Genomic DNA, 44,709 nt, shown 5'->3' with positions numbered 1-44,709 from the left:
ATAGCCGACAGCCGTCGCACTCAGGGAGCGCCTCATGGCCACACTTGTCCCCTCGGCCGCGCGGCCCCACCGACGGGCGGTCAGTACGCCGGGACGATGGAGAAGGAGCCGTTGCTCAGACCTGTCTCGGTGTACTGGCCGCTGTCGATCGCCTGGGGGTTGTAGGCGTCGAAGGAGTACCCGTTGACGGTGACGCCGGAGAAGTCGAGGCTGCTGAAGGACGGGTAGCTCTGCGAGGGGGACTCGATCACGGCCTCGGCGCTGACGTTGCGTCCGTTGATCCGCTGGCGGACGCTGTGGGTCCAGCCCTTGGCGGTGTCGGTCAGCTTGAGGGTGTAGGTGCCGCTGCCGCTGTAGACCACGGAGGCGGTGAAGGTGTCGCCGGCGTCCACCCGGTCGGAGAAGTACTGCGGCGGAGCCGGGTACATCTCGTACCAGCCGGAGTAGGCGGGGGAGCCGTTCTGGCAGTTGACCTCGACGCCGGTCTGCTCGACGGTCTGCGAGCCGTAGCCGTCGATGCCGACCCAGGGGGCGAACAGGTCGTCGGTGGAGTTGCACTGCACCTCTGGCATGGTCCAGGAGCCCGAGATCGAGCGGAAGCCGCTGCCCTGGGCGACGTAGCCGCCCCAGACGCTGCCCGCGTAGCGGTAGTTGCCGAAACCGTGGCCGGTGTCGCCCACGGCCTGGGCCGGGCCGGCCAGAGCGGCGCCGGAGACGGCGAGCGCCGCGGCGAGGGCGAGGCGGACGGAGCGGGGCAGGCGCATCGGGGGCTCCTCGTGGGGGTGGGGTGGCCGTCGCCCCGGGTGGGGCCGGGGATGCGACGACCGGTCCCGATCAGGCTGCGCGAGCGGGTGCGGGCCGCGGTAGGGGAGCCGGGGAGCCGGAACGCGACATGGCGGAAACATGTCATGGCGTAGACCTCTTGCTTTCCCGCTGGGGGAGGCGCACAGTCGGCTCTGGTCAGGGGCCCGGGTGGTCGGGCCCGGCCGGAGGGGGCAGGTCGTTGTCGGCTACGGGGGCGGGCGCGGGGATGTTCGCCGGGCTGGGGCTGAGCGGGCCCGAGCAGGAGGTCTACCGCCAGTTGCTGACCACCCCGGGCGGCTCGGTGCCCTGGCTCGGCGCCCGCTGCGGACTGCCGCCGGGCCAGGTGCAGCTCGCGCTGGAGTCGCTGGCCGGGCAGGGCCTGGTGGAGCGGACGGCCGGAGCCCGGTGGAGCGCGGTCCCGCCCGACGTCGCGCTGGAGGAGCTGCTGCTGCGCCGTGAGGTCGAACTCCGGCGGGCCCGGGGCCGGATCACCGAGCTGATGCGGACCTACCGGCGCAGCCGGCCGGGCGCCCAGGCGGGCGAACTGGTCGAGGTGATCAGCGGGTTGGACTCGATCGCCGAGCTGTGGCGGACCTTGCAACTGGGCGTGCGGGAGCGGCTGCGGGTACTCGACAAGCCGCCGTACGTGCGGCGCTTCGACCCGGAGACCGAACTCGCGGTGCTGCGGCGCGGGGTGACGATGCACGTGGTCTACGAGAGCCGCGCGCTGCGGGAGCCGGAGCGCCTCGCCGAGATCCGGGCCTTCGCGCAGGCCGGGGAGCAGGCCCGGGTGCTGCCCGAGCTGCCGCTCAAGCTGGCGTTGGTGGACGACCGCTGTGCGCTGCTGCCGGTGAGCGCCGGCAGTGAGCTGCAGAGTGTGCTGCTGGTGCGGCCGTCCTCGCTCCTGGACGCGCTGGTGGGGCTGTTCGAGCTGTACTGGTCGCACGCCATGCGGCTGCCGGGGGCCACCCCGGAGGGCGACCGGCACCGGCAGCTGCTGACCCTGCTGGCGGCGGGCCTCACGGACGAGAGCATCGCCCGGCAGATGGGGGTCTCGGCGCGGACGGTGCAGCGGTGGGTACGGGAGATGATGGACCGCTTCGGCGCGCGGACGCGCTTTCAGGCGGGGATCCAGGCCGCGCGGGCCGATCTGCTCTAGGGGGTGCACCCTTCACGGGCGCGGGGTACGGCGCGAGGTCGGAAGAGGCGGTCCTGTTCGCTGTCGCATGGAGTCAGTTGCACTGTCCCAGGGGCGCGAGGAACTGCGCGAAGCGGGAGGCCGCAGGCCGTGCATGGTCGGCAGCGCACGCAGCTGATCAAGCAGAGCCTCGCGCCCCCTGGGGAGTTACCGTCAGCGTGATGGTGTCGCCCCGGTGGGCCCCGGGGAAGCGCAGCAGGATGCGGCCCTCGCGGGTGCGGCGTTCGGCCGGGGTGCCGGTGACGGTGGCGGTGGGTGGGGCGGCTATCTCGGTCCAGGTGGTGGCGGTGGTGCGGGTGGCGGTGAAGGTGAGGGTGTAGCTGCCGTCGGCGAAGGCTTCGTGGCGGGGGGTGCCGGCCAGGGCGGTGGCGTACGGGGCGAAGGCGGGTTCGTCGCCGCGGGCCGGGCGGCCGTCCGCGCCGAGGCCGCAGTAGCCGCCGTCGGCCCGGCACCAGTACCACATGGTCCACCCGGCGGCGAAGCCGGACATCGCGGCGGTCTGCTGCTTGACCAGCTCGGTGTTGCCGGGCCGGCGGGCGTCCGGCGGCCCCCACTCGCCGACCAGCACCGGCAGGTGGTGGGCCTGCGGGTAGGCGGTGACGGCGGCGGTGTAGGCGGTGACGAAGCCGTCGGACGGGTCCCAGTCCTGGCCGGCCTCGACGGCGGTGGAGTAGAAGTGCGGGGCGTAACCGAGCCGCGGCGCGCCCGGTCGCGGGTCGTGGAAGCCGGGCAGGGCGGTCGGCACGCCCTCGCCGACCAGCACGGTGGGTTCGACGAAGAGCCAGGAGCGGGTGTCGACGGTGCGGATAGCCTTGATCAGGCGTTGGTACATCGCGGCCAGGCGGCCCTGCTCGAGGGCGGCGGAGGAGGAGGCGAGCACGGCCGGGTCGCTCGGGTCGCCGTCCACCGGGCCGAAGGGCTCGTTGAAGAGGTCGTAGCCGATCAGCGAGCGGTGGCCGCGCAGCTCACGCGCGATCCGGGTGTAGAAGTCGCTCTGCCGGCGCCGCAGGTCGGCGTCGTCGTACAGGTGCCGGAAGGCGGCCTGCACGGCGGGTTGGAAGTACCCGGCGAACCAGTCCTTCGGGTCCGGGACGAACGGCAGGCCGTCGTCGCGGGTGGCCCAGAGCGGCACGCCGTCGTCCCCGCCGCCGTACTTCGGGCCGAACACGTCCTGGTGGAAGTCGACCACGGCGCGCAGCCCGTACCGGTCGGCCCAGCTCATCACCTGCTGGAGGCGGGCGAGTTGGTGCGGGTCGAGCCGGCCGGGGGCGGGCTCCAGGCGGGCCCAGGTGATCGCGACGCGGACCAGGGTGAAGCCGTGCGCGGCGATCGCGCGGACGTCGGCCTCGGTGGTCTCGTCGTACTTGTCGATGTTGAAGCCGCGCAGTTGCAGGACCCGGCCCTCGGCGTCGGCGAAGAGGGTGCGGCCGTCGGGCGTGGTGACGGTGGCGGTGGGTTCGGGGGCCTCGGTCCGGGCCTGGGCCGGGGCGACGGCGAGGCCGGTCAGAGCGGCGGTGGCGAGGGCCAGGGCGGCGGTACGACGGACACGCACGGTGCACCTCTGCTCGGGGCGGGGGGTGGGTGGTGAGCGCCGATCCTGCCGTACCGCCCTGACCCGCACAAGAGGTGAGGGGCACTCACGTTTGCTCGGTGCCGTGGTTCGTCGTCAGGGGGACGGGCAGGTTGGCGGCGGCGGCCAGCCGGCCCCAGAGCAGGTCGGCCAGCGCCTGCACCATCCGGGCGCGGGAGCAGGGGCGCTGCTCCAGCCACCAGTCGCCGGCGGCCAGCACCATGCCGCTGATCGCCCGCCCCCAGGTCTCGGCGAGCAGCTCGCGGTCCGCCCCCAGGTCGACCTGGCCCTGCACGGCCTTGGTGATCTCGTCCGCGATCTGCTGCAGCGCCGGGGCGAGTGCGCTGCCGATGCCGGAGGGGTCGCCGGGCTCGGGGTGGGTGAGCAGCCGGTAGATCTGCGGGCGGGACTCGATCCCGGCGAGGTAGGTGTCGAGCACCTTCTCGACCAAGTCCCGCCGTTCGAGCGGTTCGGCGAGTGCGGCGCGGATCGCGGCGAGCAGCCCGGAGGTGTGACGCTCGGTCAGGGCGCGGATCAGACCGTGCCGGTCGCCGAAGTGCCGGTAGAGGATCGGTTTGGTGATGCCTGCCTCGGCGGCGATCGCGTTCATGCTTGCGCCGGGCCCGAATTGCTGGACGGCGCGGTCCGCGGCGTTCAGAAGCTGCTCACGGCGGGGCTCGCCGGTGGCCGGGGCGGCGGAGTCGGGCAAGGGGGCGCTCCTCGGTGCGGGCCGCTGACGTGGGCGGGCCGTTGACATGCCTCGCCAATCAGTAGCAGACTCCTGCTGATGTTACCCGAGGTAACACCCTTGGTGGCGTGGGCATTCGCTCCTGAGTGCCGCATCCTCCGCCCCACTCCCACCGACCGGAGGTCCCAGCATGAGCACGTTCTCCCTCGACCCGGGCCCCGACCAGATCGCGGTGCGCGACTGGATCCACGGCTTCGCCGCCGATGTGATGAGACCGGCCGCGGCTGAGTGGGACGAGCGCGAGGAGACGCCCTGGCCGATCATCCAGGAAGCCGCCAAAATCGGGCTGTACTCCCTGGACTTCTACGCCCAGCAGTACTTCGATCCCTCCGGCGTCGGCATCCCGATCACCATGGAGGAGCTGTTCTGGGGCGACGCCGGCCTCGGGCTGGCCATCGTCGGCACCACGCTGGCCTGCGTCTCGGTGCTCGCCAACGGCACCGACGAGCAGATCGGCACCTGGGCCCCGCAGATGTTCGGCACTCCGGACGACGTGAAGGTGGCCGCCTTCTGCTCGTCCGAGCCCGACGCCGGCTCGGACGTCTCGGCGCTGCGCACCAAGGCCGTCTACGACGAGGCCAAGGACGAGTGGGTGATCAACGGCACCAAGACCTGGGCCACCAACGGCGGCATCGCCCACGTGCACGTGGTGGTCGCCACCGTCGACCCCGTCCTCGGCGCGCGCGGCCAGGCCTCCTTCGTCATCCCGCCGGGCACCCCGGGGCTCTCCCAGGGCCAGAAGTTCAAGAAGCACGGCATCCGCGCCTCGCACACCGCCGAGGTCGTGCTGGACGGCGTCCGGGTGCCCGGCAGCTGCCTGCTCGGCGGCAAGGAGAAGCTGGACGAGCGTCTCGCCCGGGCCCGCGAGGCCGCTGCGAGCGGCGTGAAGGGCAAGGGCGCCCGCAACGCGGCGATGGCCACCTTCGAGGCCTCCCGCCCGGCCGTGGGCGCCCAGGCGGTGGGCATCGCCCGGGCCGCGTACGAGGTCGCCCTCGAGTACGCCAAGACCCGGGTGCAGTTCGGCCGCCCGATCGTCGAGAACCAGGGCATCGCCTTCCAGCTGGCCGACATGAAGACCCGGATCGACGCGGCCCGGCTGCTGGTCTGGCGGGCCTCCTGGATGGCCACCAACAACATTCCGTTCGAGGCGGCCGAGGGCTCGATGTCGAAGCTGTACGCGGGCGAGACGGCGAAGTGGGTCACCGCGCAGGCGATGCAGATCCTCGGCGGCAACGGCTTCACCCGGGAGTACCCGGTGGAGCGGATGCACCGGGACAGCGCGATCTACTCGATCTTCGAGGGCACCAGCGAGATCCAGCGGCTGGTGATCGCCCGGAGCATCTCGGGGATGCCGATCCGGTAGCTCCTGCCTACCTGCTCAGCCAGAAGGCCAGGCCGGCCGAGCCGGCGCCGACCAGGGCGCCGACCACGGTCTGGGCCCGGGTGTGGTCCCGCAGCACCACGCGGGACCACGCGATCACCGCGACCAGCGGGTAGCCGAGCAGCCACCAGGGCCCGAGGGCGATCGCCAGGCAGGCGATCGCCCCGGAGGCCACCGCGGTGTGGACGGAGACCTTCCACCACACGGTGATCACCATGATCGGCACCAGCGAGGCGAGCATCGCCACCACCATCGCCGTCATGTCCGCCGGGGCACCGGCCAGCAGCATCACGCCGAGGCTGGTGAGCACCGAGAGCATGATGAACGGGATGACCACCAGGCGGCGCCGGCGCTGGCCGACGTGCCGGTCCTCCCAACGGCCCTGGCGCATCCCGCGCCGGATGAACCAGGTGGGCAGGACGGCCGCGAACACCACCGCGAACAGGCCCCAGCCCACCCCGGCGAACCCGTACCGCAGGGCGCCGAGCACCGGCAGCACCGCGATGATCACGTTCTTCGGCTCGACGCCGTCGGTCACCCGGCGGGCCCAGGCGGTCGCGGGGGCGGTGATCATGCGGGGATGCTCCTGGGGGCGGGCGGGCGGGCGGTCAGTCCGGCTGATCCTATGGTGATCCGACCGACCGTACGTAAGGGCCCCGGTGGTCCTCGGGTGCTGGGCGCCGATGGCGGGGCCGCTGCTGTGCACGCTCGTCACGGCCGGTGAGCGCGGGCTGCTGAGGATCCTGGCGGGCCGTCGGGGCAGGGGCTGTCCTCCAGGCGGGCCGCCGGTCAGAAACGCGGCTCGCGCCGTTCGAGGAAGGCGGCCAGGCCCTCCCGGACGTCCGGGGCCTGGCGGGACTCTCGCTCCCAGGGGGCCAGTGCCGCCGGGGCCTCCTCCGGCGGGCCGGCCAGCGCGGCCTTGACGGCGCCGATGGTCTGCTGCGAGCGGCGGGCCAGCAGCCGGGCGAACTCGAGGGCGCGCTCGTCCAGCCGCTCGGCGGGCACCACCTCGTCGACCAGGCCGAACAGCTCGGCCCGGCGGGCGTCCACCAGCTCGCCGGAGAACAGCAGGTACTTGGCCCGGGCCGGGCCGACCAGCCGGGCCAGCCGGACGGTCGGCACCGCCGGGTAGACCACGCCGAGCTTGGCGGGAGTGATCCCGAGCCGGGCGTCCTCGGCGGCGAACCGCAGGTCGCAGGCGGCGGCCAGCTGGCAGCCCCCGCCCACGCAGAAACCGTGCACCACGGCGATGGTCGGGTGCGGGAAGGCGGCCAGCGCCTCCTCGGCCCGGACGCCGAGCGCGTGGTACTCGTCCGCCGCGGCCGGCGAGCCGTAGACCTCGGCCAGTTCGGCGATGTCCGCGCCCGCGCTGAAGGTGCCGCCCGCGCCGGTGAGCAGCAGCGCCCGGACCTCCGGCTGCGCGGCGAGCTCGTCGAGGACGGTCGGCAGGGCCCGCCACATCTCCTTGGTCACCGCGTTGCGGCGCTGCGGGCGGTCCAGCACCAGGGTGGCCACGCCGCCCGGGGCGAGCCGGGCCCGCAGGCCGTCCACCCCGGTGTCCACGGGCCTCCAGGCGGCCACGGGCTGCTCGGACTGGGTGGTGTGCGACGGCAAGGGGAGCCTCCCGGGCCTTTCGGTGAGTGGCCTTCAGCCTTCCACAGCGGCCGAGGGCGGCACCACGGCCGTCGCTGTGATCTCCACCAACTGGCCGGTGTAGCCGAGGGTGGTGACCCCCAGCAGGGTGGAGGTGTGCGGGCCGTCGGTCAGGCCGGAGGCCTTGACCACCTCCCAGACCACGGAGAGCGGCTCGGGCGCGTCGGCGACCACGTACACCGTGGTCGCCACCACCTGCGAGAAGTCGCTGCCGACATGGGCCAGCGCCGCCAGCAGGTTGGCCAGCACCTGCCGGGTCTGGGCCTCGAAGTCGCCGGGGCCGACCAGCTCGCCCGCCGGGTCGAGCGGGACACCGCCGGCCAGGAAGGCCAGGTGCTCGCCCGCGGCCACGACGGCCGCGTGGGCGTAGCCGGGCGGCGGGAAGAGGGTGGGGACGACGCTGTGCTGGGCCATCGGCGGGGCGCTCCTCGGGTCTGGGCAAGCCGGTTGTACGGGCGGCCAGCCGGCTGTACGGGCGGGCCAGCCGGTGGTACGGGCGGCCAGCCGGATTCTGCGCGGGAGGGCTCGCGCTGTCATCCGGTTTTCGGCCGACGGTCCGTCAGGTGCCCGGGAGTGCCTGGGAGTGCCTGGGAATGCCCGGGGTCAGGCCTTGGTCTCGGCGGGCCACTCGTGGCTGAGCAGCGACCACAGCTCCTCGTCGTGGCGGACCCCGTTGTGCAGGTAGTACTCGCGCAGGACGCCGTCGAGGTGCATGCCCATCCGCTGGGCGACGGCGCGGCTGCGCAGGTTGTGGGTGGTGTTCCACCACTCGATGCGGTGGATGCCGCGCTCCCGGAAGGCGTAGTCGATCAGGCGCCGGACGGCCGCGCTGACCAGGCCGCGCCCCTCACCCGCGGGCTCGGTCCAGACGCCGATCTCGCACTGGCCGGCCTGGGCGTCGAAGCGCACGAACATCACGCCGCCGACCAGCGTGCCCTCCAGCCAGATGCCGTAGATCCGCCCGGTGTCGGTGGCCTGGCGGTCGGCGTAGCCCTGCAGCGTGGCGCGGGCGGAGTCCAGGTCGGTGGAGCGGGAGGCCCAGGGAATCCAGGGGTCGACGGTGGCCCGGGCGCGGTCCATGTGCGCCAGGAACTCGGGCGCCTGCCACGGCTCCAGCGGGCGCAGCTCGGCGTCGGGGGCGAGCGGGATCGCGTACATGGGGCCTCCGGGAGAGGGTGCGCCCTGCTCGGGCACAGTACATAACAAACGTTTGGTAGGTACCATACCCTCATGCCGCCTGCCCGTGGAGATCATGAAGCCCGCCGAGCCGAAGTCTCCGAGGCGGTGTGGCAGGTGCTGGCCGAACGCGGCTTCGGCGGCCTGACCCTGCGGGCGGTGGCGGCCCGGATGGGTGCCTCCACCGGCCTGCTCACCCACTACTTCTCCGGCAAGCGCGCCCTGGTGGCCTACGCGCTGGACGTGCTGGAGAAGCGCAACGAGGAGCGGGCCAGGCCCGCGACCGAGGCGCTGACCGGGCGGGCGGGGGTGGACGGGGGCTCGACGGACGGGGCTCCGACGGACGGGGCTTCGACGGACGGAGCTTCGGTGGTGGGCGCCTCGACGGCCGAGCCGTCGGGATCCGAGGCGCCGGGCTTCGAGGTGTCGGGGTTCGAGCTGCTGCGGGCGGCGCTGGTCGACGTGCTGCCGGTGACGCCGGCCGGGATGGCGAGCAACCGGATCTGGGTGGGCTCCTGGGACGCGGCGCTGGTGGACCCGGAGCTGTCGGTCGAGCACGCCGAGCGGTACCGGCGCTCGCGGCGGCGGATGGCCGAGTACGTGGTGCGGGCCCAGCAGGCGGGCGAGCTGCCGGCCGAGCCCGCGGCGGCGGACCTCGCGGCAGGGGCGCAGAGCTTCGTGCTGGGGCTGGTGGTGCAGGCGCTGTTCGCCCCCGGGGAGTTCCCGCCGGAGCGGCAGGTGGCTCTGCTGGACGCGTACCTGGACGGGCTGCGCGGCGGCCAGCCGGGTGCTCCGACCGGGGGTTGACAGCGGCCCGGACCGGGTGATCGGCCGAGGGCGGAGCCCCTGACTTCCGGCGGGGGCAATCCGCCGGACGGCGGGGGAGCGGGCCCGCGAGGCGGCGGGGGCGGCGCCGGGGCGCGCCCGTGAGCTGGGAAAACCGCCGGGCGCGGGGCCGGCGGCGCGGCTGAGCGGTGCCCCCAGCAGGATTCGAACCTGCGACCTACCGCTTAGAAGGCGGGTGCTCTATCCGCTGAGCTATGGGGGCGTGGCGGGCGTCGGCCCGGTGGGGGCGTCGGCCTGATGGGGGCGGTGGGCCCTCGCCCGGCCCGCGACTGGACGTTCCGGGACAGGATAAGGGGGCCGCGATACTCCCCTTGGTCTTCCGGCACCGCGCCGGGTGTGTCGACCTCGGTGAGCGGTCCGATAATCGCAGGTAAGCGGCTGGGTATGCAGCGGTCTGACGGGTTCCGGTGTGGGACGTTGTGCAGTCGTTACGGGGCTGCAACCTCACCCGTTATGGATTCGGTGCGGACAATGCCCGGGAAGGCCGGGCGGGTGGGGGCGGATTTCGCCGCCGCTACTCGTTCCGCCGGTCGGATGACATGCTCCGACCTGCTCCCCGGCCACCCGTTCGGCGCTCGGATGCGGGCCCGTGGTCGGACGGTAGGCGGGCGTGTACAGCGCGTACGGACGGCTGGGTGGTGCTGGGGCCGCGCCGTGCCTGGCCTCGGGGGATCTTAAGGGTGACCTTAGTTGTCATGATCAGGGAAGGCCAGTCGGCGGACCGGCCGGGGAGCGGGGCCCGGGCGGTGGACCGGCCGGGGCGCGCTAAACCCGGAAGCGCCCTTTTCCGAATCGGACTCACTCCGGAGAGTGATGCGAGTTATCCACATGCCCGGGTTATCCACAGATTTACCGAAGGGCTGGTGCGGTTTTCCGGGCCGGGTCACTCTCCTCGCATTGGCGATTCCGCTCGGTGATTTTCGGGCCGGGAGTCATGGAACTCGCGCGGAAGTCGGGCAGAAGGAGAGTGCGTCATGAACGAGACCTGGGTGACGATGGCCGGCATTGTCGCAACGGGGGTCACTTACAAGCAGACCCCGGGTGGTGTGCCGGTTGCGAACTTCCGAATGGTCGTGACGGAGCGGCGTTTTGACCGTACGGCAGGGGAGTGGGTCGACGGGGACGCGATCTGGGTCACGGTGGTGGCCTGGCGTGGTCTTGCGGCCAATGTGGTCAGCTCGCTCAGCAAGGGTGATCCCGCGGTGGTCTGCGGCCGGCTCAGACTCAGGGAGTGGGGCGAGGGCGAGAAGCACCGCTGCGTGGTCGAGCTCGAGGCCCGCGTGATCGGCCACGACCTCGGGCGCGGTACGTCGGCCTTCCGGTGGGCGGTGCAGTCCAGAGCCGAGCAGGTGGCGGGCCGCGCCGGGTCGGTGGGCCCGGGCGGCGCGGCTGAGCCGGGTGAGGCCGAGCCGGCCGAGCCGCCGGTGCCGGCCTGGATCGCGGCGGCGGTCGGAGTGTGCGGAGCGGAGCGGGCGGGCGGCTCCGGGGCGGAGCCCGACGGATCGGTCACACCCGTCGGCGCGGCCGTGCTCGCGGCGGTCGAGGAGGTGGTCGACGCGGTGGGGGCGGAGTCGGGTAACGAAATTGTGTGCAATGACCGAGTGCCGGTCGGTTGAGCGCTCCCGGCGGCAGCCCGGGCGTGACTTCCTGCGCGGAACTGCGCGGCCCCGGCGGCGTTCCTGATTGCCGGTGGGATTCTGTTGAGCCGTCAACTCATCTCGCGATGTGGCTCCTTGATAACAATACAGATACGGAACTGTCCTGGAACGGTACGGCCGTTTGCGTGCGGCGGCGGCTCAATAGGATGCGTGTGCATCACACAGGGTGCGGCGGCGGCTCAGGGCGCGCCGCTTTGCAAGGCGGGTGGACGGGCATGGCCCGGCCCGGAGGGATCATTCATGCGCCACAGGCAGAAGCGGGCTGTCTCCCGCACCATCGCTGTCATGCTCACGGCCGGATTGGTCGTCGGCAGCGGCGTCCTGGCGACGGGTGCGGCCGTCGCCACCACCCCCGGCGGGTCCGGGGTCACGGCCCGGCTCCTCCCCGGCATGCGGCACGGCGAGCCGGTCACCTACAGCGTGGCCGGCCGGCGCAAGGCGGGCGAGGCGGGTCTGTTCCAGATCGAGGCGGACGGTGGCGCCCAGCTCCCGGTCTACTGCGTCGACCTGCTCAACGGCACCCGGGAGGATGCCACCTACCAGGAGACCGACTGGGGCGCGAGCTCGCTCGGCGGCACCGCCGGGCCGAAGATCAGGTGGCTCCTGCTGCACTCCTACCCCAACGTCGCCCCGGCGCAGCTGGTCGAGGACGCCGCCGCCCACGGCACGGCGATCGACGGTCTCAGCGAGGACGAGGCCGCGGCGGCCACCCAGGTCGCCGTCTGGTCCTTCTCCGACCCCGGAGTGCCGGTGCAGCAGGCGGACGCGAAGGCGGCGGCTCTCACCGGGTACCTGGTCGGCCGGGCCGAGGCCGCCACGGACGCGCCGCCCGGGCCGAGCCTCGCGCTCACCCCGGACGCCGTCGCCGGGGCGAGCGGACAGCGCCTCGGGCCGATCACGGTCGGGACCGCCGGCTCGCAGGTCGAGCTGAGTCTCGACCGGGCCGCCACCGAGGCGAAGGTGACGCTCACCGACGAGGCGGGCCACCCCGTCAAGGCCGTCAAGGGCGGCACCCGGATCTATGCCCAGGTGCCCGCCGGTACGCCGGCCGGGGTCGGGCAGATCACCGCCGAGGCCACCGTCGAGGTGCCCGCCGGGCGGGTCTTCACCGGCGCCGACGCGGCCGGCCGCCACAGCCAGACGCTGGTCCTGGCCGGGGCGAGGCCCGCCACCACCAGTGCCGCGGCCTCGGTCGGCTGGGCGGCGACCGGCCCCGCCCCGGCCGTCAGCGCCGAGATCGACTGCGCGCAGAGCGCACTCGTGGTCACCGTCACCAACAGCGGCGACCAGGACTTCACCTTCACCCTCGCCGACCGCACCGTGACGGTGCGCCCGAAGGCCACGCAGCGGGTGCCGGTCAAGCTGGCCGAGGACCAGCACTACGACCTCACCCTCACCGGCACCGGGGGCTTCCGGAAGCAGTTCACCGGCGTCCTGAACTGCCTGACCGACAGCAGCGCCACCCCCGCGCCGACCCCGCCGGACACCCCGGCCACGGGTGCGCGGACCCCGACGCACAGTGCGACGCCTGCGGGCGGCCTGGCCTCCACCGGTGGTGGCAGTGACACCCCGGTGCTGCTCGGGATCGCCGGGGTGCTGATGATCGCGGGCGGCAGCGCCGTCTTCGCCCTGCGCCGCCGCGGCCGTCACATCCGCATCTGACCCACCGTCGCCCGCCGTGGCCGGGGCCGCTCGGCGCCCCGCCCCGGTGGGCGGGCCCGGTCGGCGGGCGGCCCGGGCCCGGCAGGCGGTTCGGGAGCCCCGGCGCGGTGCGGCACAATGGAAAGGTTGCAACTCGAATACACCCGACGACGCCGGAGCGATCTCACGTGGCGGAATACATCTACACCATGCGCAAGGTGCGCAAGGCCCACGGCGACAAGGTCATCCTTGACGACGTGTTCCTCAGCTTCCTCCCCGGGGCGAAGATCGGCGTCGTCGGCCCCAACGGCGCTGGTAAGTCCACCGTCCTGAAGATGATGGCGGGCCTGGACCAGCCGTCCAACGGCGAGGCCTTCCTCTCGCCCGGCTACACCGTCGGCATGCTCCTGCAGGAGCCTCCGCTCGACGAGTCCAAGACGGTCCTGGAGAACGTCCAGGACGGCGTCAAGGAGATCAAGGGCAAGCTCGACCGCTTCAACGAGATCGCCGAGCTGATGGCGACCGACTACTCGGACGCACTGCTCGAGGAGATGGGCAAGCTCCAGGAGGAGCTGGACCACGCCGAGGCCTGGGACTTGGACGCCCAGCTGGAGCAGGCCATGGACGCGCTGGGCTGCCCGCCCGGCGACTGGCCGGTCACCAGCCTCTCCGGTGGTGAGCGCCGCCGCGTCGCGCTCTGCAAGCTGCTGCTCGAGGCGCCGGACCTGCTGCTCCTCGACGAGCCCACCAACCACCTGGACGCCGAGTCCGTGAACTGGCTGGAGCAGCACCTGGCCAAGTACAAGGGCACCGTTGTCGCCGTCACCCACGACCGGTACTTCCTCGACCACGTCGCCGAGTGGATCCTCGAGCTCGACCGCGGCCGCGCGTACCCGTACGAGGGCAACTACTCCACCTACCTGGAGACCAAGCAGACGCGTCTCAAGGTCGAGGGCCAGAAGGACGCCAAGCGCGCCAAGCGGCTCAAGGAGGAGTTGGAGTGGGTCCGCTCCAACGCCAAGGGCCGCCAGGCCAAGTCCAAGGCCCGTCTCGCCCGCTACGAGGAGATGGCGGCCGAGGCCGACAAGATGCGGAAGCTGGACTTCGAGGAGATCCAGATCCCGCCGGGCCCGCGCCTGGGCAACATCGTGGTCGAGGTCGACAAGCTCAACAAGGCCTTCGGTGAGAAGGTCCTCATCGAGGACCTCTCCTTCACCCTGCCGCGCAACGGCATCGTCGGCGTGATCGGCCCGAACGGCGCCGGCAAGACCACGCTGTTCAAGATGCTGCAGGACCTGGAGACCCCGGACTCCGGCAGCGTCAAGGTCGGCGAGACCGTCAAGATCAGCTACGTCGACCAGAGCCGCGCCAACATCGACCCGAAGAAGACCCTGTGGGAGGTCGTCTCCGACGGCCTCGACTGGATCAACGTCGGCCAGGTCGAGATGCCGTCCCGCGCCTACGTCTCGGCGTTCGGCTTCAAGGGCCCGGACCAGCAGAAGCCGGCCGGGGTGCTCTCCGGTGGTGAGCGCAACCGCCTCAACCTGGCGCTGACCCTCAAGCAGGGCGGCAACCTGCTGCTCCTCGACGAGCCCACCAACGACCTCGACGTCGAGACGCTCTCCTCGCTGGAGAACGCCCTGCTCGAGTTCCCCGGCTGCGCCGTGGTCATCTCCCACGACCGCTGGTTCCTGGACCGGGTGGCCACCCACATCCTCGCCTACGAGGGCGAGAGCAAGTGGTTCTGGTTCGAGGGCAACTTCGAGTCCTACGAGAAGAACAAGATCGACCGACTGGGCGCCGACGCCGCCCGTCCGCACCGGGCCACCTACAAGAAGCTGACCCGAGGCTGACCGACGCCCCGCCCGCGGCGGGCCGCAGGGGGCTCCCCCCCCCCGGCGCCCGCCGCCCGGTGGACGCGTCCGCGCAACGTGTGCGCAACACCGGCCCGGCAGGCTGCCCTTCGGGGTGGCCGCCGGGCCGCCGCCCGCAAGGCGGCCGGACGGCCGCTCTAAGCTACCTGCGGGTAATCAAGCTTGAGGAGAGTGCTCGTGGCACGCCACATCTACGCCTGCCCCCTGCGGTGGTCCGACATGGACGCCTTCGGTCACGTGAACAACGTGGTCTTCCTCCGCTACCTGGAGGAGGCCCGGATCGACTTCATGTTCACCCAGGCCGCCGAGGCGGGCGCCGGGGAGTTCGCGGGCGGCTCGGTGGTGGCCCGGCACGAGATCGACTACAAGCGCCCCCTGGTGCACCGGCCCACGCCGGTCACCGTCGAGACCTGGGTGACCAAGATCGGCGGCGCCTCGCTGACGGTCTGCTACGAGATCAAGGACACCGCCGAGGACGGCACCGAGACGGTCTACGTCCGGGCCTCCACCGTGGTCGTCCCCTACGACCTGGCCGAGGGGCGCCCGCGCCGGATCAGCGCGGTGGAGCGTGAGTTCCTCAGCCGCTTCATGGACGGGGCCGACTCCCCGGCCGCCGAGGCCGCCGTGCCGGCCGAGGCCGTCGCGGCCTGACCACCGCCCCCGTCCGCCGAGCCCGCCCGCCCCGACCTCAGTGAGCTGACCCGTTGACCACGACTCCCAGTCTCGCCCTCGCCGACGCCGGGGAGGCCGCCGACCTCGCCGCCTTCCTGGTCCGCCTGCTGCGGTTCGACCGCGCGGCGGCCGTGCGGCTGCAGGCCGTGGCCGGCAGCGGGGCGGAGGCCGACCCGGTGGGGGAGAGCGGCGTGGTCGCGGTGTTCGGGCGGCTGCCGCTCGGCAGTGCCGGAGCCCTCGCGATCCGCACGGCCCGGCTGGCCCGCCTCGACGCCCCGGCCGATCTGACCGTCTCGGCCGGGCAGTTGCTCGACGCCGTGGACACCGAGACGGGCACCCTGCGCCTGCCGGCGCCGGTCACCGGACCGTCCTGGGCCGGGATGCTGCCGCCCCGCGCGGGCTGGGAGCCGGTCGGTGAGCCCGCCGCCGAGGCCGTGGTGCCCGAGGTGCTGGCCGCCGTACGGGAGTTCCGCGAGCGCAGCGAGGCGGTGCCCGAGCACCACCGCACCCGGGCCGTCCTCGACGGCCTGGCCGACGAGATCTGGTCCCGCCCGCTCGGCGCCCAGCCGGAGCTGCCGCTGCGGGCCGCCCACGCGGCGTACGTGGTCGGCTTCCTGAAGCCGCAGGAGCACCTGACGGTCCATCGGGTCGGGCCCTGGCGGCGGCTGAACGCCCCCGCCGGTTCGATCGCCGTCCGTACCGCCGCCCCCGGCGCCGGGCTGGGCCTCAGCCCGCTGCGGTAAGCGGCTCGCTCAGCCTGCCGTGTTGACCATCGAGGCGGCGGCGTAGGTGAGGTAGTCCCAGAGCTGCTCCTGCGCCTCGGCGGGGAGCTGCAGTTCGTCGACGGCCGCGCGCATGTGCTTGAGCCAGGCGTCGTGGGCGGCCTGGTCGACGCGGAAGGGCGCGTGCCGCATCCGCAGGCGCGGGTGGCCGCGCTCCTCGCTGTAGGTGCGGGGCCCGCCCCAGTACTGCATCAGGAAGAGAACGAGCCGCTCCTCGGCCGGGCCGAGGTCCTCCTCCGGGTACATCGGGCGCAGCAACTCGTCCTCGGCGACGCCCTGGTAGAAGCGCCGGACCAGCCGACGGAAGGTCGGCTCGCCGCCGACGGCGTCGTAGAAGGTCTCCTCGGGAAGCGTGCCACGCCGGATCTCGTTCACCCGACCATGGTCGCAGACGGCGGAGGGGGCGTACACCGGGACTTTCGGCGTACGCCCCCGGGGCGGAGCGACCGGAACGGCTACACGTCGTCCCAGCTGAAGAACTTCCACGAGAGCGCGGTCAGCACGGCCGCGAAGAGCAGCAGGCCGCCCATGGACGGCAGGATGTCCATCAGGCCGCCGCCCTTGGTCAGCACCGACTGGGCCGAGGTGACCAGGTACCGCAGCGGCAGCAGGTGCGAGACGGTCTGCAGCCAGCCCGGCGCCCCGTCGAGCGGGAAGAACGCGCCGGAGAGGAAGGACATCGGCAGCACGATGACCTGGTTGATGCCGTTGGCCGCCTCCTCGCTCTTGGCGATGGCGCCGGTCAGCAGACCGATCGACATGAAGGCGATGGTCGAGCAGACGACCACCGGGATCACCAGCGGCCAGTTGCCGGTCAGCTTGAGCCCGAAGAACGGCGTGGTGGCCACCAGCAGGAAGATCGCCAGCTGCGCGAAGGCGACCGCCACCGAGACGGTGACACGGGCCGCGACCACCGAGCCGATGCTCACCGGGGCCAGCCGCAGGCGCCTCAGCACCCGCTTCTTGCGCCAGTTGACCAGGGTGAAGGAGGTGCCGAAGACGGCGCCGGTGGCGATCGCCCAGCCCAGCAGACCGGGCGTCAGGTACTGGATCGGCTTGAGCGACTTGTCCTCGACCTGGCTGGCCACCATGGTGTACTTCGGCTTCTGGCCGGCGGCAGCCTGGTTGGCGCCCTGGACCAGCGAGTCGACGACCGAGTGGACCATACCGGACTTGACCTGGTCGGACGCGCTGAAGCGGAGCACGACCGTGCCGTCCGGCCCGGCCGAGACCAGGCCGTCCAGATCGCCCTTGCGCACCTTCTCCAGGGCCGGGCCCTCGTCGGTGAACTTGGTGACGGTGACGGACTTGTCGAACTCGGCCCGGGCCTCGGCGGGCAGGCCGTCGAGCACCTGCACCTGGCCGACCTCGCCGATCTTCACGTGCGAGGCCCCGGCGCCCTTGAACAGGGCCCCGAACAGCAGCAGGAACATCAGCGGCATGGCCAGGGTGAAGAACAGGGCCGTGCGGTCCCGCATGAAGCCCAGCAGCATCACCCGGCTGAGGCTGGTGAAGGAGCTGACCCGCTCCTTGGGCGCGTCGTCCTTGGGTGCGGTCGCCTGGGGGGCGGTGGCGGCGCTCATGCGCGGTACTCCCGTCCGGTGAGCTGGAGGAAGACGTCCTCCAGGGTGGCGCCGCGAACCTCCAGGCCGCGCAGGGCGTTCTGCTCCGCCAGGACGGAGAGCACCGGGCCGGGGACCCGGGTGGAGAGCGCGAGCGAGACGCCGTTGTCCTCCAGGTTGGCGAAGTCGGCGGCCGCCGCGGTGAGCAGCGACTGCGCCGTCTCGACGGTGAGCTGCCCGGACTCGACGCTCACCCGGACGGTGTCGTCGATCTCCCGGACCAGGGCCGCCGGGGCGCCGGTCTTCAGCACCTTGCCGTGGTCCATCACCGAGACGCGGTCGCAGAGGATCTCGGCCTCGTCGAGGTAGTGGGTGGTGAGCACCACCGTGCGGCCCTCGGCGTTGATGTCGCGCAGCAGGTCCCAGAGGTTGCGCCGGGCCTGCGGGTCGAGGCCGGTGGTCGGCTCGTCCAGGAAGACCAGCTCCGGGTCGTGCGCGAGCGCGCAGGCGATCGACAGGCGCTGGGCCTGGCCGCCGGACATCTTGTCGGTGTGCACCGAGGCGGAGTCGGTCAGGCCGACCCGCTCCAGCATCGCGTCGGCCCGCTTGGGGCCGACACCGTAGAAGGACGCGAAGGTGCGGATGGTCTCCCGGGCCGTCAGCTTCACGAAGAAGGCGGAGGCCTGGAACTGCACCCCGATCCGGGGCAGCAGCTTGGGGTTGCGCGGCCAGGGCGTCATCCCCAGCAGCTCGACGCGGCCCTCGTCGGGCTCGCGGATCCCCTCCAGGATCTCCAGCGTGGTGGTCTTGCCGGCCCCGTTCGGGCCGAGAATCCCGTAGAACTCCCCCGGTTCGACGGTGAGTGACACCCCGTCGACCGCCTGTACATCCCCGTACCGCTTACGGATCCCGTCCGCGGATATTGCAGCAGTCATGGGCCGGACTCTAGGGCCTCCAGGGCCCCGGACGGAATTCTTCTGGGCAAAGCTTGAGGGAGGCCGTCGCCGGCCTCCCTCGCGATCATCCTCGAAGCCCCGTCAGCTGACGCCCGTTCAGGAGCGGTGCAGGGTGATGGTGGTCCACGCACCGATGTGGATGCGGTCGCCGTCCTGCAGCGGGACGGCGGTGTGCGGTGGCACCGGGTCGGGGCTGCCGTTGACGGTGGTGCCGTTGGTGGAGTCCTGGTCGACCAGCACCCAGCTGCCGTCCGCCTGCTCGGCCAGCATCGCGTGCTGGTGCGAGGCGCCCGGGTCCTCCGGCGGCACCGAGAGGTCGATCTCCGGCACCGTGCCCCGGTGCTGGCTGCGCCGGCCGATCCGCAGCTGGCCGCGCCCGGTCAGCGGGATCCGCCGCTCGGGGCAGTACGGCGGGAAGAACAGCCCGGCCGCCTCGGGGCCGCTGCGGGCCATCATGTCGGTGAAGTAGTCCCGGTCGGCGCTGACCACGGCGATCCAGGTGGTCCGGGCCGGCGGCTGCGCCGGGGGCGCGGCCGGGGTCTGGGGCGGCTGCGGGGCGGCCGAGGGCGGGGCCAGCCGGAAGGAGGTCGGCGACTGGTCCGGCGAGCGGCCCGGGTCGGGCTGGGCGTAGACCGGCCCGGTGTGCTCCGGGCCCTCCGGCTCGGGGAAGCCCACCGTCTGCGGGAAGGCGGGCGGCGGCGGGTAGCCGTAGCCGGCCTGCTGGGTGGGCTGCGCACCGTGCGCGGGCGGCGCACCGTGCATGGGCTGCGCGGGGTGCCCCGGCTGCGCGGGCGGCGGCGGGGGAGGGCTCTGCGGGAAGGGCGCGGGCGGCGGGTAGCCGTAGCCGCCCGACGGCGGGGCCTGGCGCTGCGAGGGGGCGGACAGGTCGAAGTCGTACCCGCACTCCTCGCAGTACCGGCCGGTCTGAGGGGTGCGGCAGATCGGGCAGGTCACCAGCCCGGCCGTGGCCTGCTGGTACATCCCGGCCGGGGGCGCCTGCGGCGGGCCGGGCGGCGGCGCGGGCTGGTAGGACGGCGGCGGGGGCGGGGTCGGGGACCCCCCGAACGTCCCCGCTCCGGGCACGCTCACGCCGGGCGGTGGGGTCATCGGGAAGCCGCAGAAGTCGCACCAGTCCTCGGCCTGCGACTCGTGTCCCCTCGGGCAGATCGGCATCAGTAAGTCCCCCACACTCCAGCAGGTCCGGTCAGACCGGGCGAACCGGTCACTTCTTCACCCGTACGGTTTTCGTGGACCGGGTCTCAAGGGTCATCGAGTCGGCCGCGCTCACGTTGTTACGGAACCGAACCGTACCCTCCTTCGGGTCGAGCACGTCGACCACCTTCTGCAGCAGCTTGAACGTGCCGTCGTTGCCGGTGGCGTGGGCGATCCGCACCGCCGCGCCCAACTTGGCCGTGGCGCGGTCGAGATCACCCGCGCGGTGGGCCTCCAGGCCCTCCTGGATGGAGCTGGCCAGCTCGGCCTGGCCGGTGTAGTGCGCGACCTGCGGGCTGATCCGGGTGGAGGAGGCCAGGTCGTCCGTCCAGACCGCGCGGACCAGCCCCTGCGAGAGCACCTCGGTGGTGCCGTCCGGCAGCGGCAGCACCAGGCTGATCCGGGCGGCCAGCATCTCGTTGCCGACCGCCGCCGAGGGCACCTCGACGCACACGTGGTAGTCGCGGCTCTCGTCGCCCCAGGCGCCGGTCGGGTAGTCCCCGGCGCGCGGCCCGGCCTCGGTGCGGCGGGCGGTCAGGTCGGCCACCTCGGGGGCGACCTGCTTGACGTACTTGACCACCGCGTTGGCCGGGGTCCAGACCCGCAGCGCGACGTCCGCGACGGACTTGTTCATCGCGCCGGTCATCATCGAGCGGAAGTCCTCGGCCAGCCCGTCCGGCTCGGCGACGATGTCGGCGGTGCCGAGCAGCGCGCCGGCGATCTTCTTCAGCTCCGGGACGTTCCAGTTGGTGCCCACGCCCCGGCAGTCGGCGGTGAAGCGGCCGCTCACCCGCGCGAGCGCCTGCTCCAGCTCGGCCGGGGTCTCGTGCTCGTTCTTGCCGTCGGTGAGCAGGATGGCGTGCCGCAGGACGGCCTCGGGGCGGCTGCGGAAGAGCTGGTCGGTCAGCGTGAGCCAGGTGCCGATGGCGGTCCCGCCGGCCGCGGAGAGCTTGCGCAGCGCCTGCTTGGCCTGCTCCCGGGTGTCGGCCGAGGAGACGGCCAGGCGGCCGGTGGCCGGGTAGATCTCGCGGGCCTCGTGGGTGCCCGCGACCACGGCGAAGGCCACGCCGTCGCGCAGGGTGTCGATGGCCGCCGCGGTCGCCTTGCGGGCGTTCTGCAGCTTGGTGGCCGGGTAGTCCATCGAACCGGAGCAGTCGATCATGATCACCACGGCCGAGCCGTCGCCGGGCTCGTGGCCGGCCGGGTGCTGCCCCGCGCGCTGCGCCGGTACGGCCCCGGTGCCCGCTCCGCTCGCCGTGACGGTGACGATCGCGTTCACCTCGCGGGCGCCCACGGCCAGGTACTCGTTCTGGAAGATGTCGACGGCGAAGTTCGGCCGGGACACTGACATCGGGTGCTCCTGTCGGAAGGTTCGGATGCCGGGGAGTGCTGAAGGTGGGTCAGGCGGTGGGGGTGATCGGCAGCACGGCGACGGTGATGTTGTCGTGCCCGCCCGCCGCGATGGCGAACTGCACCAGCTCCTGGGCCGCCGCGAGCGGAGCCGTCCGGGCGTCGGTGCGGACCACCTCGGCGAGGTCGGTGGCGGCCTCCGCGTAGTTCCACAGGCCGTCGGAGCAGATCAGCACCACGCCCGGCACGTGCGGGGTGAAGCTCACGGTGTGCGGGTCCAGCTCCTCCGCGTCCGCGCCGAGCCAGCCGGTGATCGCGTGGGCGCGCGGGTCGGCGTAGGCCTCGGCCTCGGGCATCAGCCCGGCGGCGACCACCCGGGCCGCCCAGGAGTCGTCCTCGGTGAGCCGGTACGGCTCCGCGGCGGCCCGGTCGTCCGGCACCCAGTAGGCCCGGGTGTCGCCGACCCAGCCGATGGTCACCGCCCCGGCGGCCGAGACCGCGCCGACGTAGGTGCAGGCCGGGGCGCCCAGGCTGCGCCCGGAGGCCTGCCGCCCGTCCGCCCGGCCGTCGTGGGCCAGCGCCGTGACGGCCCGGGCCGCCTCGCCGATCGCCGCCCGCATCGCCGAGCCCGGCTCGGCCCCCCGGGTCAGCGAGGAGCGCAGCGAGCCGGCCGCCGCCTCGACGGCGGTGGCGGAGGCTTCGTCCGGCCGGGCGGACGAGGAGACGCCGTCGCAGACCACCGCGAAGACGGCCGCCTCGCCGCCGGGCAGCGTGGTGCGGGCCAGCGCGAAGGCGTCCTCGTTGCGGTGGTGGCGCAGCCCCCGGTCACTCACCCCCGCGACCCCGGCCAGCTCGCGCTCCTGGTGGTCCCGGGGCCGCGGCTGGCTGCCGCCGCAGGCCTCGCAGTAGCCGTCCGGGGCGACGTCGGCCGCGCCGCAGTGCACACACACCACCGCCGAGCCGGTGGCGGCAGTGCCGGGGCCCGGCGGCGCCTGCAGGCTGAGCCCGCAGACGCCGCAGAAGGCGTCCTCCTCGTCCCAGGACAGGACACACTTCGGGCACACGGTCTGCTGAGGCATTCGGTTCACACCCACGTCCGTGGGCGGGCCCGGTTCGCCCGCTCCACCATCTCGATCCTGATCTCGGCACGGTCGGACAACCGTGCCAGTACCCGGTAGGACTGCTCCAGGGCGAACCGTAGTTCCCGTTCGTCCGCCGGGTGTCCGAGCACCTCGACGGTGCCGGTCCGGCCGCTCGCCCCCGCGCGGACCCAGGCCAGCGCGCTGTCGAGCACCTCCACCGAGAGTTCCTCGCGCCGCCGGGCGTCCAGGGTGAGCGCCGCGAGCTGCTCGGAGCAGCGGGCCAGCTCGGGCCCGAGCGCCTCGCCGGGCAGCCGCCCGTGCAGCCGGGCGCGCACGGCGCCGATCCGGGCGGCGGTGTAGTGGGTGGAGGCCTCGGGCACCGTTTCCAGGGCCAGCACCGCGCCGTCCCGGTCCTGCTCCGCCAGCCGGACCCGGGCCAGCCCGAAGGCCGCGCTCACGTAGCCCCGGTCGGTGGTGGCGACCAGCTGGTAGTACTCGGTGGCGTCCGCCCACTCGCCGAGCAGCTCGGCGGCGACGGCCAGCGCGAGCTTCGGGGTCGGCTCGCCGGGGAAGGCGTCGTACAGCGCGTCGAAGGCCTCGGCCGCCTCCTCGCCCCGCCCGGCGGCCAGCGCGGCCAGCCCCCGGTACCAGACCACCCGCCAGTCCTCGGGGTGGTCGCGCTCCAGCTCGGCCAGCGCCCCGGCGGCGGCCTCGTGGTCGCCGAGCTCCAGGTGGGCCCGCAGGGCGCGCAGGGCCAGCTCCACCGAGGCCGCGCCGGCTCGGTCGAGGGCGGCCAGGACTTCGGCGGGCGATCCGGCCAGGCCGGTGAGCAGGCCCGCGTTCGGGTCCGCCGGGTCCACCCGGGGCAGCGGCAGGGCCAGTGCGGCGGCGGCCGGGTCGACCGGAGCCCCCGTCAGTTCGGTGTCCACCACCCGCAGCTCGGGCCCGAACAGCCGGGAGAGCGCCGGGCGGGCCTGCCCGTCCCGGCGGCTGAGCACCTCGCGCAGCACGCCGGTGAGCTGGTCGGCCATCTCCTCGGCGGAGGCGAAGCGGCGGGCCGGGTCCGGGTCGGTGGCCCGGGTGAGGAAGCGGTAGTACGACTCGTACTCGGTGAACACCGGCACCGCGTCCTGGTCGGGCAGCGAGTACCGGTAGGTGGAGTTGTAGCCCTGGAAGTCGAAGGTCAGCACGGCCAGGGTGCGGGCCACGGTGTAGAGGTCCGAGGCGGGCGAGGGCCCGTCGGTGGCGATCTCCGGCGCCTGGTAGCCGACGGTGCCGTAGATCGGGCCGTCGTCGTCGAAGCGGCGGACGGCGCCCATGTCGATGATCTTGAGCGAGTCCTCGCTCTGGATCACGTTGTCGATCTTGAAGTCGCAGTAGACCAGCCCGCGGGAGTGCAGGTAGCCCAGCGCGGGCAGCGCCTCCAGGGCGTACGCGATCGCCTGCTCGACCGGGAGCGGGTCGCGGTGGCCCTCGGGGGTTCGGCGCTCGCTCAGGATGTCCTTCAGCGACTTGCCGCCGACGTACTCCATCACGATGTAGCCGTCCACCGAGCCGCTGCGCAGGTCCGGGTGTTCGACGAAGTTGATGATGCGGACGATGTTCGGGTGGTCCACCTCGGCCAGGAAGCGGCGCTCGGCGATGGCCACCGCGAGGGCGTCCCGGTCGCCGGTGTCCAGCAGGCCCTTGAGCACCACCCAGCGGTCGCTGACCCGGCGGTCCTGGGCCAGGTAGATCCAGCCGAGCCCGCCGTGCGCGAGGCAGCCGAGCACCGCGTACTGGCCGCCGACCAGATCGCCCTCGCGCAGCTTGGGAGTGAAGGAGTACGGCGTGCCGCACTTGGTGCAGAAGCCGTCCGGGCGGCCCGGGACACCGTTCTTCTCCCGGCCGACCGGGGCCTCGCAGCTGCTGCAGAACCGCCTGCGCTCGGGCACCGAGGGGTTGGCCAGCACGGCGGTGGCCGGATCCTGCGGGGGCACCGGCGGCACGGTGACCAGGCCGCTGCCCAGGTTGCCGCGCCGCCCGGAGCCGGTGGAGTGGGTGGGCGTGGCACGCACCGACGGGCCACTGCCGGTCCGTCCGCTGCGCCCGCTCCGGCCGCTGCGGCCCGAGCGGCTGGACCGGCCGCTGCGGCCAGAGGGGGCCCAGGCCTCGGTGGCCGTGGCGGCGGCGGGCAGGGGTGCGAGCCCGCACTCGTCGCAGTAGCCGTCCGGGTCGACGGTGCCGCCGCAGCCGCTCCGGCCGCACGCGCTGCCCGGTCCGCCGGCCGCAGCCGCAGCGGCCCCCGAGGAGGGCGGAGCGGTCACCGGGGTCAGCCCACACTCGTCGCAGTAGCCGTCCGTATCGATCGTGCCGGAGCAGTCCGGCCGTCCGCACGCCTCGCCCGTCATCCTCGCGCCCCCTGTCCGTCCTGGCCTTGCTCGTCCTGAATGCCCTGCTGCGGGCCCCCCGCCTGCGCGGCCGCCGCCGGGCGCAGCGCCTGCTGGAACCGCGCCACCGCGTCGGCCCCCGCGCGCAGGTCGCACGGCGCGCTCCACAGCAGCCAGCGGGCCTTCTCGAACCGCTCGACGACCTCCGGGTCCTCCGCGACCCCGAGCCGGGCGGCCATCGCCTTGTACGCCTCCAGCCGCCCGCGCAGCTCGGCCCGGACGGCCAGCGGCGCGGCGACCTCGGTGAGCGACTGCCGGGCCCGGGAGAGCTCCTTGGCCGCGGCGTCCTCCAGGGTGTCGAGCAGCGGCGCCAGCCGGTGCCACTGCCCGCTCTGCTGCAGCTCGGCCGCCAGCGCGATCCGCTCGCGCAGCACCGAGGCCGGGCCGGGCACCGCGGGCACCTCGGTGGCGGCGATCTTCGCCAGCACCTCGCCCCGGGCCCGGCGGGCCTCCGCCAGGGTGGCGTCCGCCCGCTGCACCAGGTCGCCGACCGACAGCAGCCGCTCGTGCGCCTCGTCGCGCAGCCGCAGCAGCCCCTCCAGCTCGACCCGCAGGCCGTCCAGCGCCCGCCCGGCCCGGTCGAAGCGCTCGGTGTCCACGGCGCCGCCGGGAGCGGGCCGGCCGGGACCGCCGTCGCCCTGCTGAGGCACCCGGCCCGGCCGCCAGAGCGCAAGCGGATCGGCCCGCACCTCCTCCCGAAGGCCCGTCAGCTGCGTCTCCAGCTCGGCCAGGTCGTCCGCCATCGGGTGCGCCCCGGGCCGGACCCCGACCGAGACGGCGAGCATCCGCACCCGCCCGAGCTCGGCCAGCAGCAGGTCTATCCGGGTGGGCAGCGCGGACCACACCGCGTCGGCGGCGGCCACCACCTCGAGCACGGTCGCGTACCAGCCGTTCATCCGCTCGACCAGCTCGGCCAGGCTCACCTGCTCGACCAGTCGGGCCGGGGCCAGGCCGCCGGCCCCGGGCAGCTGGCTGCCGGGCACGTTCACCACGGCGCCGCCGAGCAGCTCGCTCAGCTCGGCCAGCTCCGGCCCGCTCGGCCGGGTGCGGCGCGAGCGCACCGCGCGGGCCGAGGCCAGCGCCTCGGCGTAGCGGTCGAACAGCGACCAGAGCAGCCCGAGCCCGTGCTCGGCCACCGCCCAGCGCTCCTGGGTGCGGCCGGTCAGCACCGCGCCGTCGAGGAGCCGTCGGCCGGGGTGCTCCTGCAGGGTGAGCAGGGCGGCCTCGACCGCGTCTCGCTCGGCGCTGAGACGGGCCAGGGCGCGGTCCACCTCTTCGCGGCTCATCGCCGATGCGGGCACGCGGGGCGTCCTTTCAGGGTGTCCGGGTCGGTCACGGCAGGTACGGGGTCGGGTCGGTGCCCATGCTGGCGGCCAGCCAGTGCTGGTAGCTCGCCTGCCAGCCACCGTCGGAGCGGTAGTCGGCCAGCACCTGGTTGACCCGGGCGACGAGGTCGGTGTTCTCCTTCTTCATCGCGATTCCGGTGTAGGCCGGGGCGATCTGCTCGCCGGCCAGCTCCACCGTCGGGTCCTGCGAGGTCTGCGCGGCGGCCAGCGTGGTGTCGGTCAAGGTGGCGTCCACCTCGCCGAGTTGCATCAGCACCAGGCAGTCCAGCTGGTTGGCGACTATCCGCACCGAGGCCGTGCCGTGCGGGTTCGCCTTCAGCTCCGTCTGCGAGGAGGACTGGTCGGCGGCGCAGGCCCGCTTGCCCCGCAGGCCCTGGTCCACCGAGGTGACGTGGGCCGACTTCGGCACCACCAGGCGCTGCCCGGAGGAGAAGTAGGGGACGGAAAAGGCGACCTGCTGCAGCCGGTCGCAGGTGATCGTCATGGTGCGGGCGATCAGGTCGACGTCGCCGTTCTGGACGGCCTCGATCCGCTTGGCCGTCGGCACCGTCTTGAGGACCACCTTGTCCGGGTCCCCGAGCAGCGCCTTGGCGATCGCGTGCGCCAGGTCGATGTCGAAGCCCTCGATCCGGCCGGTCTGCGGGTTGCGGTAGCCCCAGTGGTAGCTGTTCTGGTCCACCCCGACGATCAGCTTGCCGCGCTGCTTGATCGCCCGGATCTTCGAGCCGCTCTCGTCCCGGCTCGGCGGCAGGCTGCTGCGGGTGTCGCAGCTCCCCGCCGCGGCCGGGGCCGCCTCGGGCCGGGCCGCGGCGGGGGCGTCCGCCCCCTGTGAGCTGCCCGCGCCGAGCAGCCCGGCGGCCAGCGCCACCACGGTCACCAGCGCTCTGTTCCGTACTCCACGCATGCCCTGCCCCCCGTCTACCGGTACTCGGCCAGCCGTCGGCCGAGGCCGACCACCACTCCCGCGGCGCCCAGCGCCGCGAGCACCACCGCGCCGCCCGCCAGCGCGGTCCACCACCCGCCGACGCCCCGGGCCGCCGAGCGGAACGCGGCCTGCTCGACGGTGGCCGCGTCGGCCAGGTGCTGGTCCAGCGCGGCGAAGGCGGCGTCCGAACTGTCCGAGCCGGGGCCGATCACGGCCTTCAGTGCGGTGTCGTAGTCGCCCGCGTCGTTGGCGGTGGCGGCCGCCTGGTGCTTGGCGGTCCAGTTCTGGAACGCCGTACGGGCCGCCGTGAGCGCCTGGACGGAGCCTTCCGGAGCGCCCTGCCGTGCCTGGTCGAGCTGCCCGCCGGACAGGGCCTTGGTGTCGGCCGCCCAGTCGGTGGTGTACTGCGTGGTGGCGCCCCGGGCGACCAGGTCGAGATTCTCCGCCGCCCGCGCCTGCAGCGCCGAGAAGCGGGCCTGGTCGAGTGCCCGCAGCGGCCGGGCCGCGTGGTCCCGGCTGTCACCGAGCCCGCTCTGCGCCGCCGCACCGGCCGTCGCCAGCCACCCGAGGGTCAGCACCACGGCCGCGGTGGCGCCGAGCATCCCGATGTTGAACACCCGGTTGGTCCGGCGCAGCAGCAGGACCTGACACCACACCAGGGCGGCCAGGGTCAGCACCCCGAGCCCGGCGGCCAGGTACGGCAGGCCCAGCGCGTCCTCGTAGTCGGCGTCCAGCCGCTTGCGCTCGTCGTCCACCAACTGCTGGGCGGTCGGCAGCATGGTGGTCCGCATCAGCTCGGAGGCGTGCCGCAGGTAGGCGCCGCCGAGCGGCAGGCCCTGCCGGTCGTACGTCCCGGCGGTGGCCACCAGGGCCGAGTACACCGGGAGTTGCTGGTTCAGCTTGGCGATCGAGCCCTGTGCCGCGGAGCTGGTGTCGGTCCGGGCCGCCGCCTCGGTGAGCAGCCGGCCGGCCTTCGCCAGGTCGTCCTGGTAGCGCTGGTGCACGGCAGCCGGGGCGTTCCCGGCCAGCAGGAAGTTGCCCGCCGCGGTGGTGTCGGCGTCCGCGAGCGAGCGGTAGATCTCCGCGGCGTTCTCGCTCAGCGGCTCGCTGTGCGAGACGACCTGGTCGGTGGCGCGGCCCAGGCCGACCGCCTGCCAGCAGGTGGCCGCGCCCAGGAGCAGCAGCAGGCCGGTCAGCACGGCGCCGGCGAGCCGGAGCCGCCCCGGTGCCGTGCGGGTGCTCTCCCGCAGTCTGCCGGTGGTGCGCCCGAGCAGCCGGCGGGTCGCCGGTGCGGACGGCTGTCGCTGGGCGGGGACCACGGCCTGCTGCTGAACCGGTGTCACCTCGGGTCTCCGTACCGGTGTCGCCACCTCTCCCATCCCCCCTGTGGACCTCGGAGTTGCCGGGCGTCGGCCCGTCGCCAGCAGTATCACCGCGCGGCCCGGGGGTCACACGCGACTTGCGCTGATCTTGAGCTTCCGTCCGCATGTGGTGCTGTGACGGGCGACGCGGGATGCACCCTATGCGGTTCCGGGGCGGAGCGGGTAGCGCGGGGGTGACTCGTTCGGCCCATACGATGGGGGCATGCGCCTGCTTGGAACGATCTCCGCCACCCGCCCGCTGCTCGTTGTCGCCGTGCGGGAGGAGGCCGCGTACCTCGGGGACGGCCTGCCGGTGCTGCTGACCGGGATAGGGAAGGTCAACGCCGCCTCGGCGGTCGCCGCCGTGCTGGCACAGGGGGTCAGGCCCGCGTCGGTGGTCAACCTCGGGACGGCAGGGGCGCTGCGGCCGGGTCTCGGCGGCACCCACGAGATCGCCCAGGTGCTCCAGCACGACATCGACACCCCCGTCCTGCACGCCCTCACCGGCCGCAGCTACGGCGCCCCGCTCACCCTCCACGACGGCCCCGGCCTCACCCTCGCCACGGGGGACCTCTTCGTCTCCGACGAGGCGGCGAAGGAGCGGCTGGCGCGGGACGCCGACCTGGTCGACATGGAGGGCTACGCGGTGGCCACCGTCGCCCAGCGGGCCGGCGTGCCGGTACGGCTGGTCAAGCACGTCAGCGACGAGGCCGGTGCCGGGGCGGACCGCACCTGGCGCGAGGCCGTGGACGGCTGCGCGAAGCTCCTGGCGGAGTGGGTGCAGAACGCTTCGCTGTGAGCCGGTTGCAACACCGAGGGGCGCGAGGCCCCGCTCGATCAACTGCGTGCGCGAAGTCGGAAGATGACGGCCTGTCGCCTCCCGTCTCGCGCAGTTCCTCGCGCCCCTCGACAGTGCAACTGGATGCCGTCACTCGGCTGCGGCCAGCAGGGCCTTCGTGGTGGTGACCTTGGCGAAGCGCATCGAGTGCAGGGCGGCCGCGGTGGCCCGGGCCAGGTCGGCGGCGGGGACGGTGGTGCCGTCGGGGGTGGCCATGTCGACGGTGTGCATGGCGTCGACCGGGAAGACCACGTCGTAGCCGAGATTGCCGCCCATCCGGGCGGTGGTCTCGTTGCAGACGTTGGTCAGGATGCCGATGAGCACCAGCTGCTCGGCACCCCGCTCCTGCAGCCAGGCGTGCAGGTCGGGGGTGCCGTAGAAGGCGCTGTTGACGGTCTTGGTGATGTGCAGGTCCGGCTCGACGGCCGCCACGTACGGCTTGAGCGCGTAGCCCGGGGTGCCCGGCTGCAGCGGGCCGCTCGCGGAGCCGTGCTGGACGGTGACGACCGGGCGGCCGGTGCGCTGCCAGGCGTCGATCACGGCGGCCATGTTGGCGTCGGCGTCGGGGTTGTCGCGGGGGCCGAAGGCGGCGCGGTCGTCGAAGCCCTGCTGGACGTCGATCACCACCAGGACGGCGTCGTCGGTGAGCTGGAGCGGGGCGTCGAAGGCGCTGGTGTTCGTCATGGCTCCATGCTGGCCGCGGGGGAACGGCCCTGGTGAGGGGCTGGACTGCCGCCGGTGGATAGATTCCCGCCATGCGGACTGTGGGGTGCCTGATCTTCGACGGCGTACGGGCCTTCGACTACGCGGTGATCGGGGAGGTGTGGGGCGCCGGCTTCGACCTGCGGGTCTGCGGACCGGCCGGAGCCCGGGTACGGCTCGGCGGTGGTCTCGAGCGGGTGCCGGACCACGGGCTCGACGCGCTGCCCGACTGCGATCTGGTGGTGGTGCCGGGGGTGGAGGACCCGCTGGTGCGGCGGCCAGAGGCCGTGCTCGACGCCCTGCGGGCGGTGCGGGAGCGGGGGGTTCCGGTGGCCGGGCTGTGCGCGGGCGCCTTCGTGCTGGCGGACGCCGGGCTGCTCGACGGGCGGCGGGCCACCACGCACTGGCGGCTGGCGGGTGCGCTGGCCGAGCGGCATCCGGCGGTGACGGTCGAGCCGGAGGTGCTCTTCACCGGGGACGGCGAGGTGTGGACCTCGGCCGGGGTGGCCGCCGGGATCGACCTGTGCCTGCACCTGGTGCGGGCCGCGCACGGGCAGAGGGTGGCGGCGGGGATCGCGCGGGCGATGGTCACCGCGCCGTTCCGGGCGGGTGGCCAGGCCCAGTTCATCCCCTCGCCGGTACCGCTGCCCGCTGCGGGCGGCGATCCGTTGGCGGCGGTTCGGGAGGCGGCGCTCGGCTCTCTCGAACGTCCCTGGACGGTGGGGGAGCTGGCGCGGATCGCGGTGATGTCGGAGCGGACGTTCGCGCGGCGGTTCACCGAGGCGACGGGGGTGCCGCCGCTGCGGTGGCTGCTGGAGCAGCGGGTGCTCGAGGTCCAGCGGCTGCTGGAGGAGACGGAGTCGGGGGTGGGGCAGATCGCGGCGCGGTGCGGCTTCGGCTCCGCCGTGTCGCTGCGGGCGGCGTTCGTGCGGCGCGTGGGGGTGACGCCGTCGGACTACCGGCGGACGTTCGGGCGTTGACGCTCCGCGCGAGGGGCACTTGCACTATTTGGGGGCGCGAGGAACTGCGCGCTGCGGGAGGCAGCCCGCCGTCGTCTTCCGATCTCGCGCAGTTCCTCGCGCCCCCGAGCAGATGGTGCAACCGGCTCAGAGTGCCTTGGTGAAGGCGGCAGCAGGGCGGGCCGCGCCCGTGGACGGTTCCTCGTAGTGGGTGCGTAGCCGGGTCTGGGCCTCCGGGGCTGCTCCCAGGTGGTCGAGGCCGAGGAGGGCCGCTCCGAGGACGGGTGGGGCGATGACGATGCGGGGGACGGCGAGGGGGGCGGCGGCGGTGAGGCGGGTGCGGATGTTGTCGATCAGGAGGGGGTGGCGGGAGGCGAGGACACCGCCGCCCAGGACGACGGGGGCTTCGACGTCGAGGAGGTCGAGGCGGGTGAGGGCGATGACGGCGAGCCGGGTGATCTCGTCGGCCTGACGGTCGATCAGGTCGAGGGCGACGGAGTCGCCGGAGGCTGCCTCGGCGAAGAGCAGCGGGACGATCTCGTGCAGCCGGACGTCCTCGATCGCCCCCAGGTGCACCGCCTCGGCCACCGCCATGGTGCTGGGCCGGTCGAAGTGGTCGGCGATGGCGCGGGCCAGGCCGGTGGGTCTGCCCCGGCCGTCCTCGGCCCGGTGCGCGAGCCACAGGCTCTCCGCGGCCAGCCCGGCCCCGCCGCCCCAGTCGCCGGTGAGCATGCCGAGCGCGGGGAACCGCGCCGTCCGCCCGTCCGGCAGCAGCCCGACGCAGTTGATCCCGGCGCCGCAGACCACCGCGACCCCGAGCGGCCGCTCGGTGCCCGCCCGCAGCAGGCCGAAGGTGTCGTTGGCCACCGCGCTGCTCAGTCCCCACGGCTGGGCAGTGATGGCGGCAAGGAGCTGCTCCTCCTCGACGGGGAGGTCGGCGTTGGCCAGGCAGGCGCTGACGTGGCCGGCCAGCGGCCGCCCGCCGAGGGCGAGCCCGGCCTGGGCGGCCACGGCCGCGACCAGCGGGGTCAGGGCGCCGACCGCCGCCTCGGCGCCGACCCGCTGGGGCTGGAATCCGCCGCCCCGCGCGGTGCCGAGCACCTCGCCCGCCGTGCTCACCAGCGCGACGTCGGTCTTGCTGTTGCCGGCGTCGATGGCGAGGACGCCGGGGAGCTGTTCAGTGTGGTCCATCGGGTCTGGAGGTCCCTGCTCGTCACGTGTCCCGGCCGCTGCGGCCGGGAGGGGGTTGGCGCCCGTGCGGGCCTGCGTCAGGCCCAGGGGAGGTGCGCCTTGTTGTGGGCGAGCAGCCGGTCGGTGAGCTGCTCGGCACGGTCGAGCTGGCCGACCAGCGGGTGGGCGAGCAGCGCGTCGAAGACCCGGTCGCGCCCGCCCTTGAGGGCGGCCTCCAGGGCCAGCTGCTCGTACGCGGTGACGCTCGCGATCAGCCCGGCGTACAGCGGCTCCACCGGCCGCTGCGGCAGCGGGCGCACACCGTCCGGGCCGACCGACGCGGGCACTTCGATCACCGCGTCGTCCGGGAGGAAGGGGAGCACGCCGTCGTTGCGGGTGTTGACCACCTGGACGGAGGAGCCGCCGCCGGTGCCCAGCAGGGCCGCGATCAGCTGCACGGCGGCCTCGGAGTAGAAGGCCCCGCCGCGCTTGCCGAGCAGCTCCGGCTTGGTGTCCAGCGCCGGGTCGGCGTACAGCTCCAGGAGTTCGCGCTCGATCGCGGCCACGGCCGCCGCCCGCGAGCCCTTGACCTTGAGCTCCGCCACCACGGCGTCGTGCTGGTAGAAGTACCGCAGGTAGTAGGAGGGGACGACGCCGAGCCGGCGGATCACCGGGAGCGGCAGCAGCAGGTCCTCGGCGATCTCCTGGCCGAAGCCGTCGAGGAGTTCGGGCAGCACCTCGCGGCCGGTCGCGGCGCCCGGGGCGTCGAGCAGGGTGACGCCGCGCTCCCAGGTGAGGTGGTTGAGGCCGACGTGGTCCAGGCGGACCAGCTCGGGGTCGACGCCCAGGTGGGCGGCGAACTTGCGCTGGAAGCCGATCGCGACGTTGCACAGGCCGACGGCCTTGTGGCCGGCGGTCTGCAGCGCCCGGGTGACGATGCCGACGGGGTTGGTGAAGTCGACGATCCAGGCGTCCGGGTTGGCCCGGCGCACCTGCTCGGCGATGTCCAGCACCACCGGTACGGTGCGCAGCGCCTTGGCGAGCCCGCCCGCGCCGGTGGTCTCCTGCCCGACGCAGCCGCACTCCAGCGGCCAGGTCTCGTCCTGGTCCCGGGCGGCCTGCCCGCCCACCCGCAGCTGGAGCAGCACGGCGTCCGCCCCGGCCACCCCGGCCGTGAGGTCGGTGGTGGTGGTGACCAGGCCGTCGTGGCCCTGCTTGGCGAAGATCCGCCGGGCCAGGCCGCCGATCAGCTCGAGCCGCTCCGCGGCCGGGTCGATCAGCACCAGCTCGGCGATCGGGAGGCTGTCGCGCAGCCGGGCGAAGCCGTCGATCAGCTCCGGGGTGTAGGTCGAACCGCCGCCGACGATAGCCAGTTTGAGAGCCATCAGCCCTTGACCCCTGTCAGTGTCACGCCTTCGATGAAGGCCTTCTGTGCGAAGAAGAAGAGGATGATCACCGGGGCCATCACCAGCAGGGTGGCCGCCATGGTGAGGTTCCAGTCGGTGTGGTGCGCGCCCTTGAAGGACTCCAGGCCGTAGCTGAGCGTCCAGGCGCCGGGGTTCTCGCTGGCGTAGATCTGCGGGCCGAAGTAGTCGTTCCAGCAGTAGAAGAACTGGAACAGCGCGACGGCGGCGATGGCCGGCTTGGCCATCGGCAGCACCACCCGCAGCAGGGTGCGCAGTTCGCCGCAGCCGTCGATCCGGGCGGCCTCGATGTACTCCTTGGGGATGGTCAGCAGGAACTGCCGCAGCAGGAAGATCGAGAACGCGTCGCCGAAGGCCATCGGGATGATCAGCGGCCAGAGCGAGCCGGTCAGGTGCAGCTGCTTGGCCCAGAACAGGTACATCGGGATGACGGTGACCTGCGGCGGCAGCATCATCATCGAGATGACCGCCACCAGCGCCAGGTTGCGGCCCCGGAAGCGGAACTTGGCCATCGCGTAGGCCACCGGCACGCTGGAGACCACGGTGAGCAGCGTGCCCGCCCCGGCGTAGACCAGGGTGTTGCGCCACCAGGTGAGGAAGCCGGAGGTCTGCCAGACCTTCAGGTAGTTGTCCCAGTGCCACTCGTGCGGCCACAGGTCGGAGGTGAGCGCCTGCCGGTCGGACATCACCGAGGTGAGGAAGACGAAGACGAACGGCAGGACGAAGAAGAGCGCGGCGGCGATCGCCACGGTGTGGGTGGCCACCCAGTGCAGCGCGGCCCGGCGGCGGGCCACCCGGGCGGCGGCGGTCCTCGGCTGCCCGACGGGCAGGGAAGCGGTCAGGGTCATCAGTCCTCGCTCGACATGAAGCCCGACTTGCGGCGCAAGAGCAGGGAGGTGAAGGCCATCGAGATCGCGAAGAGCACGACGGCCACGACGCAGGCCGAGCCGGTGTCGAAGCGCTGGAAGCCGAGGTTGTAGACCATCTGCGGCAGGGTCCAGGTGGAGCCGTGCGGGTAGCCGGGCTCGAACTGCTGGCCGGAGCCGCCGATCACGCCGCTGGCGACCTTCCCCGCGACGATGGCCTGGGTGTAGTACTGCATGGTCTGGATCACGCCGGTCACCACGGCGAACATCACGATCGGCGAGATGTTCGGGAAGGTGACGAAGCGGAACTTCTGCCAGGGGCCCGCGCCGTCCAGCTCGGCGGCCTCGTACTGCTCCTTGGGCACGTCGAGCAGGGCGGCCATGAAGATGACCATCAGGTCGCCGATGCCCCACATGGCGAGCATGGTGAGGGCCGGCTTGGACCAGGTGGGGTCGGTGAACCAGCCGGGCTGCGGCAGCCCGAGCTCGCCGAGCAGGTGGTTGACCGGGCCGGTGCCGGGGTTGAGCAGGAAGGCGAAGGCCATCGTGGCGGCCACCGGCGGGGCCAGGTAGGGGAGGTAGAACAGGGTGCGGAAGAAGCCGACCCCGGTCTTCAGTCTGGTGATCAGCAGCCCGATGCCGAGGCCGAAGAGCACCCGCAGGGTCACCATCACGACGACCAGCCAGAGCGTGTTGCCCAGGCCCTGCCAGAAGAACGGGTACTTGGTGAAGACGTAGGCCCAGTTCTTCAGCCCGGTGAAGGTCGGGGCGGTGAACCCGTCGTACTTCATGAAGGAGAAGTAGACGGTGGAGACCAGCGGGTAGACGAAGAAGACGCCGAAGCCGATCAGCCAGGGGGAGAGGAAGGCCAGGGTGCGGGCCGTCTCCCGGCGGCGCTTGCGCTTCAGCGCGGGCGCCGCCGGGAGGGGCTTGGAGATCGGAAGTGCCATGAGGTGCCTGCTACTTGGCCTGGTCAACGGCCGCGTCGATCTCCTTGGCCGTCTTCGCGAGACCGCCCTGGAGGTCGGTCTGCTTGCCGGACTCGTAGTCGTAGCCGAAGTTCTGCAGGCTCAGCTGGTACGCCCCGCCGTTGACGGAGGCCGGGGTGGTGCTGGAGGCGGGGTTCTTCGCCACGTCCAGGAAGGTCTTGAAGTTCGGGTCGTTCAGCAGCTTCGGCGAGTTGAGCGCCTCGATGGTGCTCGGCACGTTGTGGATCGCGTCGGCGAAGCTCACCACGGCGTCGGTGTTCGTCGTCAGGTACTTGACGAACTCCCAGGCGGCGGCCTGCTTCTGGCTGGTGCGGGCGATGCCGATGATGGTGCCGGTCTGGTAGCCGCGGCCGTAGCTGGCGGCCTGGTCGTCCGGCACCGGGAAGGGCGCGGTGGCCCAGTCGAAGCCGACCTTGTCGGCGGCCAGCGAGGCGGTGCGCCACTCGCCGTCGATCGCCATCGCGACCTGGCCGGTCTCGAACGGGTTCTTGGCGCTCATCTCGTCGCCGAAGGCGGAGCGGAACTTCTCCAGCTTGGCGAAGCCGCCCAGCTTGTCGACCAGGCCCTTCTGCCAGGTGAACATCGCGGCGACCTTCGGGTCGGTGGCGATGTTCGACTTGCCGTCCGAGCCGAAGTACGAGGCGCCGTACTGGCCGAGGAAGTGCGCGGGGGAGGACTCGTAGCCGTGGAAGGTCGGCATGAAGCCCAGCTGCTTGTAGCCGTCGCCCTGGGCGACGGTCAGCTTGACGGCGTCGGCCTCGAACTCGCTGAAGGTCTTCGGCGGGTCGGTGATCCCGGCCAGCTTGAAGGCGGCCTTGTTGTAGTACAGCCCGTACGCGTCGCCCAGCAGCGGCAGCGAGCACTGGTTGCCCTGGAACTGCGAGTAGTTCAGCATCGCGGCCGGGAAGGTCTTGGCCGGGTCTATGCCGTCCTTCTTCAGGAACGGGTTGAGGTCGGCCCAGACCTTCGCCGAGCAGAACTTGCCGACGTTGTCGGTGGTGAAGGAGGAGACCACGTCCGGCGCGTCCGGGCCGCCCGCGCGCAGCGCCTGCTCGCTCTTGTCGTCGGCGATGTTGTCGACGACCTTCACGTGGATGTTGGGGTGCGCCTTCTCGAAGGCGGCGACGTTGTCGTTGATCGCCTTCTTCTCGTTGTCCTGGTTCCACCCGTGCCAGAAGGTGATCGTCACGTCCTTGCCGGGGGCCGAACCGTCCGTGCTGCCGCCGGAGCCGGTACCGGTGCAGGCGGTGGCGAAGAGGGCGATGACGGCGCCGGTCGCGGCGGCGAGCATCCGGCGGGATCTGCGGGGGGTGTGCACTGGAGGGTCCTCCTGGGGGTACGGGAGCAGGCTTCATCGCCCGTCGGCCCGTGCTGGGGGGATGGGAGTTGGTGCAGGGAGAACAGGTGGAGCGGAGAGGTCAGTGGGTGGAGAACACCGCTTCCCGAGCGGTGGCGAGCGCGCGTTGCAGCGCGCCGTGCAGGACGGGCGAGCCGGGCACGGTGCTGCAGCGCACCTCCGGCCGGGGGATGGAGATGTGGGCCAGGGCCTCCTCGACGAGCCCGCGCAGGCGGTCGCCGCCGGCGGTCGGGATGCCGCCGGAGATCACCACCAGTTCGGGATCGACCACCGAGGCGATCACGGCCAGCCCGACGGCGAGGCGCTCCGCCAGGGTCTCGAGGAAGCGGTCACCGCTGCCCGGGGTTTCGAGCGCGAGGGCGATCGCCTGCTCGGCCGTGGGCGCGGCCAGCCCGTGCTCCTGGGCCAGCGCCAGTACGGCGGGGCCGCCGGCCAGTTCCTGGAAGCCGCCGGAGTTCTTCCGGCGTTGCTTGTGGACCACCGGTGCGCCGGGCACCGGCATGTAGCCGACCTCGCCCGCGCCGCCGGTGAAGCCCCGGTGCAGCCGCCCGGCGATCACGATCGCCGCGCCGATGCCCTCCTCGACCCAGAGCAGCACGAAGTCCTCGCAGCCCCGGGCGGCGCCGGAGGACTGTTCGGCGACGGCGGCCAGGTTGACGTCGTTCTCGACGCTCACCGGGGTGCCGAACGCGGCCGTCACCTCGGCGAGCAGCCGGGGCGAGTGCCAGCCGGGCAGGTGCGAGGCGTAGCGCAGCTTGCCGCTGGCCGGGTCGAGCGCGCCGGGCACGCCGACCACCACCTCGCGCAGGCTGCCCGGGGCGAGCCCGGCCGCACGGACGGTCTCGGCGACGGCGGCGGCCGTGCGCTCCACCGTCTCGGCGGCGGGCCAGCCCTTGGTCACCGCGGTGTGCTCGGCCAGCACGACGCCGGTGATGTCGGCGACGGCCACCTTGACCCGGGCCGGGGTGACGTCGAGCCCGGCCACGTACCCGCAGGCCGGGTTCACCTGGTACAGCTGCGCGTTGGGCCCGGGCCCGCCCGCCGTGGTGCCCACCGGCTCGACCAGCCCGGCCGACTCCAGCCGGGCCAGCAGCTGGGAGGCGGTGGGCTTGGACAGGCCGGTCAGGCTGCCGATCTGGGTGCGGGAGAGGGGGCCGTTGGCGAGCAGCAGCTCCAGCGCGGCGCGGTCGTTGATGGCGCGCAGCAGGCTCGGCGTCCCGGCGAGGGGGGTACGGGTGGTGTCGGTCACAGGCCGCATCCTCCTCTGTCGCCGGCCGGGCCCACCGGGCGGGGCCGTGGCGGCCTCTCCGATGAACTGTTAGGAAACTTTCCAATCGCTTCGAGAGGAAGGTAGATCCCGCGTCAGCGCAGTGTCAATGACCCGGTGCGCCCTGGATGCCGAAGCGTTACCGGAAAGCAGTGAGCCCCGCCTCGGGGGCGGGGCTCACCGGGCGGTCGGGCCGTCAGGGGCGGTCCTCCGGGGCCGGCGCCGGGATCGGCTTGGTGGCCAGCGAGCGGGCCGAGGCCGGATCGGCCAGCACCGAGGGCGCGGCCGTCTCCACCGCCGGGGCGGCCGCCACCGCGACCGGCTCCTCCTTGAGCTTGACCCCGGCCAGGTCGAAGGCCGTCTTCAGCCGCTGCCGCAGTGCCCGCCCCACCAGCGCCGACTTGCCCGGCGTGGTCCGGGCCTCGACCCGCAGCACCACCGAGTCCGCCGCGACCGACTCCACGCCGAGGATCTTCACCCGGCCCCAGATCAGCTCGTCGTACGGGGTCTCCTTGCCCAGCTGCTCGGCCGTCTCCCGGATCAGCCCCTCGACCCGCTCCAGGTCCTCCTTGTAGCCGACCTGGACGTCCACCGAGGCGGTGCTCCAGCCCTGGCTCATGTTGGCGATCCGCTTCACCTCGCCGTTGCGGATGTACCAGATCTCGCCGCCCGTGCCGCGCAGCTTGGTGACCCGCAGGCCGACCTCGAGGACGGTGCCGGTGGCCACCCCGGTGTCGATCTCGTCGCCGACGCCGTACTGGTCCTCCATGATCATGAAGACCCCGGAGAGGAAGTCCGTCACCAGGTTCCGCGCGCCGAAACCGATCGCCACACCGGCGACCCCGGCACTGGCCAGCAGCGGCGCCAGGTTGACCCCCAGGGCGGACAGCACCATCAGCGCGGCCGTGCCCAGGATGCTGAAGGAGGCCACGCTGCGCAGCACCGAGCCGATCGCCTCGGAGCGCTGCTGGCGCCGCTCGGTGTTGACCACCCCGCTGTTGGCCAGCAGCCCGCCGAGCCGGCCGAACTCGGCCTCGGTCTCCGAGTGCCGGGTCATCCGCCCTATCAACTGGGTGATCAGCTTGCGCACCACCGCGCGCAGCACCAGCGCCAGCACCACGATGAAGACGATCCGCAGCGCGCCCTCGACCCAGCTCTGCCAGTTGGCGTGCAGCCAGCCGGCCGCCTGCCGGGTGGTGTCCGTGACCTCGCTCGCGCTCGTGGGCACCTTGAGGTCCAGCCGGGGCAGCGGATCGGCGGGCAGGGGGCTGGAACTCGGACTCGGGCTCGGAGAGGCTTCGGCGAGCAGGCCGGTGGCGCGGAACACGTACGGACCCTTCCTGGGGCAGGCGGCGCGGAACACGGCCCGGACCCGGAGGAACGGAGCCGTCCGGCCCAGCTTAGGCCCTACGGCGCGTCACCCTTTCCGGTGCCGGTGCTGGACGAAACGGCGGAAAGGGCCGGGCCGGTGGTGCATCCTGGCCACTGCCTGGGCATACCGGGTATGACAACACCTCCATACAGGTCCGTTACACAGGAGTGGTGGCGCCTCACTGCACGGTGAGGCGACACTGATGGTGATCGCGGCGGAAGCCGCGGTCAACCGCTCGTCCCGGCGCGAGCCACGCGCCGCAGGCGTCCAAGGAGGCCTCCGTGCCGCATGTCCTGGTCCTCAACGCGTCCTACGAGCCGCTCGGCGTCGTTTCCATGCGCCGCGCGCTCATCCTGGTCCTCAACCACAAGGCGGTCAGCCTGGAGGACTCGGGAATCACTCTGCACAGCGCCACCAGCGCCGTCACGGCGCCGTCCGTCGTCCGACTGACCCGCTTCGTGCGAGTCCCCTTCTGCGGGCCCGTCCCGCTCACCCGCCGAGCCCTGTTCGCCCGTGACCACGGGCGCTGCGTCTACTGCGGGGCCGCCGCGACCAGCGTCGACCACGTCATTCCGCGCAGCCGGGGCGGCCAGCACCGGTGGGACAACGTGGTGGCGGCCTGCCGCCGCTGCAACCACACCAAGGCCGACCGCCACCTCACCGAACTCGGGTGGCGGATGAAGCACGCCCCGGCCCCGCCCAGCGGCCTGGCCTGGCGCATCATCGGCACGGGCCTGAGAGACCCGCGCTGGCGTCCTTACCTGGAGCCGTACGGCGGCATCGAGCAGTTCCGCGAGTACGAGCACCACGACCATCCCGACCACCCCGTCGCCCACCAGGCCGCCGCCGTGCGGTCGCACTCCACCACCCACCGCGGTGAGCAGCCGGAGCCCCTCTCCGCCTGAGCCCCGCCCGATCCGAACGGGCCTGCCCCATCGGTACGCCTCATGGGCCGCCGTTGCACCCCCTCAGCGGGAGCAACGGCGGCCCGCCGTCTTACCCGGCCGCGGTGCCCGGGGTGGGCTGGGTGCCCGGCAGCAGCGGGGGCAGGGAGGGCAGCGGCAGGGAGGGCAGCGGCAGCGCCGGGGGCGCGGGCGGCTGCGGGACCGCCACGGCGTACGCCTCCACGCCCCAGAGCGAGTAGCCGTACTTGGTCGCCCGCGAGACGCCCTGGACCCGGACGTACTGGGTGCCCGGCGCGTCGAAGTGCACCGTCTCGGTGCCGCCCCGCCCGTCGTCCACCTTGGCCACGGTGGTCCAGTGGGTGCCGTCCGCCGAGGTCTGCACCTGGTACGCCGAGGCGTACGCGTCCTGCCAGTGCAGCACCAGCGAGCCGAGCCGGACGGGCTGCGCGAGCTTCAGCTGCACCCAGGCGTCGTCCTTGGCGGGGGAGGACCAGCGGGTCTTCTGGTCCCCGTCGGCCACGGCCGAGGCCGGGAAGTCCGCGGTCTCGTCGCCGGAGGAGGAGGCCGTCGAGCCCGGGGCCAGGTCCGCACCGCCGGTCGGCGGCACCACGTGCACCTGCAGGGTCTGGCGGACGGTCACCGAGCCGACCGTGAAGCTCAGCGGCACCTGGTACGTGCCCGACGGGGTGTCCGGCGCCGCCGTCAGCTGCACCGGAGCGCCCACCTGGGAGCCGCGCGGCACCGTCACGGCGGCCGTCGGCGTCACCGTCAGCCCCTTGGCGGCGGCCGGGACCTCCGCCTTCAGCTCCCCGGTGGCACCCTCCGGGCGGCCCGACTCGAGCACCGCCTTGGTCTGCACCGGGGTGGCCTGCCCGGCCACCACGTCGAGGGCCGGGTCGCTCAGGCTCAGCCGGGCGGCGGGCGTGTCCGCGTACCAGGGCACCACCTGGTTGACCACCGGCGGCTCCCCGCCCGGGGCCCAGAGCAGCCGCATCGCGTCCACCGCGCCCGGCGCGGGCAGCTCGTTGTACCCCGGCTGCACCGTGCCGACGGCCGCCCAGGCACCTGCGCGGCGCACCTCGAGGGTCGCGGTGGCCCGCACCGAGGGGTCGGTCAGCACCGTCACCCGGTCCATCGGCCGGGCCGCGCCCAGCTCGATGGTGAGCGGGGTGTCGGTCGCGGCCGGCGCGGCGGCGGCGCGGTAGGCGGTGTCCGGGTTGCCGTCGAGCACCGAGGCCGGGCCCGAGCCCGGCAGCGGGGCCGGGCCGCCGGAGACGGTGGCCACGGTGTCGCCGGGGGCGGTGATGCTGAAGTCCCGCACCGCCATCCCGGTCTTCTGGCTCGCGGTGGCCCGCAGCCGGACGGCCTTGGCCACCGTGCCGGGCGGGGCGGTGGCGGTGACGTTCTTCTGGTTGTGCACCTTGGCCAGCTGCTTCCAGCCGCCCTCGCCGGTGGTGTACTCGAGCACCCCGTCGTGCAGGTAGTCGTCGGCCGCCGAGGCCGCGTCCGGGCCGTTGCCCCAGGAGCCCATCAGCACGGTGACGCTGCCCAGCGGGCGGCCGGGGCCGAGGTCCAGCCCGACGGCGTCGCCGGTCTGCGGCGGGGCGGAGCTCCAGTAGAAGGTGTCCGGCGCGTCGTCGGTCATCAGCGCGGCGGCGTGGTCGTGCGCGGTGCCCAGCGTGGTGGTCGGGGCGACGGCGCCCGTCTTGACCCCCGACCAGCTGTCGGCCTCGCGCAGCGCGCGGTCCAGGAAGGCGTCGAGCACGCCGGCGCCGACGGTGGCCGTGCCCTGCGCCAGCTGCGCGCGCAGCTGGCGCAGCGCCACCCGGGCCTGCCAGGCCTTGGCGCCGTCACCCCCGTGCTGGGCCAGCAGCATGTCCACCGCCGTCTGCCCGGCCCGGCCGTACGCGCTGAGCCGCGCCAGCCAGGGGGCGGTCTCGGCCCCGATCTCCTGCTGCCCGAGGGCCTGCTGGGCGCCGGCCATGGTGGTGAACGCGTCGCGGACGGGGGCGGCGGCCTTGGTCAGCCCGGCCAGGTCCGGGGTCGCGTTGCCGCTGGCGTCGAGGGCGGCCCAGAAGTGGTCGAGCAGCGGCGTCAGGTAGCCCGACTCGGTGGCGGCCAGCGGCGACGACTGGCTGTTGCCCGCGAGCGCGGTGAGCGCCGCCAGGGCGGCGTCCGAGGTGGTCTGCGTGCGCAGCGCCGCGCGCCAGGAGTCGGCCGGGCGGTAGCCCGCGGGGTTCCAGGCGAAGTCGGCGGCCGTGGCGAGGGGGACGCGGGAGGCGACGGGCTGGCTCATCGCAGCCGTCACCAGCGCGGCCGAGCGGCTCGCCACCTCCGTGTCGCGCCCGCCGTACGCCCCGAGGAAGAGCCGGTCCGGCGCCGAGTCGTTGGCGGGGTAGCTGTCCAGCGTCATCAGCGGGTGGCCCAGCGCGGCGGCCGTGTCGGCGACCTGCCCGGTGGTGATCTTCGCGGGGAAGACCGCCCCACCGCTCCAGGCGATCTGCACGTCCTTGGGCAGCGCGGCGGTGAGCGCCTTCCGGTACGGCGAATCGCCCGAGCGCTGGTACTCCGTCGGCACCACGCTCAGCGGCGCCAGCTCGGGGTGCCTGGCCTGGAACCTGTCCCGCACCTTCGCGACCAGCGCCGCCTGCGCCTTGGCCGCGGCGGCCGGGCCGGTGCCGAAGTTCTTCCGGTCCACCGAGCAGTGCCACTCGGTGTAGCTCACGTCGGTGAACTGCAACTGGAAGGCGCCGAAGCCGAGTTGGCGCAGCTGCTCCAGCTTGGCGACCAGCGCGTCGGCGTCCTTGGCCGAGCTGTAGCAGAGCGACTGCCCGGGGTCGATCGAGTACCCGAGCGTCACGTGGTTGGCCCTGGCCCGGTCGCCGACCTGGCGCAGCTGGGCCGCCTGCCCGTCAGGGTAGGCGTCGCGCCAGCGGGAGAGACGGTACGGGTCGCCGCCAGGGGCGTAGAGGTAGAAGTTCTGCTTCGTCCGGCCGAGGAAGTCCACCTGCTCCAGGCGCTGCCGGGTGCTCCACGGCTCGCCGTAGAACGACTCGGCCAGGCCGCGCAGCGGCGCGCCGCTCGGCCAGTCCCGCACCGTCACGGCGGGGATCGCGGTGCCGGTGTCCGTCGGGGCCAGCAGCTGCCGCAGGCTCTGGACGGCGTTGAAGGTGCCGGCCTGGTCCACCCCGGCGAGCACGATCGCGCCGAAAGTCCCCTCCAGCGTCGGGAGTTGGCCGGTCGCCAGCAGGTACCCGCCGCTCGGCAGGCCGGTGAAGGACGGGCCCTGGGTGTCCTTGTCCCCGGCGGCCACCGACAGGTCGCGCAGCGCCCGGTCCGCCGTCCCGTCGGCGCCCTCGGCGGGGCCGCCGACGTACACCACCAGGGCTCCGGTGACGGGGGTCTGCGACTGGGTGCTCTGCTCGGTGATCTCCGTCGCGCCCGCCTCGCGCAGCACGTCCTTCAGCGCGGCGACGGCGGGGGCGTCCGCCTTGTCGGCCAGCACCAGAGCCACGCTCTTCGGCACCGTGACGGGGGCGCCGCCGGTCTGCATCTCCTGCGGCTTCGGGTAGATCTGAGGCTTGGTCAGGCTTCCGGTGGGGGTCTGCTGCCCGGGCGTGGTGCTGCTGCTCACGGCCTGGCCCACTGCAGCTGTGGCGTACCCGGGCGCGCTGACCACCAGCCCGCCCACCACGGCCGCCGCCGACAGCGTCGCGGCCAGCTGCAGCGCCCGCCGCCTCGGCCCGCGCCGCCGCTCGGCCCGCACCGACTCGAGCAGGGGCTCCGTCCCCTTCAGATCCGCGATCAGCCGGTCCGCCGTCTTCGGCGCCCACTGACGCGCCGTCCGCGCCGTCACCCGCCGCGCCGCCAGCGCCGCCGGATGCCCCAGCACCTCCCGCAGCGCCGCACTCCGCTCGACCGCATCCCGCAGCCGCCGACCAGCAACAACGGACACCCGCGCCTGCACCAGGAGCCTCCTCGCAACCCGCTCGCCAGGCTCCTCATCCCACCGGTTGGCAGGTCCGGTGTCAACGGCACTGCGACGTATGTCTGGTTTGTCCTCTGCGAAGATCTGGTGCTCCCCCGGCACGCCGGTGGTACGCGCACGGCCCGCCCCTCGCCTGACGGCGAGGGGCGGGCCGTGAAGGTGCTGTGCCGGGGTCAGATCACTGGTTGCGGTAGACGGTCGCCACCTGGTCCTTGGTCAGCGTGTAGGGGTAGACACCGACGCCGGCGATGCTGCCTGTCGTCTGGTTGTTGATGGCGGTGTTGGTCTTCACCGCGCCGATGGTCAGCGGACCGGTGGCGTTCCAGGTGTTGCTTGCCGAGTTCGGAACGTTGGCGGTCCCGACGAGGGAGCCGTTCACGTAGAGCGAGACCATGCCATCGGTCGTTCCCGGATCGTAGGTTCCTACGAGGTGAGTCCACTCGGTGGTGGTCGCCTGTCCAGAGGCGCTCTGGGCGATGTACTGAGGAGCGCCGACCCTGTCGCCGCCGGTCACCAGGAACGCCCAGGCGTTCAGGGCCTTGTTGTACTGCAGTGTCCCGCGTCAAGCAGTTGGCAGGTTTTCGGGTTCGGGAAAGTTGGGGACGAGCGGGTCCGCGGCGCCGGTGTGGACGTCGTGGGGCCGGTT

38 protein-coding genes and 1 tRNA gene are annotated in these 44,709 nt (G+C 73.3%); 11 read left to right on the top strand and 28 right to left on the bottom strand.

Annotated elements, in window-relative coordinates; genetic code table 11:
* Positions 1-80: 80 nt before the first annotated feature.
* The gene (locus ABT095_RS34265) at positions 81-764 is read right to left on the bottom strand and encodes a G1 family glutamic endopeptidase (RefSeq protein ID WP_350533476.1); all 684 of its coding nucleotides are present in this window, start codon (positions 762-764) and stop codon (positions 81-83) included.
* Positions 765-1,003: 239 nt separating this feature from the next.
* Between ABT095_RS34265 and ABT095_RS34260 the strand changes: the two genes are divergently transcribed.
* Positions 1,004-1,963, top strand: a complete 960-nt coding sequence (locus ABT095_RS34260) for a LuxR C-terminal-related transcriptional regulator (protein WP_350533475.1) — start codon at positions 1,004-1,006, stop codon at positions 1,961-1,963.
* A gap of 157 nt (positions 1,964-2,120) precedes the next feature.
* Here the strand turns inward: ABT095_RS34260 and ABT095_RS34255 are convergent, their stop codons facing one another.
* A complete protein-coding gene (locus ABT095_RS34255) occupies positions 2,121-3,554 on the bottom strand; it encodes a glycoside hydrolase family 5 protein (RefSeq protein ID WP_350533474.1) in 1,434 nt (477 codons plus the stop codon).
* Between the two features lie 85 nt (positions 3,555-3,639).
* Positions 3,640-4,281, bottom strand: a complete 642-nt coding sequence (locus ABT095_RS34250) for a TetR family transcriptional regulator (RefSeq protein WP_350533473.1) — start codon at positions 4,279-4,281, stop codon at positions 3,640-3,642.
* A 169-nt stretch (positions 4,282-4,450) separates the two neighbouring features.
* Here ABT095_RS34250 and ABT095_RS34245 point away from each other — a divergent pair, with 169 nt between their 5' ends.
* A complete protein-coding gene (locus ABT095_RS34245; protein ID WP_350533472.1) occupies positions 4,451-5,683 on the top strand; it encodes an acyl-CoA dehydrogenase family protein in 1,233 nt (410 codons plus the stop codon).
* A 7-nt stretch (positions 5,684-5,690) separates the two neighbouring features.
* On the opposite strand, the gene ABT095_RS34240 is transcribed toward ABT095_RS34245, so the two are convergent.
* The 4 genes from ABT095_RS34240 to ABT095_RS34225 form a co-directional block, all read right to left on the bottom strand.
* The gene (locus ABT095_RS34240; protein WP_350533471.1) at positions 5,691-6,275 is read right to left on the bottom strand and encodes a phosphatase PAP2 family protein; all 585 of its coding nucleotides are present in this window, start codon (positions 6,273-6,275) and stop codon (positions 5,691-5,693) included.
* Between the two features lie 215 nt (positions 6,276-6,490).
* A complete protein-coding gene (locus tag ABT095_RS34235; RefSeq protein ID WP_350533480.1) occupies positions 6,491-7,264 on the bottom strand; it encodes an enoyl-CoA hydratase/isomerase family protein in 774 nt (257 codons plus the stop codon).
* An 84-nt stretch (positions 7,265-7,348) separates the two neighbouring features.
* On the bottom strand, positions 7,349-7,768 hold the full coding sequence (locus ABT095_RS34230) for a RidA family protein (RefSeq protein ID WP_350533470.1): 420 nt from the start codon (positions 7,766-7,768) through the stop codon (positions 7,349-7,351).
* A gap of 189 nt (positions 7,769-7,957) precedes the next feature.
* Positions 7,958-8,512: a GNAT family N-acetyltransferase gene (locus tag ABT095_RS34225; protein ID WP_350533469.1), complete on the bottom strand. Its 555-nt coding sequence runs from the start codon at positions 8,510-8,512 to the stop codon at positions 7,958-7,960.
* A 72-nt stretch (positions 8,513-8,584) separates the two neighbouring features.
* Here ABT095_RS34225 and ABT095_RS34220 point away from each other — a divergent pair, with 72 nt between their 5' ends.
* Positions 8,585-9,337, top strand: coding sequence for a TetR/AcrR family transcriptional regulator (locus ABT095_RS34220; protein WP_350533468.1), 753 nt, complete (start codon positions 8,585-8,587; stop codon positions 9,335-9,337).
* A gap of 168 nt (positions 9,338-9,505) precedes the next feature.
* Here the strand turns inward: ABT095_RS34220 and ABT095_RS34215 are convergent.
* Positions 9,506-9,578 (bottom strand) — tRNA-Arg (locus ABT095_RS34215).
* A 772-nt stretch (positions 9,579-10,350) separates the two neighbouring features.
* Here ABT095_RS34215 and ABT095_RS34210 point away from each other — a divergent pair.
* From ABT095_RS34210 to ABT095_RS34190, 5 genes are all read left to right on the top strand, one after another.
* Positions 10,351-10,992, top strand: a complete 642-nt coding sequence (locus tag ABT095_RS34210) for a single-stranded DNA-binding protein (protein ID WP_350533467.1) — start codon at positions 10,351-10,353, stop codon at positions 10,990-10,992.
* Between the two features lie 327 nt (positions 10,993-11,319).
* Complete coding sequence (locus tag ABT095_RS34205) at positions 11,320-12,696, top strand: Cys-Gln thioester bond-forming surface protein (protein ID WP_350533466.1); 1,377 nt, start codon at positions 11,320-11,322, stop codon at positions 12,694-12,696.
* Between the two features lie 167 nt (positions 12,697-12,863).
* Positions 12,864-14,528, top strand: coding sequence for an energy-dependent translational throttle protein EttA (gene ettA / locus ABT095_RS34200; protein WP_350533465.1), 1,665 nt, complete (start codon positions 12,864-12,866; stop codon positions 14,526-14,528).
* A 198-nt stretch (positions 14,529-14,726) separates the two neighbouring features.
* Entirely contained in the window at positions 14,727-15,200 is a 474-nt protein-coding gene (locus ABT095_RS34195; RefSeq protein WP_350533464.1) for an acyl-CoA thioesterase, read from the top strand.
* Between the two features lie 53 nt (positions 15,201-15,253).
* A complete protein-coding gene (locus ABT095_RS34190) occupies positions 15,254-15,964 on the top strand; it encodes a DUF8010 domain-containing protein (protein ID WP_350533463.1) in 711 nt (236 codons plus the stop codon).
* A 9-nt stretch (positions 15,965-15,973) separates the two neighbouring features.
* Here the strand turns inward: ABT095_RS34190 and ABT095_RS34185 are convergent, their stop codons facing one another.
* The 10 genes from ABT095_RS34185 to ABT095_RS34140 all read right to left on the bottom strand — a co-directional run bounded on the left by ABT095_RS34185 (position 15,974) and on the right by ABT095_RS34140 (position 28,208).
* Positions 15,974-16,378 carry a globin gene (locus tag ABT095_RS34185; RefSeq protein WP_350533462.1) on the bottom strand — a complete coding sequence of 135 codons (405 nt, stop codon included), beginning with the start codon at positions 16,376-16,378 and terminating at the stop codon, positions 15,974-15,976.
* Positions 16,379-16,458: 80 nt separating this feature from the next.
* Entirely contained in the window at positions 16,459-17,586 is a 1,128-nt protein-coding gene (locus ABT095_RS34180) for an ABC transporter permease (RefSeq protein WP_350533461.1), read from the bottom strand.
* On the bottom strand, positions 17,583-18,500 hold the full coding sequence (locus ABT095_RS34175) for an ABC transporter ATP-binding protein (RefSeq protein ID WP_350533460.1): 918 nt from the start codon (positions 18,498-18,500) through the stop codon (positions 17,583-17,585). Before ABT095_RS34175 ends, ABT095_RS34180 begins: the two co-directional genes overlap by 4 nt.
* Positions 18,501-18,617: 117 nt before the next feature.
* A complete protein-coding gene (locus ABT095_RS34170; RefSeq protein WP_350533459.1) occupies positions 18,618-19,694 on the bottom strand; it encodes an FHA domain-containing protein in 1,077 nt (358 codons plus the stop codon).
* A 49-nt stretch (positions 19,695-19,743) separates the two neighbouring features.
* Entirely contained in the window at positions 19,744-21,084 is a 1,341-nt protein-coding gene (locus tag ABT095_RS34165) for a vWA domain-containing protein (RefSeq protein ID WP_350533458.1), read from the bottom strand.
* 49 nt (positions 21,085-21,133) lie between these two features.
* The gene (locus ABT095_RS34160) at positions 21,134-22,162 is read right to left on the bottom strand and encodes a PP2C family protein-serine/threonine phosphatase (protein WP_502885119.1); all 1,029 of its coding nucleotides are present in this window, start codon (positions 22,160-22,162) and stop codon (positions 21,134-21,136) included.
* 5 nt (positions 22,163-22,167) lie between these two features.
* Positions 22,168-24,555: a serine/threonine-protein kinase gene (locus tag ABT095_RS34155; RefSeq protein WP_350533457.1), complete on the bottom strand. Its 2,388-nt coding sequence runs from the start codon at positions 24,553-24,555 to the stop codon at positions 22,168-22,170.
* Positions 24,552-25,880 (bottom strand): hypothetical protein, encoded by a 1,329-nt coding sequence (locus tag ABT095_RS34150; RefSeq protein ID WP_502885120.1) that lies wholly within the window; start codon positions 25,878-25,880, stop codon positions 24,552-24,554. Before ABT095_RS34150 ends, ABT095_RS34155 begins: the two co-directional genes overlap by 4 nt.
* A 46-nt stretch (positions 25,881-25,926) precedes the next feature.
* Positions 25,927-26,844, bottom strand: coding sequence for a glutamate ABC transporter substrate-binding protein (locus ABT095_RS34145; RefSeq protein WP_350533455.1), 918 nt, complete (start codon positions 26,842-26,844; stop codon positions 25,927-25,929).
* 14 nt (positions 26,845-26,858) lie between these two features.
* On the bottom strand, positions 26,859-28,208 hold the full coding sequence (locus tag ABT095_RS34140) for a GlnX family signal transduction membrane protein (RefSeq protein WP_350533454.1): 1,350 nt from the start codon (positions 28,206-28,208) through the stop codon (positions 26,859-26,861).
* 241 nt (positions 28,209-28,449) lie between these two features.
* On the opposite strand from ABT095_RS34140, the gene ABT095_RS34135 reads away from it, so the two are divergent.
* Complete coding sequence (locus ABT095_RS34135) at positions 28,450-29,025, top strand: nucleosidase (RefSeq protein ID WP_350533453.1); 576 nt, start codon at positions 28,450-28,452, stop codon at positions 29,023-29,025.
* Between the two features lie 129 nt (positions 29,026-29,154).
* Here the strand turns inward: ABT095_RS34135 and ABT095_RS34130 are convergent, their stop codons facing one another.
* Positions 29,155-29,748: a cysteine hydrolase family protein gene (locus tag ABT095_RS34130; RefSeq protein WP_350533452.1), complete on the bottom strand. Its 594-nt coding sequence runs from the start codon at positions 29,746-29,748 to the stop codon at positions 29,155-29,157.
* Between the two features lie 71 nt (positions 29,749-29,819).
* Between ABT095_RS34130 and ABT095_RS34125 the strand changes: the two genes are divergently transcribed.
* Complete coding sequence (locus tag ABT095_RS34125; protein WP_350533451.1) at positions 29,820-30,746, top strand: GlxA family transcriptional regulator; 927 nt, start codon at positions 29,820-29,822, stop codon at positions 30,744-30,746.
* A 126-nt stretch (positions 30,747-30,872) separates the two neighbouring features.
* On the opposite strand, the gene ABT095_RS34120 is transcribed toward ABT095_RS34125, so the two are convergent.
* The 7 genes from ABT095_RS34120 to ABT095_RS34090 form a co-directional block, all read right to left on the bottom strand.
* Positions 30,873-31,916 carry an N-acetylglucosamine kinase gene (locus ABT095_RS34120; protein WP_350533450.1) on the bottom strand — a complete coding sequence of 348 codons (1,044 nt, stop codon included), beginning with the start codon at positions 31,914-31,916 and terminating at the stop codon, positions 30,873-30,875.
* Between the two features lie 77 nt (positions 31,917-31,993).
* Positions 31,994-33,280, bottom strand: coding sequence for a 6-phospho-beta-glucosidase (locus ABT095_RS34115; RefSeq protein WP_350533449.1), 1,287 nt, complete (start codon positions 33,278-33,280; stop codon positions 31,994-31,996).
* Positions 33,280-34,167, bottom strand: coding sequence for a carbohydrate ABC transporter permease (locus ABT095_RS34110; protein WP_350533448.1), 888 nt, complete (start codon positions 34,165-34,167; stop codon positions 33,280-33,282). Before ABT095_RS34110 ends, ABT095_RS34115 begins: the two co-directional genes overlap by 1 nt.
* Positions 34,167-35,135, bottom strand: a complete 969-nt coding sequence (locus ABT095_RS34105; RefSeq protein WP_350533447.1) for a carbohydrate ABC transporter permease — start codon at positions 35,133-35,135, stop codon at positions 34,167-34,169. Before ABT095_RS34105 ends, ABT095_RS34110 begins: the two co-directional genes overlap by 1 nt.
* 10 nt (positions 35,136-35,145) lie before the next feature.
* Complete coding sequence (locus ABT095_RS34100; protein WP_350533479.1) at positions 35,146-36,465, bottom strand: ABC transporter substrate-binding protein; 1,320 nt, start codon at positions 36,463-36,465, stop codon at positions 35,146-35,148.
* 127 nt (positions 36,466-36,592) lie between these two features.
* A complete protein-coding gene (locus ABT095_RS34095; protein WP_502885118.1) occupies positions 36,593-37,789 on the bottom strand; it encodes an ROK family transcriptional regulator in 1,197 nt (398 codons plus the stop codon).
* Between the two features lie 205 nt (positions 37,790-37,994).
* Positions 37,995-39,125, bottom strand: coding sequence for a mechanosensitive ion channel family protein (locus ABT095_RS34090; RefSeq protein WP_502885117.1), 1,131 nt, complete (start codon positions 39,123-39,125; stop codon positions 37,995-37,997).
* A gap of 326 nt (positions 39,126-39,451) precedes the next feature.
* Here ABT095_RS34090 and ABT095_RS34085 point away from each other — a divergent pair, with 326 nt between their 5' ends.
* On the top strand, positions 39,452-40,075 hold the full coding sequence (locus ABT095_RS34085; protein ID WP_350533445.1) for an HNH endonuclease: 624 nt from the start codon (positions 39,452-39,454) through the stop codon (positions 40,073-40,075).
* A 91-nt stretch (positions 40,076-40,166) separates the two neighbouring features.
* Here the strand turns inward: ABT095_RS34085 and ABT095_RS34080 are convergent, their stop codons facing one another.
* Positions 40,167-44,042, bottom strand: coding sequence for a beta-N-acetylglucosaminidase domain-containing protein (locus ABT095_RS34080; protein ID WP_350533444.1), 3,876 nt, complete (start codon positions 44,040-44,042; stop codon positions 40,167-40,169).
* Positions 44,043-44,241: 199 nt separating this feature from the next.
* Positions 44,242-44,598 carry a LamG-like jellyroll fold domain-containing protein gene (locus tag ABT095_RS34075; protein ID WP_350533477.1) on the bottom strand — a complete coding sequence of 119 codons (357 nt, stop codon included), beginning with the start codon at positions 44,596-44,598 and terminating at the stop codon, positions 44,242-44,244.
* Positions 44,599-44,709 lie beyond the last annotated feature (111 nt).

This window comes from Kitasatospora sp. NPDC002227 (genome assembly GCF_040296285.1).
Taxonomy (GTDB): Bacteria; Actinomycetota; Actinomycetes; order Streptomycetales; family Streptomycetaceae; genus Kitasatospora.
The sequence above is the reverse complement of the archived record's forward strand: the minus strand, read 5'-3'. Positions and strand labels throughout refer to the sequence as shown.

Excerpts from the sequence above, each read along its gene's own strand:
- ABT095_RS34265 (WP_350533476.1), bottom strand. The coding sequence starts at position 764 with ATGCGCCTGCCCCGCTCCGTCCGCCTCGCCCTCGCCGCGGCGCTCGCC.
- ABT095_RS34245 (WP_350533472.1), top strand. The coding sequence starts at position 4,451 with ATGAGCACGTTCTCCCTCGACCCGGGCCCCGACCAGATCGCGGTGCGC.
- ABT095_RS34240 (WP_350533471.1), bottom strand. The coding sequence starts at position 6,275 with ATGATCACCGCCCCCGCGACCGCCTGGGCCCGCCGGGTGACCGACGGC.
- ABT095_RS34230 (WP_350533470.1), bottom strand. The coding sequence starts at position 7,768 with ATGGCCCAGCACAGCGTCGTCCCCACCCTCTTCCCGCCGCCCGGCTAC.
- ABT095_RS34225 (WP_350533469.1), bottom strand. The coding sequence starts at position 8,512 with ATGTACGCGATCCCGCTCGCCCCCGACGCCGAGCTGCGCCCGCTGGAG.
- ABT095_RS34220 (WP_350533468.1), top strand. The coding sequence starts at position 8,585 with ATGCCGCCTGCCCGTGGAGATCATGAAGCCCGCCGAGCCGAAGTCTCC.
- ABT095_RS34210 (WP_350533467.1), top strand. The coding sequence starts at position 10,351 with ATGAACGAGACCTGGGTGACGATGGCCGGCATTGTCGCAACGGGGGTC.
- ABT095_RS34205 (WP_350533466.1), top strand. The coding sequence starts at position 11,320 with ATGCTCACGGCCGGATTGGTCGTCGGCAGCGGCGTCCTGGCGACGGGT.
- ABT095_RS34180 (WP_350533461.1), bottom strand. The coding sequence starts at position 17,586 with ATGAGCGCCGCCACCGCCCCCCAGGCGACCGCACCCAAGGACGACGCG.
- ABT095_RS34175 (WP_350533460.1), bottom strand. The coding sequence starts at position 18,500 with ATGACTGCTGCAATATCCGCGGACGGGATCCGTAAGCGGTACGGGGAT.
- ABT095_RS34170 (WP_350533459.1), bottom strand. The coding sequence starts at position 19,694 with ATGCCGATCTGCCCGAGGGGACACGAGTCGCAGGCCGAGGACTGGTGC.
- ABT095_RS34165 (WP_350533458.1), bottom strand. The coding sequence starts at position 21,084 with ATGTCAGTGTCCCGGCCGAACTTCGCCGTCGACATCTTCCAGAACGAG.
- ABT095_RS34160 (WP_502885119.1), bottom strand. The coding sequence starts at position 22,162 with ATGCCTCAGCAGACCGTGTGCCCGAAGTGTGTCCTGTCCTGGGACGAG.
- ABT095_RS34155 (WP_350533457.1), bottom strand. The coding sequence starts at position 24,555 with ATGACGGGCGAGGCGTGCGGACGGCCGGACTGCTCCGGCACGATCGAT.
- ABT095_RS34150 (WP_502885120.1), bottom strand. The coding sequence starts at position 25,880 with ATGAGCCGCGAAGAGGTGGACCGCGCCCTGGCCCGTCTCAGCGCCGAG.
- ABT095_RS34145 (WP_350533455.1), bottom strand. The coding sequence starts at position 26,844 with ATGCGTGGAGTACGGAACAGAGCGCTGGTGACCGTGGTGGCGCTGGCC.
- ABT095_RS34135 (WP_350533453.1), top strand. The coding sequence starts at position 28,450 with ATGCGCCTGCTTGGAACGATCTCCGCCACCCGCCCGCTGCTCGTTGTC.
- ABT095_RS34130 (WP_350533452.1), bottom strand. The coding sequence starts at position 29,748 with ATGACGAACACCAGCGCCTTCGACGCCCCGCTCCAGCTCACCGACGAC.
- ABT095_RS34125 (WP_350533451.1), top strand. The coding sequence starts at position 29,820 with ATGCGGACTGTGGGGTGCCTGATCTTCGACGGCGTACGGGCCTTCGAC.
- ABT095_RS34120 (WP_350533450.1), bottom strand. The coding sequence starts at position 31,916 with ATGGACCACACTGAACAGCTCCCCGGCGTCCTCGCCATCGACGCCGGC.
- ABT095_RS34115 (WP_350533449.1), bottom strand. The coding sequence starts at position 33,280 with ATGGCTCTCAAACTGGCTATCGTCGGCGGCGGTTCGACCTACACCCCG.
- ABT095_RS34110 (WP_350533448.1), bottom strand. The coding sequence starts at position 34,167 with ATGACCCTGACCGCTTCCCTGCCCGTCGGGCAGCCGAGGACCGCCGCC.
- ABT095_RS34105 (WP_350533447.1), bottom strand. The coding sequence starts at position 35,135 with ATGGCACTTCCGATCTCCAAGCCCCTCCCGGCGGCGCCCGCGCTGAAG.
- ABT095_RS34100 (WP_350533479.1), bottom strand. The coding sequence starts at position 36,465 with ATGCTCGCCGCCGCGACCGGCGCCGTCATCGCCCTCTTCGCCACCGCC.
- ABT095_RS34095 (WP_502885118.1), bottom strand. The coding sequence starts at position 37,789 with ATGCGGCCTGTGACCGACACCACCCGTACCCCCCTCGCCGGGACGCCG.